This is a genomic window from Aquibium carbonis, assembly GCF_003970795.1.
GTDB classification, from domain to species: domain Bacteria; phylum Pseudomonadota; class Alphaproteobacteria; order Rhizobiales; family Rhizobiaceae; genus Aquibium; species Aquibium carbonis.
This window is the reverse complement of record NZ_RWKW01000085.1, coordinates 1-51792: the sequence shown is the minus strand read 5'-3', so window position 1 is coordinate 51792 and position 51792 is coordinate 1. Positions and strand designations below refer to the sequence as shown.

Genomic DNA, 51792 nt, shown 5'->3' with positions numbered 1-51792 from the left:
AGCGGTTGCGGTAGGGGCAGCCGCTGGCGGAGACACGCGGCGTCTCGGGCGCGGGCGCCAGCCGGCGCGCCGCACGCCGCCTGCGCTGCGCCTGGGGATCGAGAAGCGGCACGGCGTCGAGCAGCGCCTTGGTGTAGGGATGCGCCGGGGCCTTGTAGACGCGGTCGGACGGCCCTTCCTCGACGATGTGGCCGAGATACATGACCGCGATGCGGTCGGAGATGTGGTGCACCAGCGCCAGGTCGTGGGCGATCAGAAGGTAGGCGATGCCGAGTTCGTCGCGGCGCTCGTGGAGCAGGTTGATGATCTGGTTCTGCGTCGAGACGTCGAGCGCGCTCACCGGCTCGTCGAGCACGATCAGCCTGGGCTGGAGGGCGAGCGCCGAGGCGATGGCGATGCGTTGGCGCTGGCCGCCCGAAAACTGGTGTGGATGCCGCTCCAGATGCTCGGCCGACAGCGAGACGAGTTCGAGGAGTTCGATGGCGCGCGCGCGCCGCTCGGCCTTCGTCATGGCGGTGTGCACCCGCAGCGGCTCGGTGACGATGTCCTCGACCGTCATCGACGGGTTCAGCGAGGAATAGGGGTCCTGGAAGACCGCCTGGATCTGGGCGCGCACGTCGGGCGTGTAGCGCGTCTTCATCGCGGCGAGCTCGACGTCGCCGAAGCGGATCGAGCCGCCGGAAGCCGGCACGAGGCCGAGCAGCGTGTTGGCGATCGAGGATTTTCCGGAGCCGGATTCTCCGACGAGGCCGAGCGTTTCCCCCGCCTCGACGGTGAGGCTCGCCTTCTTGACGGCGTGAAAGGACCGGCCTGCGAACCCCAGCAGCGAGCGGCTTCGATAGGTGACGTCGAGATCGCGGATCTCGAGCAGCGCGCGAGGCTTCATTGCGCCGCCTCCAGGGCCAGTTCGTCGGCGCGGACGCAGCGCACCAGCCGATCGCGCCCGGTCAGCGGAATCCGCTGCTCGCAACGCGCGGTGCGGAAGTCGCAGCGGTTGGAAAAGCGGCAGCCGGCCGGCCATGCGCCCGGCCGGGGCACGTTGCCGCGAATGGTGGGCAGCGGCGGGTTGCGATCCGACGCATGCGGCATCGCCGCGAGCAGGCCGCGCGTATAGGGGTGTCGCGGGCTGGAAAACAGAGCGTCGACCTTCGCCGTCTCCACCATCTCGCCGGCATACATGACGGCGATGCGGTCGCAGATGTCGGCCGCGACGGCCAGGTCGTGCGTGACGAACAGGATCGCCATGCCGAACTCGTCCTGGAGGTCGCGGAAGAGGTCGAGGATCTCCTGCTGCACGGTCACGTCGAGCGCGGTCGTCGGCTCGTCGGCGATCAGCAGCGAGGGGTTGCACGACAGCGCCCGGGCGATGGCCACGCGCTGCGCCATGCCGCCCGACAGCTCGTGCGGATAGGCGCGGGCCCGCTCCTCGGGCCGCGGGATGCCGACGCGGTCGAGCAGCTCGACCGTCCGCGACCAGGCCTGCGCCCGCGACAGGCCCTGCTTGGCGCGCAGCACCTCCGCGATCTGGTTGCCCACCGTGAAGGCGGGGTTGAGGCTGGTGGTCGGATCCTGGAACACCATCGACACCGCGTTGCCCCGGACCTGTTCCATCTGCCTGTCGGAGAGGGAGCGCAGGTCGCGACCGTCGAGGGTGATGGAACCATGGGTGGTGCGAAGACCGCCGCCCATCAGCCTCAGGATCGCGAGGCCCGTCATCGTCTTGCCCGAACCGGACTCCCCGACCAGCCCCAAGGTCTCGCCCCGGGCGATGCCGAACGAGAGATCGGTGATGATCGGCACGCCGACGCCCGTTCCCACCACCACCTGCAGGTTTTCGACGCGGAGGACCTCGTTCTCGACCCGGGGAAGCGCCGCCGCCTCCGTCGCCGCCGTCGGCTCCACCGCCGCGGATCGCGCCGCCGCCACGTCGGCCCTCGGCTCGGCGGCGATCCCCCGGCCGATCCCGTCGCGGATGACGTCGCCGATCAGGTTGACCGCGAGCACGGTGAGGATGATGGCGATGCCGGGCGGGATCGCCAGGAACCAGTTCAGGTCCATGAAGGCGGCGGCCGAATTGAGCATCGTGCCCCAGCTTGCGTCGGGCGGCTGGACGCCGAGGCCGATGAAGCTGAGCCCCGCCTCCGACAGCAGCACCGCGCCGACGGTCAGCGTGATCTGCACGATCAGCGGCGGGGCGATGTTGGGCACGATGTGCCGCAAAAGGATGCGGCTGTCGGATGCGCCGATGACGCGGGCCGAGCGGACATAGACCTCTTCCCGCTCCGCCAGCACGACGCCGCGCGCGAGACGCAGAAAGGATGTGGAGTAGAGAATGCCGAGCGCGATCATCGCCTTGTGCAGGCCCGGCCCGAGCAGCGCGATGATGACGATCGCCACCATGATGCCGGGAATGGAGACGATCGCCTCGACCATGCGCATCACGATCCAGTCCCACCAGCCGCCGCGATAGCCGATGAAGAGACCGAGCGGCACGCCCAGCAGCACCGCGATCGCGGTGCCCTCGGCGGCCGCGATGACGGCGATGCGGCAGCCATGGATCAGGCGGGACAGGACGTCGCGGCCGAGGTCGTCGGTGCCCAGCCAGTGCCTGGACGACGGCCATTGCAGGGCGGCCATCAGGTTCTGTTTAAGCGGGTCGTAGGGGGCGACGACGTCTGCAAAGAGGGCCAGCAGGACCAGCAGGACCAGAATCATCACGGCCATGGTCACGATCAGGGACGATCCGGTCAGCCATTGCCTGGCGAAACGGGTGCCGGTCGAGGAGGGGGATGGCCGGGAGGGCGTCATGACGGCCGCGCCTTGGGATTGAGCAAGCCGTAGACGATGTCGGTGGCGAGCTGGACGACGACCACGAGCGCGACCATGACGAGAACGATGCCCTGGATCATGGGGATGTCCTGCTGCCGCACGGCGCCGATGGCGAGCGTGCCGAGGCCGTTGATGGCGAAGACCTGCTCCACGACGAGGGCGCCGCCGAGCAGGACGGTGATCTGGAAGGACAGGACGGCGACAACGGGCACCATGGCGTTGGTGAGGGCGTGCTTGATGAGGACGCGCCGTGCCGACAGGCCCTGGGCGCGGGCGGCGCGGATGTAGTCCTGTTGCAGCACGCCGACCATGGCGGAGCGCACCTGGCGGGCAATCGCTGCACTCGACGAGGTTCCAAGCGCGATCGAGGGAAGGATCACGCTGCGCAGCCAGTCCCAGGGCGAGGCCGAGAGCGCGGTGAAGCCGGTCGCCGGAAACCAGCGCAGGTTCACCGCGAAGACCGCCACCAGGATCAGGCCGAACCAGAAGTTGGGGATGGCCTGGCCGAAGGTCGCTCCCAGCGTGGCGAAGCGGTCGATCCAGGAGCGGGGACGCAGGGCCGCCGCCATTCCGGCGGCGACGCCCACGACGATGGCGATGAGCGCCGAAACGGCGGTGAGGGACAGCGTGACGGGAAGCCGCTGCATCACGGCCCCCGTCACGCTCACGCTGTTGAAGAACGAGGTCCCGAGGTCCCCTTGGACGGCCCTGCCCAGCCACTGGACATAGCGAACGACGATCGGCTGGTTCATGCCGAGCCGCTCGCGCACGATCTCGTACTGTTCCTGCGTGGCCGTGTCGCCGACGATCAGATCGACGGGATCGCTCGGCAGCAGCGACGTGAAGGAGAACGTCAGCACCGAGACGATGAACAGCAGGGGAACCAGCGCGAGCAGCCGCTGGACGATGAGCCTGATCATGGGAACCGGTGTCAGTCGTTGGCCTTCAGGCCGCGCAGATTGATCGAATCCTCGCCGAAGCGATAGACGACGGTTTCGTTGTCCGCCGTCCTGTCGCTGACGCCGAACAGGATCGGCGTGTTGGTGACGAAGATCAGGAACGCTTCCTCCGCCAGCCTGGACGCCATCTTCCGATAGATCGGAGCCCGGACGGCGGGGTCCACCGGCTGGAGACCTTCCTCGGCCAGCGCCAGCAGTTCGTCGCTGGGCGCGGTCTTGAACGGATTGTAGGCCGCGTTCTCGTAAATGTAGCGCAACGCCAGGAACTTCGGGTCGGTGTTGGTCTGCCAGACGAGGTTGGTCGCCGGGTAGCTGGTCGTGCGGCTGACCCGGGCGAGTGTGCCGGGCTCCTGCGGCACGATGTTCATCCGGATGCCGATCTCGTTGAAGAAGCCGGCCAGCGCCTCAAGTCTTGACTGGTAGATCGGGATGGAGGGCATGTCGAAGGAGAAGCCCTCGGGAAACGTCGATTTCGCCATGTACTCGCGGGCCTTGTCGAGATCGTACTCGTAGACTCCTTCGAGCGCAGGATCATACGCCCAGTCGTCCTTGCCGTAGGGCTGGAAGGATTTTTCGGCGAGGCCGAACTGGATGGCCTTGCCGAAAGCCTCGCGATCGATGGCATGCGCCATGGCCTGGCGGACGTCGAGATCGGCGAAGGCGGGCACGACGGTGCCCTCGCGGTCGGAGATGATCACGTGGTAGTTCAGGCCGCCGGAGCCGCGGACCAGCTTCAGCCCCGGGGTGCGGTCGATGATGGCCGACTGGGGGTTGGCCAGCCAGTTTCCGGCATCGATCTGGCCGGTCTTCAGCGCGTTCAGGCGCGCGGTGTCGTCGGGAAGCTCCCACACCTCGTAGCGGGCGAGACCGATCTTGTCCTTGTCCCAATAGGTCGGGTTGGGCGTGTAGACGCGGACTTCGCCTTCGCGCGAGGCCTCCCTGTCGTAGACGTAGGGGCCGGTGCCGATCGGGTTGCGGTCGAGCGCCGGGTCGGCGATGGCAGCTGGCGCCAGCATCATGCCGCCCGTGTGGCACAGGCTGTCGATGATCGCGGGGTCGGGCTCCTTCAGCTTGATCCGGAGCGTGAATTCGTCGACCGCCTCGGCGCTCTCGACGGTCTTGAGCCCCTCGATGATGGCGAGCGCGACGCCGCGATTGATGTTTGCAACCGCAACCTCGGCATTGAAGGCCTCGCCATTGCTGAAGGCGACGCCCTCGCGCAGCGTGATGGTCACGTCGAGCCCGTCGACCTCGTAGCCGGTCGCCAGCAGCGGCACCGGAACGCCGTCGGGGCCTCTCTCGAACAGCGATTCATAGACCGGTCGCAGATAGGGAACGCCGCTGCCGCTCTGCTGTTGCGGGTCCATGGTGATGAGCTTCACCTGCTCGGCATATCTGAAGGTGCCCGTTGGCTCCGCGCTTGCCGTGGCGACACCGAGGCCCAGCCCCGCGGCGACGGCCACGGCCAGCAGAGCGTCTTTCATCCCGTGCTTCATGTCTTCCTCCCTCAAAGTTCCGCCGCCGGGAGAAGTCCCGTCGGTCGGCTATTGCTGTCCTGCCTTCGCCGGCCGGCCCCGCGCCACGGGCGCATCGGCCTTGAACATGTCGTTGTCGGCGCCGAGCCTCGGCGCCGGCGGCAGCGAGGTTGCCGCGCCGTTTCCGCCGCGAAACGCGGGGCCCAGCGCGACGGGCTCGCCCGCGACGCCGATGCCCGGCGTCAACGGATAAAGCTCGTCGAGATATTCGCCGAGATCACGCACCCGCGCGGCGGGAACGCCCGCGTCGTTGAGCGCGACTTCCAGCGTGGCAGCCCGGCTGGCCGCGAAAGCGGCCGAAAGCCGCCCGCGCAGATCGTCGGTCGCCGCGTCGGTCAGGAACGCGCCGGCCGGCAATCCCTCGGGCACGTAGGGCGGGTTTGCCAGGTCGGGCCGGCCAAGCAGCCGGCAGAGCGTCGCGAACTGACCCATGGTGTTGGCGGCTACCGAAATGTGACCGTCCGCCGTCGCGAAGGTTTCCGCGCCGGGGCTGCCGACGAAGCCGCGGTTTCCCACGCGGGTCGGCGACTTGCCGGTCGCGATGGCGTTGGCGGCGGGGCCCGACATCAGCGCCAGCGCGCAGTCGACCATCGAGACGTCGAGCGTGATCGGCGCGGTGTCGCCGCGCAGACGGCGAACGATCGCCGCGAGGATCGCCTCGGCGGCCGAAATGCCCGTGGCGATGTCGATCACCGGAAACCCGACCTTGATCGGGGGATCCTCCGGACCGCCCTGCAGCGACATCATGCCGGTCGCCGCCTGGATGACGTGATCATAGGCGCCGCGGGCGCTGTTGGCGCCGCTTTGGCCCCACCCGGAAATCGAGCAGTAGATGATGTCGGGCCGGACGCGCGCGAGGTCTTCCGGAGCCAGTCCGAACCGCCGCGCCACGCCGGGCCGAAAATTCTCGACGAACACAGCGCAGCTCTCGGCGAGCCGCAGCACGGTCGCGCGGCCGTCTTCGGTCGCGAGGTCGACGACGACGGATTTCTTGCCGGCGTTGAGTGCACGGAAGCCGGGGGTCAGGCCGTCGAGTTCGGGCATCATGTCCAGCCCGCGCATCGGGTCGCCGCCGCCGGGCCGTTCGATCTTGATCACTTCCGCGCCGAGGCAGCGAAGATGGTGGGTGGCACAAGGGCCGGCCAGCACGTGCGTGAGATCGAGCACCCGAAAGCCTTCGAGTGGAAGCATGCGGTTCTCCTGTCCTCCGGCGCGATGACGCGCGTCGACCGCTGGAATGCGGACGAGACCGCAAGCGACGGGGCTCCTCCCAAGAGCCTGGCCGGACCATAGGATCAGCGCAGATGTTAGCGGTAGTTATATTTTCTAAGGTCTGTTGTATGATTTCCTTAAAGGAGAATCGATCGCATGGATCTCAGGCAGATTCGCTATTTCGTCGCTGCTTGCGAGGAGGGGTCGCTCAGCGCGGCCGCCGCGCGGCTCAACTGCACGCCGTCCGGCGTCAGCCAGCAGATGAGCGCGCTGGAGGCTCGCCTCGGGACGGGCCTCCTCGAACGCACGCGGCGCGGCGTGGACCCGACCGCCGCCGGATGGCGCTTCTACGACCGCTGCCTCGCCGTTCTGAAGTCGGTCTCGGAAGCGGAGATGGAACTGGAGGACTTCGCCGGGGGCCTGAGCGGATCGGTCTCGGCGGGGTTCGCGCCCGGCCTGGCGAAAGCGGTCCTGCCCACGGCGCTCGCCCGCTACACGCGCGAGTATCCCCGCGTCGACATCGAGATCGGCAGCGGGACGGCGGATGCGCTGGTGGCGGAAACCTCGGGCGGCGCGCTCGACTTCTATGTCGGCCAGTTCGCCAAGCCGCAGGCCGGTCTCTCTGCGACGCCCATCGGGCGCTTTCCCGTTGCGCTCATCTCGGGCGTGCGCCGAGGCTTCGGGCCGATGCAGCCGGTCAGCCTTCATCAGGTGGCGCCGCTCAAGCTCTCGGTGCCTTCGTCGACGCACAGCCTGCGGCCGCGCATCGAGGAGGCGGTCCGCAACGGCGAAATCTCCGTCGAGCGGACCATCACCATCGCCAGTCTTTCGGCCGGGCTCGAATTCGTGGCGCAGACGGACTGGTCGTCGATCCTGCCCTTCTGGATCGCCCTCAAGGAACTCGGAAACGAGCGCGTCACCGTCAATCCGATCGCCGATCCTCAATTGAGCGTGGAGCTGGCGCTCATTCATCTCGTCCAGCGCCCTTTGTCGCGCGCTTCGCGTCATCTCTACGAGCAGTTTCTCCAGGAACTGCGGCATTGCGAGGAGGAGTGGCAGCGCATCACGCGCTGATGTCCGTCGCTGGCGCCGCTTCTATTATTCACGCGCTCGATAGTGAATTGACATTGCGCCATGCCTGATCATTGATGGGGCGTTGGCCGGCGATGGACGGTCGCCGGTGGAGGTGTCACGACCATGCCGAAAGCGGATGTCACCGCTGCCGCGGGAGATGGAAACTGACTCCGCATCCAGCCCTGACGCCGGGAGGGGCGAACGGGCCCGGGGCGCCGCTGGCGCATTTTCCGGCCGGCGATGCGCGGGGATATCGGGCCGACGGGCTATGCGTCTACAAGGGCATTCCCTATTCGATGCCGCCGACGGGCCAGCGGCGATGGCAGCCCCCGTCACCGGCGCCACGCTGGCCGGGTGTTCGCGAAGCGGTTCGTTCGGGGCCTGGCTGCGTGCAGCCCGCGCGTCGCGCCGCCAGCATCTATGCGAGCCCTCTCGACGAGACCGCGGAGGACTGCCTCTACCTCGACGTCTGGGCGCCGGAAGGCGCGCGCAAGCTGCCGGTGGTGGTCTGGATTCATGGCGGTTCCCTCATCTGGGGCGCGGGCAGCGAGGGGCTGCATGACGGGTCGAATCTGGCGCGGCGCGGCGCCGTGGTGGTGTCCATCAACTACCGGCTGGGCGTCTTCGGCTATCTCGCCCATCCCGGCCTGAGCGCGGAATCTCCCGACGGCGTATCGGGCAATTACGGGCTGCTCGACCAGATCGCCGCGCTGCAATGGGTGAGGCGCAACATCGCCGCCGTCGGCGGCGATCCGGACGACGTCACCGTGGCGGGCGAATCGGCCGGGGCGCTCAGCGTGCTATGCCTGATGGCGGCGCCGGCCGCGCGTGGACTGTTCGCCCGGGCGATCGCCCAGAGCGCCTACATGATCTCGCTGCCGTCGCTGAAGGACGCGCGCAACGGGCACGAGGCCGCGGAGACGACGGGCAGGGGGCTGGCTGCAAACCTTGGCGCCGGAAACCTGGAAGCCTTGCGGGCCATGGACGCCCAGGCGCTCGCCGATGCCGCTCTGCGGTCCGGGTTTACCCCGACCGTCACCGTCGACGGCTACCTCGTTCCGGATCAACTCGTCGACATCTTCGAACGGGGCGAGCACGCGGGGGTGCCGTTGATCGTCGGTTTCAACAGCGGCGAGATTCGATCGCTACCGTTTCTCCTGCCGGCGCTCCCAGCGACGGCCGGCGCCTACGAGGACGAAATCCGGGCGCGCTATGGCGATCTGGCAGAGCGTTTCCTGGCGCAATACCCCTGCGCCGACATCGCCGAAAGCGCACTCGCCTGCGTGCGCGACGCGCTTTACGGCTGGACGGCCCTGAAACTGGCGAACGCCCAGAAGGCGGTGGCCGCGCCGGCCTTCGTCTACTACTTCGACCATGCCTGCCCCGCAGCGCGTGAAGCGGGGCTGCACGGCTTTCATGCCGGTGAACTGCCCTATCTGTTCGGAACGGCGGATCGGATGCCTCCACTTTGGCCCGCCATTCCCGACTCGCCGACCGAACGGGCCCTGTCCCGCGCGATCGGCGACTACTGGATATCCTTTGCCCGGGACGGTGTTCCGACGTCGTCGGGCTGGCCGGACTGGCCGGAACACGCCCGAACGGGCGCATACATGCGTTTCGCCGGGGAGCCCCTTGTCGGTACCGACCTCCTGCCGGGCATGTTCGCGCTCAACGACGACGTGATCGCACGGCGGCGTGCGGCGGGCGACACGCCCTGGAACTGGAATGTCGGCGTGGCGGCGCCGCTCCCATCCCGTCCACCGACGAGGTCAGTCCCGACTGAGATCGTGTGCCGAACCTCGACAGACCCGGGAGGGGAATGACCCTCGGAAGCCACCGTCGGTTGCGCCGCGTGCGGACGGGAGCCGGAATCGTTCGCAGCCCCCCTCCGACCCACACCTGTTGCGCGCGTGCCTCATGGTCGTTCGGACCACATTCCCGCGGAGGACCCCGACGAAGATTTGCTTGCCTGCACATCATTAATTATCTAGTGAGTGAATGGAGCGCAGCGAGGTCGGACGAGGTTCCGGCAGAACCGCTCAGGGCCGCCCGGAGGAGCGGACGGCCGCAGGAACGGCAAGGCGAGCGACCCGTCGAGGCAGTCGCCCGGCGGCACCGGAAGCGCGCGACGGCAGGCGCCGCGACGATCGAGGGAGGAGGCGAAAGCCGCTTCGATCGCCACGGTGGAACATCAAGGGCCGGCAATGCCGGCGCCATTCCAAGGGAGGAGACTGCTATGAGGACATTGATCGGATCGTCGGCGCTCACGCTGGCGCTGCTGGGCGCCACGGCGCTATCGGCGCTGGCGCAGGACACGCTGAAGATCGGCTACGTCGATCCGCTTTCGGGCGGCGGCGCGAGCATCGGCCAGATCGGCATGAACCAGCTCAACTTCATTGCCGACGAGATCAACGCAAAGGGCGGCGTCAACGGCCGGAAGGTCGAGATCGTCGGCTACGACAACCAGACCAACCCGCAGATCAGCCTCGTACAGGTGCAGAAGGCGATCGACGAGGGGATCCAGGTCATCGTCCAGGGCAATGGCTCGTCGGTGGCCGTCGCGGTGTCCGACTTCGTCACCAAATACAACGACCGCAATCCGGGCGCCAACGTCGTCCACCTGAACTATGCCGCGATCGATCCGGTTCTGACCAACGAGAAGTGCAGCTACTGGCACTTCACCTGGGACGCCAGCGCCGACATCAAGATGGAAGCGCTGACCAACTTCATCAAGGAGAAGGAGGACCTCAAGAAGGTCTACCTGATCGCGCAGGATTATTCCTTCGGCCACGCGGTTGCCGGCGCGGCCAAGCGCATGCTGACGGAGAAGCGGCCCGACGTGGAGATCGTCGGCGAGGAGTATCATCCGCTCGTCAAGATCACCGACTTCTCGCCCTATGTCGCCAAGATCCAGGCCTCTGGCGCCGACACCATCATCACCGGAAACTGGGGGCAGGACCTCGCGCTGCTGATCAAGGCGGCGGGACAGGCCGGCCTCGACGTCGACTGGTACACCTTCTATGCCGGCGGCGCCGGTGCCCCGACGGCCATCAAGCAGGCCGGGCTGGAAAACCGCGTCTACCAGATCAACGAAGGCATCAACAACCAGGGCTACGGTCCTGCCGAAGAACGGGCAGGGGCGTTGATGCAGCGCTTCTCCGATGCGCCGATCTACTATCCGCGCATGTTCAACATGATGGACATGGTCTTCAAGGCCATGGTGGAAGCCGGTTCCGAGGATCCGGGCGACTTCGTGCCGAAGCTGGAGGGAATGAAGCTCGACAGCTTCGCAGCCGGCGACGAGGGCTTCATGCGCGCCGACGACCACCAGTTCTTCCAGCCCCTCTACATCTCGACGCTCGGCGCGCTCGAAGAGGGCCAGAAGTTCGACGAGGAGCACACCGGCTGGGGCTGGAAGATGGCAGCTTCGGTCCCCACCGAATCGACCCTGCTTCCGACCAAATGCGACATGAAGCGTCCCTGACGGCCATCTGACGGGCGCCGCCGCGGGCGCCGCCCCGACCTTTCAACCTTTTGGACGCCGCCGTGCCGGCGCCGGGAAGGCGGGATCGTGCTCGAGATCATCTTCGTATCGACATTGAACGGCGTGCTCTACGGCATGCTGCTGTTCCTGATGGCCAGCGGCCTGACCGTCATCTTTTCCATGATGGGCGTGCTGAACCTCGCCCATGCCAGCTTCTACATGCTGGGGGCCTTCTTCGGCTTCGAGATCAGCCGCCGGCTCGGCTTCTGGCCGGCGCTGGTTCTCGCGCCGGTCGTCGTCGGCCTGATCGGGATGGCGGTGGAGCGCTATGGCCTCCGGCGCGTGCACCGGCACGGCCACGTCGCCGAACTGCTGTTCACCTTCGGACTGACCTTCGTCATCAAGGAGGTGGTGGAGATGATCTGGGGCAAGCTGCCCGTGGACTACCGCGTCCCGTCCGGGCTCGACTTCGCCGCCTTCACGCTCTTTTCCGGCAACTATCCCGCCTTCAAGCTGTTTGGCCTTCTGATCTCCGTCGGCATCTTCATCGGCCTGCTGATGGCTGTCCGCCACACGCGCGTCGGGCTGATCGTGCAGGCCGCGCTCAGCCATCCGGGCATGGTCGGCATGCTCGGGCACAATGTCGATCGCATCTTCATGCTGGTCTTCGGCGTCGGCGTGGGCCTCGCGGCCGTCGCGGGCGTCATCGCCGGGCCGATCCTCGTCACCCAGTCCAACATGGCCGGCCTGCTCGGGCCGATCCTGTTCGTGGTCGTGGTCGTCGGCGGTCTCGGTTCGCTCGGCGGCGCGCTCGCCGCCTCGCTGCTGATCGGGCTGGTTCAGACCTTCGCCGTGGCCTTCAACGTGTCGCTGGCCGATCTGTTCGGAGGCACGGCCGCGGGCGCCATCCTGTCCGTATGGCTTGCCGACATCTGGCGGGTGACGGTGGCGCAGATCGCGCCCATCCTGCCCTACCTGCTGCTTGTCATGATCCTGATTTTCCGGCCCCGCGGGCTGATGGGGACGAGAGACACATGACCGACGCCCGTACCCTGCCTCGTACCGACGCGATCGGTGGCCGCCGCCCCGGTTTCCTCGCCCGCCATGCGGTCTGGATCGCGCTGGCCCTGGCGCTTCTGCTCCTGCCCTACCTCTTCAGCTCGCGGCTGGCGCTGTCCACCATGAGCATGATGGGCACGATGATCATCTTCGCCCTGTCCTACAACATGCTGCTCGGCCAGACGGGACTGCTCTCCTTCGGCCACGCGGTGTTCTTCGGCCTTGGCGGGTTCTTCACCGTTCACGTGCTCAACGCGGCCGGTTCCGGCGACTGGCCGATCCCGCTGCCCCTGTTTCCGGTCGTCGGCGGGCTCGGCGGGCTCGCCTTCGGCATCCTGTTCGGCTGGGTCGCCACCAAGCGCGCCGGCACCGCCTTCGCCATGATCACGCTCGGCATCGGCGAACTGGTCGTCTCCAGCGCGCTCATCCTGCGCCGCTTCTTCGGCGGCGAGGAAGGCATCACCACCGACAGGACGGATGTCATGAGCTTCTTCGGCTACGGCTTCGGACCGCAATTGCAGGTCTACTACCTGATCGCGGCGTGGTGCTTCCTGTCCATCGCCGCCATGTACGCCATCACCCGCACGCCGTTCGGGCGCATCGCCAACGCGGTGCGCGACAATCCCCAGCGCACCGCCTTCATCGGCTACGACACAAGCCGGGTGCGCTTCATCGCCTTCAGCCTGTCCGGGCTGTTCGCCGGCATTGCAGGCGGGCTTTCGGTCGTCAATTTCGAGATCGTCAACGCCGCCCAGATGGGGGCGGTCGAATCCGGCTCGGTCATCCTGATGACCTATATCGGCGGCGTCGGGAACTTCGCCGGCCCGATCATCGGCGCCATCCTGGTCACCTGGCTGCAGCTGATCCTCAGCGACGCCACCCAGATCTGGCCGCTCTATGTCGGGCTCCTGTTCATAGGAATGGTCATGTTCGTGCCAGGCGGCATCGCGGGGCTTCTGGCGATGCAGGCGCCGGTGATGGCGGCGCGCAAGCTTCATCGCGTCGTTCCCTTCTACCTCCTCGCGCTGGCGCCCGGGATCGTCGCGCTGGTCGGTCTCAGCGTGCTGATCGAGACCAGCCACCAGTTCAGCATCCGGGCGTCCTACGGCCCGCAGCTCACGCTCTATTCGATCCCGCTCGACGCAACATCGCCCTTGCCGTGGGTGGCAGGTGTGGTTCTGGCGGTGGCGGGCGGCATTCTGTTCATGCGCGCCGAGCGGCTCGCCCGCGATGCCTATCACGCGGCGGTTGCCCAGGGAGGCCAGGGATGAGCGCGACGGCCAAGACACCCATCCTGGAGCTTGCCGGACTGCGCAAGAGCTTCGGCCGGATGGAAATCATCCGCGGCGTGGACCTGGCCGTCGTCCAGGGCGAGCGGCACGCCATCATCGGTCCGAACGGTGCGGGCAAGTCGACGCTGTTCCACCTCGTGAGCGGCCATCTGCGACCGAGCGCGGGCGCCATACGCCTGCGCGGCGAGTCCATCGAGGGCTTGCCGCCCCAGTCCATCAACCGGCGCGGCCTGTCGCGCAGCTTCCAGGTGACCAACATCTTTCCCCGGCTCAGCGTCTGGGAAAACGTCCGCTGCGCCACGTTATGGTCGCTCGGCCACCGATACTCGTTCTGGCGCGATGTCGAACGTCTCGACGACGTGACCCGCCGCACGGAGGAGATTCTGACGGAGATCGACCTGATCGACCGCCGGCGCACGCCAGCCGGAGTGCTGACCTATGGCGAGCAGCGGGCGCTGGAGATCGGGCTGACGATCGCGGGCCATGCCGACGTGCTGCTGCTCGACGAGCCGACCGCCGGCATGAGCCATGCCGAGACCGAACGCGTGGTCGCGCTGATCCGCAAGGTCAGCGAGAAACGCACCCTCCTGATGATCGAGCACGACATGCAGGTCGTCTTCGACCTCGCCGATCGCATTTCGGTGCTGGTCTATGGCGAGATCATCGCCTGCGACACGCCCGCCCGCATCAAGGCGAATGCCGCCGTGCAGCAGGCCTATCTCGGAACGGAGGCGGCGTGATGCTCGAGGTGCGCGATCTCCACGCCTATTATGGCAAGAGTCACATCCTGCAAGGCGTCGACCTCGACGTCGGCGAAAACGAAATCGTCAGCATTCTCGGGCGAAACGGCGTCGGCCGGTCGACGACGCTCAAGGCGATCATGGGCGATCCGGAGCCCCGGGGCGAGATCCGCTTCAGGGGCACGCCCGTCGTCGGACGCAAGCCGCACGAGATCGCGCATCTGGGCATCGGCTTCGTGCCGGAGGAACGCGCCATCTTTCCGACCCTGACGGTCGAGCAGAACTTGCTTCTCGGCATCAAGGGCGGACGGCGTGGCGGGCGCTGGAGCCTGGAAGAGACGTGGAAGCTCTTCCCGCAGCTCAAGGACCGCGCCTCGGCGCCGGGTGGTGCGCTATCGGGCGGCGAGCAGCAGATGCTGACCATCTGCCGAACGCTGATGGGCGACCCCGACCTGATCATGATCGACGAGCCGACCGAGGGCCTTGCGCCGCAGATGGTCGAGCGCATCGGCGAACTGCTCCAGGAGATCGCGCGCCGCGGTATCTCCATCCTTCTGGTCGAGCAGCGGCTGGTCATCGCCATGCGCATCTCGCACCGGGTCTACGTGATGGGTCATGGCCGCATCGTCTTCGAAGGGACGCCGCCCGAACTCGTCGCCAATGACGCCGTTCGCCGCGAGTGGCTCGAAGTGTAGGGCCATCGGGCACGATGGCGGCCGTCCTGCCTTCTCGAATCCGCTTTTCTCACCCCGGCGGTGCTGGGCTCGAGCGCGACAGGACGTGACCTTGGGCTTCAGGCCGCGCGACGCGTCGCCCCGGCATGCGCACCATGATCGGGTTCGCGCACCTGCCTGCGGCGGTTCAGCTTGAACCGGCTGACGAGCTCGGCCAGAATCCTGGCGTTTTCCGCCAGCATCGCGGACACCGACGTGGTTTCCTCGACCATCCCGGCATTCTGCTGCGTCATGCGGTCCAGCTCGTTGACCGACAGGTTGATCTGCTCCAGGCCGGTGGTCTGCTCTCCGGCGGCGCGGTCGATCTCGTTCACATTGGCGTCGATGGTGGTGACGTAGCCGGTGATCTGGGTCAGCGCATTGCCCGTTTCGCCCACGAACTGAACGCCAGCCTCCACTTCGGATGTGGACTTGCGGATGATCTCGGCGATTTCCTTCGCGGCTAGCGCGGATCGCTGGGCCAGTTCGCGAACCTCCTGGGCGACGACCGCGAAGCCCCGACCGGCGTCGCCGGCGCGCGCCGCTTCCACGCCTGCGTTCAAGGCGAGAAGGTTCGTCTGGAACGCGATTTCGTCGATGACTGATACGACCGTGGCGATCTTCTGCGATCCCGCTTCGATGCGGTGCATGGCATCGACGGCGTTGCTCACCACCTTCTGCGATGCCAGCGCGGCGTCCCGGGCATCGCTCGCCTGGGCGCGCGTCTGGCGGATCTTTTCGGACGATGATCGCACGGTCGCGGTGATCTGCTCCAGCGCGGCGGATGCCTGTTCGAGCGCGGCCGCCTGCTGCTGGGTCCGCTGAGCGAGGCTGTCGGCGGACGCGTGCATCTCGGACGCGCCGGCGTTCAGGGCGCGGGTCTTTTCCATCACCTGTTCGAGAACCGACTGGAACAGGCCGATCGAGTTGTTGAAGTCACGGCGCAGGGGCTCGAACTGCTCGGCGAAGGGCACATCGATCGTCATGCGGATGTTGCATTCGGCGAGCCGTTCGAGACCGGCGCCAAGCTGCTCCACGACCCGGGCCAGCCTTGCGGCCTCCTCTTCGCGCTCGGCGAGCCTTGCCGCGCGTTCCTGCTCCGTGCCTTGCTGGGCGAGACGGTTGTCCTCTTCGAGGCGGATGTTGTCGAGCCCAGCCTTCCTGAAGACGGCGAGGCTTTCGGCCATGTCGCCGATCTCGTCCTTGCGACCGGCATAGGGCGCTTCGGTCGAGTAATCGCCTTCGGCGAGCTTGGTCATGAAGACGGACATCCGGTCGATCGGCACGAGAGCCCGGACCCACACCAGCCAGGCGCCGCCGACACAGCTCAAGAGGGTGAAGATGCCGGCGATGAGGGAGACCAGCCCGAGCGAACTGGCGCTTGCGGCCGCCTCGCTTTCCTTGTCGGCAAGGAACGTGGCGGACATGTCGACGAGCTTCACCACCGCCTCGCGGTGGGCGCTGAACTGGTCGCGCAACGTGTTCATGATCGGACCGACATTGCCGCCACTGCGCACTGCCGCCTGGAAAGGACCTTCAATCGTCGCCCAGATCGCATCCGATCGTGGCAGAACGCTGCCTTCCAGCTGCGCGCGCAAATCGTCATGCAGGGGGAACGTCTTCCAGTAGTCCCGCCGCTCGGCGTCTTCTTGCCGTAGCGCCGCGATCCTGGAGAGGTTGCGCGTCGCGAGTTCGGGATGCACCACCGCCTCGTTGGCCAGCAGGTAGGACTCGACGAGGAACATCGGGGGCGGAAGAATATCGGCTATCAAATCCTTGCCGCCGACGATCTGGCCGTACAACGGGCCGTTCACTTGCAGCGTCGTCAGGGCATGGTTCTGGATGCCGACGGTTGCACCGATGCCAATACCTACAAATGCTGCGATTGCAATGACAAGTTGCCAGATCCGGAGAGACATGGAGTATCCTTGTGGATGGAAGGAACGATTGGGAATGGCATGGTTCGCCTGATCATTATTCTTGTATAATATTGCTAACGAACGATTTCGGTCGTGGTGCCCCGCCTGATAATTCCGTCGTCGTTCACACGTTCGTGATGGGCTGCAGGTGGGGGATGTTCATTTGCCGGCTGCCGACCGTCTGGCAGCGAAAAAGCAGCCGACTTTCAGGAACCGGCATGGATGAAGGGCGTATGGGGAAACGCGCGCCGCCTGCCGAGACCGGCGCCGGTCCCGCAGGCGCGACACCCTCCAGGCCTGCGCTGCTGATGCGGCGCGCGGAAGCGCCGCGCTCTGTGCGCCGCAGCCTGCGCGTGTCGGCGGGGTCAGAACGTCAGCTGCTTGAAACGTCGCGTCTGGTCGATCAGGGCGGTCTCAGTCGGCAGGCGCTCCATGGAGCTCGCCCCGTAGAAGCCATTGCAGGCCTTGGTGTTGCGCAGCACGAATTCGGCGTCCTCGGGGTTGGCGATGGGGCCGCCATGGCACAGCACGAGGATATCCTTGCGCACCCGCCGCGCCGCGGCTGTCCAGTCGTCGATGTCGCCGATGCAGTCCTGCAGCTTGCGCGCGGTCTCGGCGCCGATGGCGCCGCCGGTCGTCAGTCCCATGTGGGCGACGAGAATGTCGGCCCCGGCCTCGGCCATCGCCACGGCCTCGTCGGCCGAGAACACGTAGGGCGTCGTCAGCATGTCCTTCTCGGCGGCCAGGCGGATCATGTCCACCTCGTGGCCATATCCCATGCCGGTTTCCTCCAGGTTCTGCCGGAACACGCCGTCGATCAGCCCGACGGTGGGGAAATTCTGCACGCCGGCAAAGCCGAGCGCCTTCAACTGGTCGAGGTGGTGATCCATGATCACGAAGGGGTCGGTGCCGTTGACGCCGGCCAGAACCGGCGTGTGCTTGACCACGGGAAGAACCTCGCGCGCCATTTCGAGAACGATCTCGTTGGCATTGCCATAGGCGAGCATCCCGGCCAGCGACCCGCGTCCGGCCATGCGGTAGCGACCGGAATTGTAGATCACGATGAGGTCGATGCCGCCCGCTTCCTCGCATTTGGCCGAGAGGCCGGTGCCGGCGCCGCCGCCCACGATCGGGATGCCTCGTGCGGCCATGTCATGGAACCGGGCCAGGAGATCGCGCCGGCTGGGACGTCCGGCACGCCCGCCGGTTCTGGACATCGTCTTGTCGTTCATGACGCGATCTTTCGGAATTCCGCGACCACCGCATCGGCGAAGGCCGGCTCGTTGATGTTGAAAGGAAGTTCGACCAGTCGGCGTCGGGGCGTTGCCTCGAATGTCGACCGGATGGCCGCGAACAGGGCCTCGTCGGCTTCCGGATCGTGAAAGGGCAGGCCCGGCGCGTCGATGGCCGAGACGCCACCGAGCGGCAGCAGGAAACACAGTTCCCCCTCGCACCGGTTCAGGCGTTCGGCGATCCAGCGCCCGATCTCGACGTTTTCTTCGGGTGTCGTGCGCATCAGCGTCACCTGAGGGTTGTGGACGTAGAGATTGCGCTGCCGATATCGCTCGGGCACCGTGTCCTTCGCGCCGAAATTGACCATGTCGACGGCTCCGACCGAGCCGACATAGGGCAGCCCCGTGCGCGCCACGGCGCCGAAGCGGTCCTGCGTGCAAGGGAAGACACCGCCCATCAGGAGATCGGCGACCTCGGTGGTGGTGACGTCGATCATGCCCGCGATCAGGCCCGAGTCGGCGAGCTTCTCCATCGACTGGCCGCCGGTGCCGGTGGCGTGAAAGACGTAGGACTCGTAGTCTGGCTCCAGCCGCTCGCGGATCTGGCCGACGCAGGTGGTGGTGACGCCGAACATGGTCATCCCGATGCCGGGCCTGTCGCCGGCGACGGCGGGCGGCTTCCACCTCGCCATGCCGGCCACGGCATGCGCGGCGTTTCCGATGACCTTGCGACTGATCGCGTTCAGCCCGGCGACGTCGGTGACGGAGTACATCATCGCGATGTCGTTGGGGCCGACATAGGGCGCCACATTGCCCGAGGCGACGGTGGAGACCATCAGCTTCGGCACGCCGATCGGCAGGTCGCGCATGGCGGCCGTGACCAGCGCCGTGTTGCCGGAGCCGCCAAGCCCCAGCACCGCGTCGATGTCGTTTCGGGCCGCGAGCCAGATCGACAAGGCCTGTGCCATCGCCGCGACGGCCGCGCCTCTGTCGTCTCCGCCCAGGACGGCGCGTTCGCCCTGCGGGTGCATCGCCGCCACCGCGCGCGCCGGAACGTCGGCCATCGCGCCGTCGCCGCGCGTGCCGACGTCGACGAGAACGACGTTCAGGCCCGCTGCCCGGATCAGGCTTCGGGCATAGTCCAGCTCCTCGCCCTTGGTGTCACAGGTGCCGATGACATAGACCGTGCCCATTGCCGTTGATTTCTCCGCTCTAGTGTCCGTGACTGACGCCGAGATAGCGGCGCTGCGCATCGCGATCCTCGTCGAGCTGCCGTGCGGACATGGTGGTCGCGATCCGCCCGGTGACCATGATCGCCACCGTCTCGGAGACCGAGGTCGCCACCCGCAGGTTCTGCTCCACCAGTAGCACGCCCATCCCCTCCGCGGCGATCTTGCGCAACACGTCGATCAGGTGGTCGACGATGACGGGAGCCAGCCCTTCGGATGGCTCGTCCATGATCACGATGCGGGGATTCATCAGCAGCGCGCGCGAGATGGCAAGCATCTGCTGTTCGCCGCCCGACAGCTGGTTGCCGCCATTCCGGCGACGCTCCGCCAGTCGGGGAAACGTCTCGTAGACGCGGTCGACCGTCCAGGGATGCTCGCCTCGGCGCGCCACCAGAAGAAGGTGCTCGTGAACCGACAGCGAGGGGAACATGCGCCGTCCCTGCGGCACGAGCGCCACGCCCCGGCGCGCAACCCGGCTCGGTCCGATGCCGAGCAGATCGTCGCCGTCGAGCCTGACGCTGCCTTCCTTTGCCGCGACCATGTTCATGATGGCATGGCACAGCGTCGACTTGCCCATCCCGTTGCGGCCGACCAGCGACAGAGGCTCGGCTCCAAGAGTCATGGAAACGCCTTGCAGGATGTGCGCCTGGCCGAAGCGGACGTGAAGGTCGCGGACTTCCAGGAGGGCGCTCATGCGAGAGCCCCGCCGAGATAGATGGCCTGGACCACGGGATCGTCGACGATACGGTCGGGCGTGTTCTCGACGACGATCTCTCCGTCCTTCATCACGGTCACGATGTCGGAATGGGGCAGGGCGACGTCCATGTCGTGCTCGATGAGGATGAGGGTGAGATCGCGCGGCAGGTCGCGGATCAACTTGACGAGTTCGGGCCGTTCGCCGGCCGACAGGCCGGCCGCGGGCTCATCCAGCATGAGAAGCCTCGGGTTCGCCGCCAGGGCCATGCCCACTTCGACCTGCCTGCGCTGGCCGTGAGAGATGGCATCGATCCGCGCCTCCAGGATGTTGTCCACCCGCACCTGCTGCGCCAGAAGGCGCGCCTTCGACAGGGCCGCGTCGCCTCGTGAGGCTTTCCACAGCGACAGGCGGTTGGGCATTGCGCCGCGCACGGCGAGATAGAGGTTTTCCAGCACCGTCAGCCCGGTGAACAGAAGCGAGCTCTGGTAGGTCCGTCCGATCCCCATGCGCGCGCGTCGATGGGGTTTCAGGCTGGTGATGTCCTCGCCGAACAGGTGGATGCTCCCGCCCGTCGGCGGATGGTCGCCGCAAATGGTGTTGAAGAAGGTGGTCTTCCCGGCTCCGTTCGGGCCGATGATGGCCCGCCGCTCGCCGGCCGCCACCGAAAGCGACACGTCCCTGATCGCGCGGAGCGCACCGAAGCTTCGCTCCACGTGGGTTGCCACGAGGGCTGGAACCTTTTGTTCCACTCCAGGGGCCGTGTTCGCAGGGGGGTGATCGGGTTCGTCGGGCATGCTGCACAATTCGGGTCTGAAGGTCGGTCGGCCAGCGCCCTCCCACAAGAGCGGGGAGGGCGCCTGTGCCGGACGATGATCCGGCAGGGAGGATCAGTTGGTGGGCGGGCAGTCGGGGTTGTCGCGCGACGGAGACCCCAGCGCCAGGAACTCGTCGCGGTCCATGCCCATGGTCTGTGTGACGCCCTCAGCCTTGCCGAAGGCCTGGGTGCGAAGCGTGCCGCCATCGTCGACGATGCGCGTCAGGAAGATGTCCGAGATCGCCTGGCGGTTGTCGTCGAGCGCCACGTTGGCGCCCATCGGGTTCTTGAACTCGATGCCGGCGAGGGCCTCCTGGAAGGCCTGCTGATTGTTGGACAGGTCTCCGCCCACCTCTTCCAGCGCCAGAAGCACGGCCTTGGTGTTGGTGTAGTAGTTGAAGGCGTGGATCGACGGCGAATCGAACCCGTCGGGGAAGCGCTCGCGATAGGCGGCCACCCACTCCACCCACATCGGGTCGTCGTTGAGATCGGCGATCGGCCCCGCCGCCAGCATGCCTTCCATCAGCCGCTGGTGCGGGCCGCGGGCGGAGAGCAGTGTCTGGTCGGCCGTGATCGAGCCGCCGATGATCGGCAGTTCGCCGCCAGCCTCGGCATATTGCGTCAGGAAGGCGAGGGCGTCGGTGCCGCCCTGGATGAGCAGAACCGCTCCGGCATCGTCGGGAATGTTGGCGATGATGGAACCGAAATCGGTGGTGTTCAGGGGCGACCAGAGCTTGGTGACGGCGCCGCCCGCCTTGCAGTAGTCGAGCATGAAGCCCATCACCTGCGCGTAGGGGAACGCATAGTCCGCGGCCACGAGCGCGACGTGCTGGATGCCGAGGTCGTTGTAGACGTGGTTGCCGAGCCCGGCCATCCACTGGGTGCCTTCCGTGTTGAAGCGGAAGAAGTTGGGCGATGCGTCGCGCAGCGTGGTGTCGGCGGCGCCCGACGAACCGTTGACGATGGTCTTGCCTTCAAGCGTGCGCGAGTAGTCGCGAAGCGCGATGCCTTCGGCGCCCGAGAGCGGCCCGATGATGATGTCGACATTGTCCTGCTCGATCAGCTTGCGGGCGCGGGCAAGCGCCACGTCGGCCTGGGCATTCGACGATTCCCGGATCCACTCGATCGTCTTGCCATTGATGGTGTAGTCGATCTCCTCGAATGCCATCTCCATGGCGCGGTAGGCGTCCTGCCCGCCGGTGGCAAACGGACCTTCGAGGGTGGTGATCGAACCGATCTTGATGGTCTCCTGAGCGTTTGCGGCCGTCATTCCAGAAAGAGCCAGGGCGCCTGTCGCGAGGGCGATCGCGGTCGAGATTCGCAGTGTCTTCCTGAGCATGTCGTTCTCCCTTTTCTCGTCGTCGTTTGGCCGGTGCACGAAGCGGCCCGGCTCGGTTGGTCCGGCGTGACTGCCGGTTTGTTCCCGCGAGGCTGGGCTCGCGGGGGATCGGTTCGTGTTCAATGCGTGCCGGTTTGCTCCTCCCGTGCCTTCGGTTTCCTCCAGAACAGCAGCCGCTTGCCAAAGCCCAGCACGCCATCCGGCGACACCAGCACGATCACCAGGAACACCAGGCCGATCAGGGTGTTGAAGCGGTTGCGGTCGTAGACGGTGGCGGCAAACGTATCCATCAGCGAGAAGATGACGGCTCCGATGAAGGCGCCGATCGGATGGCCGAGCCCACCGATGACGGACATGACGAGGACGTTGACGGTGGCGGTCATGCCGATCGAGCTCGGCGTGATGCCGATGTTGTAGAAGGTGATGAGCACGCCGCCGCAGCCGGCGATGAACCCCGCCAGGGCGAATGCCGCGACGCGGTGAAGCGCGACGTCGAAGCCGAGGGCGGACACGCGGCGCGGGTTGTCGCGAATGCCTTGCAGGGTCAGGCCGAACGGCGTGCGGACAACGTAGAGCACCAGCAGGTAGAGCAGCGCGGCGACGGTGAGCGAGACGTAGTAGAAGACGAGGTGGGTGCGGAACGGATAGCCGAAGATGTCCGGCCCGAGAATGTTGCGGATGCCCTCGTAGCCGTTGAACCAGTCGATGTTGGATTGCGCGAACAGGCTGAACCCGACTGCCAGCGCCAGGGTGATCATCAGCAGGTAGATGTCGCGTGTGCGCACCGCGATCAGGCCGATCACGCCGCCGGCCACCGTGGCCGCGACCAGCGCGGCGGGCATGGCGAGCCAGTAGCTGAGGGCGCTGGAACTGGCCGGGATGGCCGTCGGCGCGAGAATTGCGACGGTGTACCCCGCGACCCCGGCGATCATGGTCTGCGCGAGCGAGATGAACCCGCCATAGCTTGCCAGGAAGGTCAAGGAGAGGGCGACGATGCCGTAGACCAGCGATCGACCGAGGATGCCGCTCAGCCAGAAGGCGGGCAAGACGAGCGGCAGAGCCAGCATGATGGCCAGCACGACGGCGGTGAGCGCCCACTGCCTGGGAGACATGACGGCCATCAGCCAGTCCTCCCGAGGATGCCCTGCGGGCGTATGGCGAGAACGGCGACCATGATCGCGAAGGTCAGGATGACGGAATAGGTCGGGAAGAGCGCCTGTCCCCATTGCTCGGCAACGCCGATGAGGATGGCGCCGATCGCCGTGCCCCCGATCGAGCCCATGCCGCCGACGATGACGACGACGAGGGAGGTGAGCAGGAACTTGACGTCGACGCCGAGCGCGACGGGCTGCGCGGTCGCACCGATCACGCCGCCGAGCCCGGCGAGGCCCGCGCCGAGCGCGAAGACGGCGACCGAGACAAGCGGCACGTTGATCCCGCAGGCGGCAAGCATCTGCCGGTCGTCGACGCCGGCGCGTACCATGATGCCGAGCCGGGTCTTGTTGAGCAAAACCCAGAGCCCGATCCCGACGGCCAGCGCCAGGCCGATCTGGAACAGGCGGAACGTCGAATAGCGGCCGATGACGGGGACCAGCGTCGGGCCGAACAACAGGTCGGGCGCGAAGAACTGGAACGGGTTGCCGCCGTAGATGGCGAGCAGTTGATCGGCCACGATGATCGACAGACCGATGGTGACCAGGGCCTGGCGCAATTCCTGCCCCTGCATCCACCCGAGGAAGACGACCTGCATGATGACGCCCGCCACCGCCGCCGCGGCCACGCCGGCGACGACGGCGATGTACCACGCGTAGTCGTAGGTCGCGCTCGACGCATAGAGCGGATCGAACACGGAAAAGCCGACATAGGCACCGATCAGGTAAAGCGACCCGTGGGCCATGTTGACGGTGCGCATCAGTCCGAATATCAGCGAGAAACCACTTGCAACGATGAAGTAGAGAGCGGCCAGCGTCAGGCCGTTCAGTGTCACCGTGATCATGTACTGAAGCGTCAATGAAGCCTCCCGTGCGAAACATCGGTGATGTCGCGCGCGCTTTCCAAACTCGTCTGCGGGGACGGTTCCGGCTCCTCCCGAAAGCTTCCCGGTCTGCCATTCGATATTTGCAAGGAAGAGAGCGGCATGCCAGAAGGCTGTTTCCGAGGTTGTGGGTAATAATGGGTAACTTGTCGCCGTTGGTCTCTCAGGATCTGCACGTTTTCGCCCGTCAGCCGGCAGTGGCGCCCCATGGCGGCTTCATCCTGGCGCCGTTCCTGGCCGGTGTTGCCGCGCCGCACCGTGAACTGGTCGGCCTGCTGCCGCTCATGGACGTCAATTCGGCGATGTTCGCTTCATTGCGGCAGTCTGCGCCTGCGGTGGGCGCGATCGCCGGATTGATGCTGGCCGATCCGTTCATGCGTGTCCGCGACGTCGAGCTGGCCTTGCGAGCGGCGGGCGTCGGCCGGGTGGCGAATTATCCCACCGTGCAGCTGATCGACGGCGAGACAGCGCGGGCGTTCGACAGCGCCGAGGTCGGCGTGGCGCGGGAGATGCAGATGCTGTCGGCGCTCCGGGACGCCGGTGTGGAGACCATCGGCTTCGCGACGACCCTGCAGACGGCGCAGACCATTCTGCGTCAGGGTGCGATGGCGCTCGTCCTCCACCCCGGCCTGGCGATGGCCGACTGGCGGGAGCGTGCGGATGCGGGCCTCCGGCTGGTGCGCATGTTGCCGTCGCTTCGCGGCGAGGGGGCTGCGCGCCTGCTGGTCTATCGGCCGCACGGTTTCGGGCATGAACTCGACGAGGCCATCGGCCTGGCCGATGGCGAGGCGCGGATCGTGGATTGAAACTCAGTCGAGAAGGCCGGCGCGGCGCATCTTGTTGTAGAGCGTCTTGCGCGAGATGCCGAGGAACGTCGCCGTCTCGCCCCGACGGAAGCGGTGCCGTCGCAGCGCATCGAGGATCCAGTCCTTCTCGGCCAGCGGTTCGTCGATGCCGAGAGCGGTCTCCGGCGCTTCCATGACGGCGCGCATCACGTCGGAGCTGATCACCCGCCCGTCGCACGTCACCGCCGACTGCTCGACGACCCGTCGCAACTCGCGGGTGTTTTCCTTCCAGTCATGCGCGAAGAGGACGCGATAGCCGTCGGCCGATATCTCGAGCGGGCCCAGGTGTCGCGCCTCGCCGATCATTTCGAGATAGAGCCGCGCATGGGCCGGGAGGTCTTCCAGGCGGTCGCGAAGCGGCTTGATGTCGACGCGCTGCAACCGCTCCGCCAGGCCGCCCGGGATCCGTCCTTCGGCGAGGTCCCGCGGCGTGGCGATCAGCACCAGCCGGCCTTGCGGGCTGTAGCTCCGCGTCCCGCCGATGCGCTCGGTCTCACCGTGTTCCAGCCAGGCGAGGACATGCTGCCGCGCGGTCTCCGTCAGTTCGCCGGCATTCTCGACGATCACGGTCCCCTCCCGCGCATCCAGCGCGCCGCGCCGCCGCACGCGGCCGAAATCGGGCTCCGCGCCGAAAAGGACTTCCTCGAGAGGGACCCCGCGATCCGCTGCGGTCAGCACCGTCAGCGGTCCTTTGCGGTTCGCCAGCGCATGCAGGCTGCGGGCAAGCGTGGTGCGTCCAAGACCCCTCTCTCCCACCACCAGCACCGGAAGGTTCGTCGCGGACAGCTTCACCAGGCGTTCCAGCAACTGCGTGACCCATTGCGACTGGCCTGCAATCCCCGCCAGACGCGCCGCACGCATCGTCTCGCGCGATTGCGCGGCATCGGCCTGCTGCAACACGCCGAACGCCTTGAAGGCGGACGTCATCTGCATGACCGAGAGTTCGAGCGGCATCCGGTCCAGCGTCGAGCCGCCGACGTAGCCGTCCGCCTTGGCGTCGCGACAGACGCGATACATGTCCTCGGGGTTGACGATCGGGCCGCCTTCGACGAGGCAGATCGTCTCGGCGCAGGTCTGGCGGACGGTGTTGAAGATCCGCCGCGCCCGGTCGGCCGCCTCCTCGAGCGTGAACGCCTGCGCGACGGCGCGTGACCCGCCCGCATTCCAGCCGAAATTCAGGCAGAGCAGGTCGACACCGGTGTCGAGGACCGCCTGGATCTCGGCGCGCGTCTTGGCATAGGCGAAGGTGGCCAGCCCCGCCTTGCGGGCCAGCCGCAGCATCTCCACCTCCCGGGCATAGCCGAGACCGGCCGCCTCGAGGGCCCGCCGGAAACGCCCGTCATAATGGATGCTGGTCGGGAAGTTCGCCACGCCGTGATAGCCCGTCGCGGCGATCCGGTCGATGAAGGCGCCGAGGTCCAGGGACGGGTCGAAAACGCAGGCGCCGAAGAACACCGGCACGTTGACGCGATCGAGAATTTCCCGCCGGGCGAAGTGGTCGGTGAAGCGATTGGCGTCGGCGAGCGGCAGCATCGCGGCGATCGAGGTCGCGCCCATCACCCGGTATCGGCCGGCATTCAGGGCGAGCAGGAAGTCTGCGCCGCCGCGCTCGGCCGCTTCCGCGGTCATGCCAACGCCGATCGCCGCGCCCACCAGAGGCTCGACGCTCGACTTGGACCGGAACCGGTGACGCATCGAAGCGGGCATGCGCCCACTCTAGCACGGAGGCCGCCGGCGCCGAAGCATCCCGTTTGCAGTGGGCGACGACCGATCGCCCTCACGCCGCCTGGCGCTCCCAGCTCGGGAAGGGATCCTGGAGATCGCGCCAGCGGCCCGGCATGAAATCCGTCTCCGGCACCAGGCAGGCGTCGAGTTCGGCGCGAATGCGAGCCTCGTCCATCGGGTCGCAGCCGATGAAGACGATTTCCTGGCGCCGGTCGCCCCAGACCGGATCGAGATAGGGCTTCATGGAGGCCCGCCATTCCGGATGATCGGGCCATTGGTGCCGGGGCACCGACGACCACCACAAGCCGCGCTTGCCGGTGCGGATCAGGGCGCCGGCCTGGCTGATCTCGCCGACGTAGTGCGGTCGGGTCGCCAGCCAGAAAAAGCCCTTGGCGCGCACGACGCCGGGCCAGGCGCGGTTGATGAAGTCCTTCAGCCGCATCGGGTCGAACGGCCGCCGCTCGCGATAGACGAAGGAGCGGATGCCGTATTCCTCCGTCTCCGGCACATGATCCCTGAAACCGTTCAACTCCTTGAACCAGAGCGGATGCTGCGAGGCCTTGTCGAAGTCGAAACGGCCGGTGTCGAGCACCGTGTCCAGCGGCGCCCGGCCGAAGTCGGTTTCCACCAGTTCGGCGTCCGGATTGAGCGAACGGATGATCTTGCGGGCAAGATCGAGATCGGCCGGCGGCGTGTCCGACACCTTGTTCAGGACGACCACGTCGGCGAACTCGATCTGCTCGACCAGCAGGTCGACGAGGGCGCGGTCGTCGCCCTCGCCGGCGGTCTCGCCGCGGTCGCGCAGGAAATCATGCGAGGAGTAGTCCTTCAGGAGGTTTGCGGCATCGACGACGGTCACCATCGTGTCCAGACGGGCCACGTCGGACAGGCTGTCGCCGTTTTCGTCGCGGAAATCGAAGGTGGTGGCCACTGGCAGCGGCTCGGCGATGCCGGTGCCCTCGATCAGGAGATAGTCGAACCGGCCTTCCTTGGAGAGCCGGCGAACCTCGTGGAGAAGATCGTCGCGCAAGGTGCAGCAGATGCAGCCATTGGTCATCTCGACCAGTTGCTCGTCGGTGCGCGACAGGTTGGCGCCGCCGTCGCGGACGAGGGCCGCGTCGATGTTGACCTCGCTCATGTCGTTGACGATGCCCGCGACGCGGCGACCCTCGCGATTGTTCAGGACGTGGTTGAGCAGCGTCGTCTTGCCGGCGCCGAGGAAGCCGGACAGCACGGTGACGGGAAGGCGATCTTGCGGTCTGGCTGTGTCGGGCATGGCGAGCCTCCTGGTCTTGCGGATTTACGGACGTGAAGGGAGGGCGCCCGGCCTGAAGTGGCCGGGCGTGGTCGGTGCAGGCCTCTGTCGACGATCAGTGCGCGATCATCTCGCGTACGATTTCGTCTGCGCTCAGCGACGTCGGGTAGTAGGTCGGCCAGTTCGTCACTTCCTCCAGAAGGGCGGCGCGGTCGTTGCCCCAGTAGAGGTGATAGTGGTCGGCGGCGGCCGGCGCGATCTTGTGATCGCTGAACTGGATGTATTGGGGGGCGGCTTCATCGCCTTCGGTCTTCTTGAAGATGAAGCGGACGCCGCGATTGCCCTTCTTGTAGGTCAGGGTCTCGTGGCCGTCGCTGGCATAGCGCGCCGCGAGCGGCTTGCCGCCCTCGAAGAACGTGACCATGTCCCCGTCGATGAGGATCCGTTCGACGGTCGTCTTGTAGCCGACGTCGTAATAGGCCTTGTACTCGTCGGCGCTCATGTTGCCGTGTTCTGCCTTGTGGGCCATGACCGGATCGAGCGTCCCGTCCTGGAGGTAGGGATAGACCGACTGCCAGTCGCCTTCCCAGTCCGTCAGGACGCGCGCCTTGATCTGGTCGTCCTCGAAATAACCCTTGTAGATCTGCTGGGCCGCCTCGTCGTGCGCATGATCGTGGCTGTGCCCATGGTCCTTCGCATGGGCATGGCCGTGATCGTGGCTCGCTTCACCGTCATGCTCGTGGACCTTGCCCGTGCCGCCGACGGCGACGATGTTGAAGGGCTTGCCATCGACGGCGATCTCGCCCGCCTTCTCGAACGAGATGGCGTTCACCAGGTGCAGTTTCGCGTTGAGCGGATCCGTCACGACGACATTGTCGCCGGCGACCGCCAGGCGTGGGCGCGGATCGCTCCAGTGGCCGTCCATCGAGTAGGCGTCGGTGAGCTTGAGCGAGCCCGCGATCGCGCCGTCGAGAACGTCGACCTTGTGAAGCTGGCCATCCTCGGTGATCACATAGGCAAAGCGCGCGCGGATCGGATCGACCGCAAAGTGAACCCGGCGTGTCGGAAGCTGGACGAGCTTGAAGCCGTTGTCGCCTTCCGACGGGTCGATCACGACGATGCGGTCCGCACCGTAATTGCCGATGAAATACTGGAGGCCCTTGCCGCCGATCAGCGTCGAGGAACTGCCGTCGGGAAGCGATGAGCCATAGGACAGGTGTTCGATGACCGGGACGCCGCCGCCCTGCCGGATCAGCAGCAAGCCGGTGTCGCAGGCCAGCGCGTAGAGGCTGCCCGAGCCGGCCGAGCCGTGGAGGCCGGGGCACGCGACGTCCTCGCCAATCTTGTTGCCGTCGAAATCGACCACCCGGGCGCCGATCGGCCGCTTGCTGGCGTCCTCCGGGTTGGGGATCATGACCACGACGTGGTTCTGGTAGGGGACTGCCACGCCATGGTGCGGCGCACCGACGCTTGCCGTGCGGACGTCCAGCTTCTCCTCCAGCACCGCCCTTTCGGTGAACACGCGGACCTGATCCTCGCCGTCGAACCATTGGGCGATGTTGCCCTGCAACTCGACGAAATGGGCCGGCTTCGATCCATCGAGGTGGACAGGGAGCAGTTCCGCGTCGTCGACGTCGATATCGCCGTGATCGCCATGATCGTGGAAGGCGATCCCGCTCTTGATGGCATTGACCTCGCCAGCGCCGCCTTGAACGGCAAACACCGTCTCGCCGCTCGACGAGCGGTGCAGCGTCGCTGGCCCCTTGATCGGGAGCGTGTCGAGCAGGTCGCCGTCGAGCGCATCGATCACCTTCACCACCGGTTCGGCGTGGTCGGACACGAACAGCCGCCAGGCCGTCACGTCGTCCTCATCGGCGATGGCAACACCGCTGCCAAGCGCAACGGCCATGGCAAGTGCGGAGGCACCCTGGATCAGTGGTCTCATTCGTCAGTCTCCATCGTATGGTATAACATTACATTCAAGGACAAATACTGCCCCGTCTTCGACGTGGCCTCAGCGGCCAAAGATCGCCGCGGTGAGCGTGGCGACGTTGCTGCGCATCATCTCGACGTAGCTGGGCGCCGGTCCATCGGGTGCAGACAGAGCATCCGAATAGAGCGTGCCGCCAGGCGCCCGGCCGGCTTCCGAGGCGATCTGTTCCACCAGGCGGGCATCGGCGATGTTTTCGGCAAGCGCCGCCGCCGCCCGCTTCTGCCGGATGTCGGGCGCCCGCCGTATCCTCTCGCTTCGAACGTCTCCCAGTCCGGCGTTCATCCCAACTCCTCGGCTACCCAGTTCTGCGGGCGACGTCAGACGCCGCCCTTGACGGAGCAGTATGTAATGTTATTACGTTCGTCAAATGAAATGTTATACAATAACAGATGATATGCCGATGACGTCGGCGTCGGCGAACGTCCGGGGAAAGCCTGGTGCCGCAATCGATACGGCAGCTCTTCGAGGCTGCGCTCGACAACCGCCCGTCGCATGTTCGGCATCTGCTTTCGAAACTCGGCGCTGGCATGAGCAAGGCGTTCGGCGCTCCCGCGACGGGCAGGATGCAAAGCGGGCAGGGCGGGCGCCTGCCATCAGGAGACCTTGGACATGAGCCGCCTCGTGAACCCTTTGGCCCCGCGCCGGGCGGTTCCCGAACGGACCCGACAGATCAAGGACTGGGTTCGGCAGCTGCACGCCCTCGACGATGACGTCACGGTCTCGGTCACCGAACTGGCCTGCGGCGAGGAGGGCTGCCCCGACATCGAGACGGTGATCGGCATTATGAGGCCGGGACAGAAGATCGAGACCCTGCGGGTGCACAAGCCGATCGCCGAGGTCGAGCGGGAGGATATCGGCTCGCACGGGTGACGAAGCTAAACGGCCCCGGGCTGGCGGCCTTCACGCGATCCTCCGACCTCGCGTCCCGCCGGCCGATGCCCGCATGGCGACCCTGTCAGATCGAGCGCTGGTTCACCCGCTTCGACACTTCTTCGGCGCTCTCGACGCGCTCCGAATAGCGGTCGGTCATGTAGTCGGTCCGGTCGCGCAGGAGCAGTGTGAACTTCACCAATTCCTCCATCACGTCGACGATGCGGTTGTAGTAGGGAGAGGGCTTCATCCGTCCCTCGGCATCGAACTCGTTGAATGCCTTGGCAACCGAAGACTGGTTGGGGATGGTGACCATGCGCATCCAGCGACCGAGCACGCGGAGCTGGTTGACGGCGTTGAAGCTCTGCGAGCCGCCGCAGACCTGCATCACCGCCAGCGTTCGTCCCTGTGTCGGCCGCACGCCGCCGAGCGACAGCGGCAACCAGTCGATCTGCGCCTTCATGATGCCGGTCATGGCGCCGTGCCGCTCCGGCGAGCACCAGACCTGTCCCTCCGACCACGTCGAAAGGTCGCGCAGCTCCTTGACCTTGGGGTGGTCGGTTGGCGCGGAATCCGGCAACGGCAATCCGGCCGGATCGAAGATGCGCACCTCCGCTCCCATCCGGCGCAGGATGCGCGCCGCTTCCTCGGTCGCCAGCCGGGAATAGGATCGCTCGCGCAGCGAACCGTAGAGCATCAGGATGCGCGGCGGGTGCGACGAGCGGGGTGCATCGAACAGCGCGGCCGGATCGATCGAACGGAACTGCGCCTCGTCGATGTTGGGAAGGCTGTCCAGTCGGGCGGTGTCGTCGGTCATCCGGGCTCCTGTCGGCGCAACTCGGGCAGGAGCGCTTTATTTCGAAGATTTTCGAAATAAGAGCTAGGCAATGCCCTGGGGCGCGTCAATCCTTATTTCGAAAATTACGGAAATTAGCGCAGCCGCTGCCCTTCCGCATCGATCACCACCTCGCCGTCGTCCTTGGTGAACGGACCGATGTCCGGGTTCGGCAGGATGTCGAGCACGGCTTCGGAAGGTCGGCAAAGCCTGGTGCCGAGTGGGGTTTCGACGATCGGACGGTTGATGAGGATCGGATGCGCCAGCATCTGGTCGATCAGGTCGTCGTCGCTCCACTTCGGATCGTCCAGGCCGAGTTCCGCATAGGGCGTGCCCTTCTCGCGCAACAGCGCGCGGGGCGTTATGCCCATTGCGGCCACGAGTTCGACCAGCCGCTCGCGGGATGGGGGTGTCTTCAGATACTCGATCACCGTCGGCTCCTCGCCGGACTGGCGGATCATCGCCAGAGTGTTGCGCGACGTGCCGCAATCGGGGTTGTGGTAGATGGTGACGGTCATTCGGTCAGCCTTTCGGAAACCAGTGTTGGGTGCGGTTGGCGAAGGCGACGAGCGACAGCATGACCGGCACCTCGACCAGCACGCCGACGACGGTTGCCAGCGCCGCGCCCGAGTGAAGCCCAAACAGGCTGATCGCGACCGCGACGGCCAGTTCGAAAAAGTTCGACGTGCCGATGAGCGCACAGGGCGCGGCCACGTTGAACGGAACCTTCCAGGCCTTCGCCGCCGCATAGGCGATCGCGAAGATGCCGTAGGACTGGAGCACCAGCGGCACCGCGATGAGCACGATCAGCATGGGCTTGTCCAGGATGACGTTGCCCTGGAACCCGAACAGAAGCACGACCGTAGCCAGCAGTCCGATCACCGAGATCGGCTTCAGCCGTCCGGTGAACTCCGAGACGGCCGCCTCGGCGTTTCCGCCTCCTCCGGCGCGACCGACCAGCCAGTTCCGGGTGATTGCGCCGGCAACCAGCGGAATCACCACGTAGAGCACGGTGGAGAGGATGAGGGTCGCCCAGGGCACCACGATGTCGGTGACGCCGAGCAGAAGCGCCACGATGGGGGCGAAGGCGAAGATCATGATGACGTCGTTCACCGACACCTGCACGAGCGTGTAGGTCGCATCGCCCTTCGTCATCTGGCTCCACACGAACACCATGGCCGTACAGGGCGCGGCCCCCAGCAGGATCAGGCCGGCGATGTATTGCTGGGCGTCGGCGGGCTCGATCCACGGCGCGAAGACATGCTCGAAGAACAGCACGCCGAGCGCGGCCATGGTGAACGGCTTGATCAGCCAGTTGACGACGAGCGTCAGCACGAGGCCCTTCGGGCGATCGCCGATATGGCGCAGGCTGGCAAAGTCGACATTGACCATCATCGGGAAGACCATCGCCCAAATCAGAACGGCGACGACCAGATTGACGGAGGCATATTCGAGTCCCGCCAGGACACCGAACACCCCCGGCAGAAGGGTGCCGAGCGCAATGCCCGCGACGATGCAGAGCGCGACCCAGACGGAGAGCCACTTTTCGAAGAAGCCGATGCCGCCGGGCGCGGCGCGGCCTCTCTCATGCGTGATGTCGGTCATGGAGTACCCTTCAGCCGGCCGTCGCGGGGTTGCGGCCGATCTCGTCGAGCCGCTTCTGCAGCGCCAGCTTGTCGAGCGAGTTCATCGGCAGGCTGGTGAAGATCGAGATGCGGTTGTTGAGCATGCGATAGGCGTCGGCAAAGGCGAGATGCTTCTCCGCGTCGGTCCCTTCCGCTGCCGCGGGATCCGGCACGCCCCAGTGCGCCGTCATCGGCTGGCCGGGCCAGACCGGACAGGATTCGTTGGCGGCATTGTCACAGACGGTGAAGACGAAGTTCATTTCCGGCGCCCCGGGAATGGCGAACTCCTCCCAGTTCTTCGACCGCGCGAAGGAGGTGTCGTGGTTCAGGCTCCTGAGCAAATCCAGAGCGAAGGGATGCACCTCGCCCTTCGGCTGCGAGCCGGCCGAAAAGGCCTTGAAACGGCCCTGGCCGATGCGGTTCAGGATCGCCTCGGCCAGGATCGAACGGGCCGAGTTGCCCGTGCACAGGAAAAGCACGTTGTAGGTGTCGTTGCTCATCGGATCTTCCTCGAATGGCGGAACGCGCCGCCGTGAAAAGGTTCAGCAGTCGCAGGTGACGGCATTGATGACGGGGCGGCAGAGTTCGGGCGAACCGTTGCAGCAATCTTCCATAAGGTAGGCCAGAAGGTCGCGAAACCCGGTCATGTCGGCGACGTAGCGGATGGTCCGGCCGTCCCGTTCGGGTCGGGCCAGGCCGGCATGCGTCAGGATCTTCAGGTGGGAGGACGTGGTGTTCTGCACGGCGCCCACATGCGTGGCGATCTCGCCCGCGGGGATGCCGTCCGTCCCCGCCCGCACCAGCAGGCGGAAGATGTCCAGGCGAGTCTCCTGACCCAGCGCGGCAAGCGCGGCAAGCGAAGCCTTCTTGTCCATACATCTGCCTTTCTCGATAAATCGACGCATGAGCAGATAGCACGGTCGTTCAGAGCCGGGAAGGGCCTTTCCTCCTCACCCCGGACGGGCACGGGCCGCCATCATGAAACCGGACGAGACGCGAAGGGCTTATGCCCGGGACCGCGGCTGCCTCCTGAAGTCCGATTCGGGGGCAGCACATGAGCGCGGGGCTTGACAGATGGTGGCCTCCTCTAGGACGATCCGATCTGGTCCGACCAGTTCTCGTCGGATGTTTCGTCGGGTCGGGGGAGACCTGGGAGGAGTGATCACATGAACATCGCCGCACAACCCGACGCCGCCGCCCGGGCGGTTCCGTTCGACGCCGGCCGGCTCGACGGGCTCATGGAGGAGCATGGCATCGACGTGTTGCTGGCGACGTCGAAGCACAACGCAGCCTACCTCTTGGGCGGCTATCGCTTCATCTTCTTTTCGGCCATGGACGCGATCGGCCACAGCCGGTACCTGCCCGTCGTGATCTACGACAAGGGGCGCCCGGGCAACGCCGCCTATGTCGCCAACCGGATGGAAGCGGGCGAGCACCAGAACCGGCCGTTCTGGACGCCGGCCTTCTACCCGGAGACGTGGGGTTCGGTCGATGCCGCCAGGCGCGCCGTCGCCCATCTCGCGTCGATCGGCAGGTCCGGCGCGCGGATCGGCGTCGAACCCGCCTTCCTGCCCTCCGACGCCTGGAAGGTCCTCGCGGACGGTCTGGAGGGCGCCACGCTGGTCGACGCCACCGGCCTGATGGAGCGGATGCGGGCGCTGAAGACGCCGCACGAACTCTCGCTGTTGCGGCAGGCCTCGGAACTGATCACCGACTCGATGATGGCGACCATCGCCGCGGCGCGCGAAGGCACGACCAAGATCGAGATCATCGAACGGCTGCGTCGCGAGGAGACCAATCGCGGGCTGCAGTTCGAGTACTGCCTGCTGACGCTCGGCGCCAGCCACAACCGTGCTTCGTCCGAGCAGGCCTGGCGCGCGGGCGAGGTGCTGTCGATCGATTCGGGCGGCAACTGGGGCGGCTACATCGGCGACCTTTGCCGGATGGGCGTGCTGGGCGAGCCGGACGGCGAGCTGGAAGATTTGCTCGGCGAGGTCGAAGCGGTGCAGCAGGCCGCCTTCTCCAAGGTCAGGGCCGGGGCGAGGGGCGGCGACATGATCGCTCATGCCGAGGGCGTCCTGAAGGCGTCCGGGGTCGCGGCGTTCACCGATTTCTTCGCCCACGGCATGGGGCTGATCAGCCATGAGGCGCCTTTCCTCATGACCAACCATCCGGTGGCCTACGAGGGGGTCGACGCGGAGCGACCGCTCGAGGCCGGCATGGTGCTTTCGATCGAAACCACCATGCTCCACCCCAAACGCGGCTTCATCAAGCTGGAAGACACGCTGGCGGTCACCGATGGGGGCTTCGAGATGTTCGGCGAGCGCGGGCGTGGCTGGAACAGGGGCGGGACGACCTGAGCCGCCCCGACGCGCTCCGTTCCGGACGTCGAAAGGCTCAGCCGCCGGCCTTCAAGATCCGGAAATCCGGCAGGTCGCGCAGGCCGAGCTCGGGTCCGGCGGGCGAATAGACCACGAAGAGCTGCATCGGGCCGTCGCCGGTGTTGAGCGTCGAATGGAACCGGCTTTCAGGCACGTAGACCGTGCATCCCGGACCTACCTCGCGGGTTACCGGCGTGCCGGCTTCGTCCTCTACCATCTGTTCGCCATGACCCGAGATGACGAAGATGATCTCCTCGGCGCCGGGATGATTGTGTCGCGCATGGCCCTGGCCGGAAGGCAGGTCGACGACGCCGCCCGAAAAGCGCTGCGCGCCGTTGACCTCGGGTGCGACCGTGAGCGCCAGCTGGCCCCAGTCGAATCCGAAGGCGTCGACATCCTTCGGGTAGACGAAATGGGCGTCTGCTCCCTGCTTCATGACTTTCTTCCTCCCTGGTTGAAGATCTGCGCGCGATCCGTCGGGTCCTGTCCGCGATCCGGCTCTGGCCGAGACGCGCCCGGCGGCCGCGAAGCCTGTTCCGGTGTTTTCTCGATCCGTGTCGATCCTCCGCGAGGACACGACGCGCGATGTCCCGTCCCACGTTCCACGTGCGGCCGATGGCTCGCCCACGGCGCGGCCGCCTAAACGGCGATTGCGTATTCGTGAGACGGGCGTATCGTATTGACATGAAAGTCTCACGTCAATTGACCAAGGGAGCGCCTGATCCCCAGCGGGGGCCACGGGCACGCACGCGTCGGCTGATGCTGGAGACGGCGACGAGGCTGATGCAGTCGGGCGCGACGCCGTCGATTAGCGAGGTCGCGCAGGCCGCCGAGGTCTCGCGGGCGACGGCCTATCGTTATTTTCCCAGCCAGGCGGCGCTGGTCCACGCGGTCGTCGACCAGGCGCTGGGTCCGATCCTGATGCAGTCGAGAGCGGGTTCGGATGCCGCCGAGCGGGTCGACGACCTGTTTCGCAGGTCGATGCCGCGAATCCAGGAGTTCGAGGCGACGTTCAAGGCGGCGCTGAAGCTGTCGCTCGATCAGTGGGCGAAACGCCAGGCGGGGGCGCTGGGCGACGAGCCGCCGCTCACACGGGGCCATCGCATCGACCTCCTGGAGGATGCGCTGGCGCCGCTTCGGGGCGAGCTTGCGGAGGACGAGTTCCAGCGCCTCGCCCAGGCGCTTTCGCTGCTCTTCGGGGTCGAGGCGCTGGTGGTGCTCAAGGATATCTGGAACCAGGATGCCGCCCAGGTGGAGGCGGTGACGCGTTGGGCCGCGTCGGCGCTCGTGCGGGCGGCGACGGCCGGCCGGGCCTGAACGCGGAGCTCGATCGGCAGGCGCGATCTGGTTGGACCAGTTCAAACCACTGCCGCAGACGGGCCATCGAGCCTGCAACGGGCCCAAATTGGATGTTAATCGATACGGATATCATATTAATTGGATAATCTTGCGTTTTCGGGCATGCCTGTTGACGGTATTGGCCCATGGAGCAAGAGAAGCCTCTTGACGAAGTTCGGTATTTGGTAATACCAGATTGGGCCTGACGGATGTCGTTTCGACATTTGTCGCAGCGCGGGCCGAAGGGTGGGAGGAACTGTCTCTTCGGTCGGGCAGCGCCAGCATGGAACTACCTGTGCCAGCGATCGAGCGGGCACTTCAGACGGTAGGTGCATAAATGGGAGGAAGTCATTATGCGCAATAGGATCACCGGCCTCGTCGCCGGTTTGGGACTGACGCTTGCCTGTTCGACCTCTGTGTTCGCGCAGGAACTCACCATCTTCTGGGCGGAGTGGGATCCGGCCAACTATCTGCAGGAACTCGTCAACGAGTATGAGGCCGAAACCGGCGTCAAGGTCACCGTCGAGACCACGCCGTGGTCCGACTTCCAGACCAAGACCTTCACCGAGCTCAATGCCCGCGGTTCGGCCTACGACATGGTCGTCGGCGACTCGCAATGGCTCGGAGCGGCGTCCGAGGCCGGCCACTACGTCGACCTCACCGAGTTCTTCAACAAGCACAACCTCGGCGAAGTCATGGCGCCGGCGACGGTGAAGTACTATGCCGAGTATCCGGCGAGTTCCGGAAAATACTGGGCGATCCCGGCCGAAGGCGACGCCGTGGGCTGGTCCTACCGCAAGGACTGGTTCGAGGATCCCAAGGAAATGGCCGATTTCAAGGCCAAGTACGGATACGATCTCGACGTGCCGCAGACCTGGGCGCAGATGCGCGACATCGCGGAGTTCTTCCATCGCCCGGACCAGAACCGCTACGGCATCGCCATCTACACCGACAACTCCTATGACGGCCTCGTCATGGGCGTGGAGAACGCCATCTTCTCCTACGGCGGCGAGCTCGGCAATTACGAGACCTACGAGGTCGACGGCATCATCAACTCCGAGCAGAACGTGAAGGCGCTCGAGATGTACCGCGAGCTCTACGGCTTCACGCCGCCCGGCTGGGCCAAGACGTTCTTCGTCGAAAACAACCAGGCGATCACCGAAAACCTGGCCGCGATGAGCATGAACTACTTCGCGTTCTTCCCGGCGCTGACCAACGAGGCTTCCAACCCGAACGCCAAGGTGACCGGCTTCTTCGCCAATCCGGCGGGACCGGACGGGCACCAGTTCGCGGCGCTCGGCGGGCAGGGCATCTCGGTGATCTCGTACTCGGACAACCAGGAGGAATCGATGAAGTTCCTCGAATGGTTCATCAAGGACGAGGTCCAGAAGCGCTGGGCCGAACTCGGCGGCTACACGGCCAGCGCGGCCGTGCTGGAATCCGAGGAGTTCCAGAACGCGACGCCCTACAACAAGGCCTTCTACGAGACCATGTTCAAGGTGAAGGACTTCTGGGCGACGCCCGAGTACGCGGAGCTGCTGATCCAGATGAACCAGCGGGTCTACCCGTACATCACGGCCGGCCAGGGATCCGCCAAGGAAGTGCTCGACGCGCTGGCGGCCGACTGGAACGCCACCTTCAAGAAGTACAACCGCGTAAAGTAACGACATCCCGGACCGAGGGGGCGGCCCCGCCGTCCCCTCGGCTCGTCTCGGGCGCTCGTGCACGGTAAGGCTCTGGGAGGAGCGGGGTTTTGGCGACATTGACGATGACGACGCTCGATCCGCAAAGCAAGGCGGCGCGGCGAGGCTTGAGCGACCTGGCGATCAGGAACCTGTTCATCATTCCGACGATCATCTTCCTGATCGTCTTCAACATCTTTCCGCTGCTCTACTCGCTGGGCTACTCGTTCACGGATTTCCGGGCGTCGTCGAACGCACCGGCCAATTTCGTCGGCCTCGACAACTACCGCACGCTGCTCAACGACCCCTTCATCTGGTCGAACTTCGCCATCACCGCGAAGTACGTGATCGTTTCGGTCGCTGGCCAGGTCGTCGTCGGGTTCGGTGTCGCGCTGCTGCTCAACCGCGAAATCCCCTTCAAGGGACTGATCACGACGCTGCTGCTGCTGCCCATGATGCTGTCGATGGCGGTGGTCGGGCTGTTCTGGAAGCTGCTCTACGATCCGTCCTTCGGCATCATCAACTACGCCTTCGGCCTTGGCCGCTTCGAATGGCTGTCCAACCCGGACATGGCGCTCTACGCCGTGGCGCTGACCGACATCTGGATGTGGTCGCCCTTCGTGATGCTCCTGTCTCTCGCCGGCCTGTCGGCGGTGCCCAAGCATCTCTACGAAGCCGCCGCGATCGATCGCGCGGGGCCGATCTACACGTTCTTCCGGATCACGTTGCCGCTGGTCGCGCCGATCCTGATGATCGCCATCATCTTCCGCACCATGGAAGCCTTCAAGACCTTCGATCTCGCCTACATCCTGACCAGCCAGCCGACGACCGAGGTGATCTCGATCCGTCTCTACAAGATGGCGTTCCAGGAGTGGCAGACGGGCATGAGCTGCGCGCTCGCCTACATCGTGCTCATCATGGTGATCGCCATCACCAACATCTACGTGAAGTACCTGAACAAAGTGAAGGAACGCTGAGATGGCGGCCGTCCAGACCACCTCCGAGCGCGCCCTCAACAAGGTCGCCATCGTCGGCGTCCTGATCGCGACGATCATCTTCCTGGCGCCGATCTACTGGATCGTCTCGACCTCGTTCAAGCCGCGCAACCTGGCGACCACCATCCCGCCGACGGTGCTCTTCGAACCGGAGATCTCCCCATTCGTGAAGCTGGTGTTGCGTCGCTCGCAATTGCGCGAACAACCGTCGCCGGAGGAATATGCCGCCGCGCCCTGGTGGGAGCGGCTGGTCTTCGACGGCGGCGAAAAGGTCGTGCGCGACGGCCAGGGCAACGTCCAGCTGTCGGGCTATCCCAGCCGCTTCGTCAACTCGCTGATCGTCGCCATCGTCTCCACCGTGCTGGCCGTCGGCATGGGAACGATCACGGCCTATGGTTTCTCGCGCTTCAAGGTGAAGGGTGAACAGGACTGGCTGTTCTTCATCCTGTCGACACGCATGCTGCCGCCGGTCGTGGTCGCAATCCCGATGTTCCTGATGTACCGGGCGGTCGGGCTCAACGACACGCATCTCGGGCTGATCATCCTCTATACCGCCTTCAACCTCTCCTTCTCCGTCTGGCTCATGAAGGGCTTCATCGACGAGATACCGAGAGAGTACGAGGAGGCGGCGCTCGTCGACGGCTACACGCGCATGGAGGCTTTCTTCAAGGTCGTCCTGCCCGAAGCCGCCACCGGCATCGCGGCCACCGCCGTGTTCTGCTTCATCACGGCGTGGAACGAATACGCCTTCGCGCTCATCATGACGCGCCGCACGGCGCAGACCGCGCCGCCCTTCATCCCCAGCCAGGTCGGCTCGGGCCTGCCCGACTGGACCGTGATCGCCTCCGGAACCTTCCTGTTCCTGCTGCCGGTGGCGATCTTCACCTTCCTCCTGCGCAACCACCTTTTGCGTGGCATGAGCTTCGGAGCGATCCGCAAATGAGCTTCCGCGCCTTCAACCAGCGCTGGCTGCACCCGGCCTTCCAGACGCTGATGATCTTCGGCATCATCGCCTTGTGCCAGCCGTGGAACTTCTTCCTGCACCGCTACGGCGTGACGTTGATCCTCATCGGACTGATCGGCTTCATGATCACCGGCAAGATCGGGCCGGCGGTGCCGAAGAACCCCGACGGTGCATTCGACGTCTCCGACCATCACGACGGAAAGGCCGGAGGAAGCGCATGACGCATATCGAGCTTCGTGGCGTGCAGAAGTGGTTCGGCGCCGTCCAGGTCATCAAGAACCTCAACCTGACCATCGAGGATGGCGAGTTCATCGTCATGCTCGGTCAGTCCGGATGCGGCAAGACGACGACCCTGCGGGCCGTCGCCGGGCTGGAGACGATCGACGAAGGCGACATCCTCATCGACGGCAAGCCGGTGCAGCACCTGAAATGCTCCGCCCGCGACATCGCGATGGTGTTCCAGTCCTTCTCGCTCTACCCGCACATGACGGTCTACGAGAACATCGCCTTCCCGCTGCGCGCGACGGGCATGGGCAAGGCCGGCATCGACGAGGCTGTGCGCTCCATCGCCAAGGTCTTGCGGATCACCGAGCTTCTCGACCGCAAACCGTCGGCGCTGTCGGGCGGCGACATGCAGCGCGTGGCGATCGGGCGCGCCCTCGTGCGGCACCCGAAGGCGATGCTGATGGACGAGCCGATCGGCGCGCTGGATGCGAAGCTGCGCGAGGAGATGCGCGCCGAGATCAAGCGGCTCCATGTCAAGCAGGGGTCGACGACGATCTACGTCACCCACGACCAGGTGGAGGCGATGAGCCTCGCCGACCGGATCGTCATCATGCACGAGGGGGTGCTGCAGCAGGTGGGCGCGCCCGAAGAGGTCTACCAGCGTCCGCAGAACCTCTTCGTCGCCCAGTTCGTCGGCAGCCCGGTGATGAACGTCTCGCCGGCGATCGTGCGCAGCGAGGGAGACGACGTCTCGGTCGCCATCGATGCAACCGTGCCTGGCTTTGCCTTCCCGCGCGAATTGCTCGGCAAGCTCAACGGGCATGCCGGCAACGGCGCACTGAAGCTCGGGATCCGCCCCGAGGCCGTCCTGGTCAGCCGAGATGCGCAGCCGGGCTATGTGCCCGTCGTCGCGCACATCATCGAGCCGCTCGGTTCGCACGACATCGTCGACCTGAAGGTCGGCGGGGAGATCCTGCGCGCCCGCACGCCGTCCGGCTTCGTGCCGCGGGCGGGCGACGCGGTGCATGTCCGCCTGGATCCGTCGCAGGCGCATTTCTTCGACCAGTCCAGCGGCGAAAGCCTCGGAGTGAGATTGTAAGCCCATGGCCCACATAGAACTTCGGAACGTGTCGAAGAGCTTCGGCGCCAACACGGCGCTCAAGGGCTTGAACCTGACGGTCGAGGACGGACAGTTCTTCGTCCTGCTCGGCGAAACCGGCGCCGGAAAGACCACCACGCTGCGCGTCGTCGCGGGCCTGGAAAAGCCGACCGAAGGCACCGTGCTCATCGACGGCGTCGATGTCGGTTCCTGGGGTGCGGCAGAGCGGGACGTCGCGCTGGTGCTGCAACAGTACTCCCTCTATCCGCGCTATACCGTGCGCGAGAACCTCGAGTTTCCGCTCAAGTCGAAGATCCGGCGGGTCGAACCGGCCGAGATCAAGGAGCGCGTCGACCGGGTGGCCAGGACGCTGCGCATCGAGCACCTGATGGACCGCAAGACCGACCGGCTGTCGGGCGGCGAGATGCAGCGCGTCTCGATCGGACGCGCGATCGTGCGCAAGCCGCGGGTGTTCCTGATGGACGAGCCGCTGTCGGCGCTCGACGCCAAGCTGCGCGAAGCGCTGCGGACGGAACTGAAGAACCTGCAGATGAATCTCGGCGCGACCTTCCTCTTCGTCACGCATGACCAGGTGGAGGCCATGTCGATGGGCGACCGCATCGGCGTCCTCGACAGGGGACGGCTCGTGCAGGTCGGCACGCCGTCGGAAATCTATGCCCGTCCGAAGAACACCTTCGTTGCGCGCGCCGTCGGATCGCCGCCGATGAACCTCATCCATGGCGCCGTCCGCGACGGCAATGCCGTCGCCGAGGCGGGTTTCAGCCTGCCGATCGCCGCCGCCGCCTCGCAGGATGGCCGCGCAGTCACGTTCGGCGTGCGGCCCGAGGACATCCGGCTGGACGCGGAAGCGACGGCAAAGGGGCGCGTTCACGACGTCGAAAACCATGGCGTCGAGAAGATCGTCACCGTGGCCGCCGGCGATGCCTTGCTGCGGCTGACCACGCCTGCCTCGCACAAGCTTGCGATCGACGACACGATCGCCTTCTCGTGGAACCCGGACAAGATCATCCTGTTCGATCGCGGCTCGGGCCTCAACCTGGCGGGGGCGTAACGGAGACGATCAGGGAGGGCTCTCGGATGACGCATTTCATCGTCCGAGGACGCACCAGAATCCGGCATCGGCGTAGCGGGCCTCAGGCCGGAAACCGCCGCCTGTAAGCATCCAGCGCTTCGGGATTGCAGAAGTTCAGCGGCAATTCGCCCCGCAGGACGCGTCGTGCTTCCTCGGCCGCCGCCATGCCCATGCGCCGCATGCTGCCTTCGGTGATGCCCGACATGTGCGGGGTCACCATCACGTTGTCGAAGCCGAGATAGGGGTGATCGGCGGGTAGGGGCTGCCTGGCGAAGACGTCCAGTGCGGCGCCGCCGATCCGCTGCTCGCGCAGCGCCGCCAGCATCGCCTCGTCATCGATCACCGGGCCGCGCGAGATGTTGATCAGCAGCGCATCGGGCTTCATCAGGCCAAGCACGCGCGCGTCGATCATGCCTCGTGTCTCGTCGGTCAGCGGACAGCACAGCACCACGATGTCGCTGCGCGACGCCAGTTCGTCGAGGCCGACGAAACCGGCGTCGTCGGGGATGTCGCGCCGGCTGCGGCTGTGGATCAGCACGTCCAGCCCGTATCCATGGCGCGCAATGGCATGAACCTGCCTGCCGATGTTGCCGAAGCCGACGATGCCGAGCGTCAGGCCGTCGAGGTCGCGGGTGAAGTCGGCATGATGGCGCGCCGCGTTCCAGCCATTGGCATGCAATTCGCGGTCGATGGTGCGAAACCGGCGCAACAGCGTCATGGCTGCGAAGAAGACGTATTCCGCGACGGTGCGGGAGTTGGCGCCCGGCGTGTTGGCAACGAGCACGCCGGCCTGCGTGGCGGCGGCCATCGGGATCATGTCGAGGCCGGCGCCGTGCCGGATGGCGGCCCGCAGGCGCGGCGCCTGTTCGAACAGGGCGGGTGGCAGCGGCGCGCGCACGATGATCACCTCCGCGTCCCGGCCCTCCCGCAACAGGGTCTCGGGGTCGTAGGCCGGTGCAAAACGAAGGTTGCCCATCGTCTCGAGCAGCGCGGCGACCTGCGGATGCAGGACGTTCGTCGACAGGATCTCAGGCAAGGGGCTCAAACCTTCTCGGTATTCAGGGCAGGTGTCGCACCGTCCGAGCCGTCGAGAAGCCCTTTCCAATAGCTCTCCGCGCCCTGGAGGTGGGCGCTCATCAGGGCCTGGGCCAGATTGCCGTCCCGGCGCTGCAACGCCTCGAAGATGCGGATGTGCTCGGCATGCGAGCGGCGGACGCGTTCGGCATCGTTGAAATAGATCGGCAGGCGCTGCTCGCCCATGATGTAGTAGACGCTGCACACCTTGTGGAAGACGCTGTTCTGGGTCGCGCGCACGATTTCCAGATGAAAGTCGCGGTCCTCGCGCGCCAGGCCTTCGCCGGCTGCGATCTTCTGCTCCGAGATCCGCAGGATTTCGCGCAGCCGTTCGAAATTCTCCTCGGTGGCGCGGTCGCAGGCGAGTTCGGCCGCCTTGATCTCGTGGATCTTGCGCAGTTCCACCGTCTCGTAGATCTGGACCGGATCGAGCGGAACGCCGGCACGGGCAAACAGCGCCATGGCCTCGACGCTGGCCTGGTTGGTCGTGAGGTAGATGCCGGACTTGGCCCGCCGTTCGACGATGCGCATGGCTTCGAGGATCGCCAGGGCCTCACGGATCTGCCCGCGGCTGACTTCGAAATGGTCGGCCAGTTCGCGCTCGGACGGAAGACGACCGCTCTCTTCCTTCGACTGCTGGTACAGGAAGGCCGCAAGGTCCGGAAGAAGGTTGTTTTCCTTCATCTCTCAGTCTCCGTGCGCGTGCGCCTCCAGGAACGATTCCGCGATCGTGAAACCCAGTCCCGGTCGGTCGGGGATGGCGATCATGCCGTCGCTGACCGACACGTCGTCCTCGACGAGGTCGTGGATCATGGGGTTTGCCCCGAGCGAATACTCGATCACGAAGCTTGCAGGCGATGCCGCACATACGTGCAGCCCGGCGAAGAAGCAAGGCGCGCCCGCCCACAGGTGCGGCGAAAGCCGCAGGTTGAAGGCGCTCGCCAGCGCGCCGATGCGCATCGCTTCGGTGATGCCGCCGCAGAAGGCGGGATCGGGCTGGAAGATGTCGACCGACTTCAGCATGGCGAGATCGCGGAAGGCAAAGCGCGTCGCCTCCGACTCGCCGCTGGCGATGGGCACCGAACCGGCGGCGCGAACCTCCGCCATGCCTGCCTTGTCGTCGGCGATGACGGGTTCCTCGAACCAGGTCAGGTCGCAGTCGGAGACCATGTGGGCGAAGCGCTTGGCGTCGGCAACCGTATAGGTTCCATGCGCGTCGACCATGAGTTGCACGTCCGGGCCGAGCGCCTCGCGCGCAGCCTTGACGCGGGCCGCCGAGACGTGCGGCGGGCCGTCCATGGCGCCCACGCGCATCTTCACCGCTCCGAACCCACCGGCGTCGATATAGGATCGCAGTTGCTCGCCGATCTTGTCGGCCGGAGCCCATCCGCCGGACGCATAGGCGGGCAGGCGGTCGGCCTTGCGCCCGCCGATCAACCGCCAGACAGGCTGGCCGAGCGACTTGCCGAGGATGTCCCAGAGCGCGATGTCGACCGCGCTGATGGCGGCCACCGAAATGCCCCGGCGCGAAAGCTCCGGCATCGCATGGCCGGCGGCGGCGGCCTTCTCGTGGCGGACGCCGTTGTAGAGCATCTCCCAGATCTGCGAGATGTCGGCGGGGTCGCGCCCGATCAGGCGGGGCGCGACCTCGTGATTGAGCATGTGAACGAGCGCGGCATAGGTACCGGCGCTTCCGGCGGCGTTCTTGCCTTCGCCCCAGCCGACCAGCCCGTCGTCGGTTTCGATCCGCAGGATCGCCGCGTCGAAGGTGGCGAGCTGGCCGAAATCGCTCTTGTGCTGGCGGCTCGCCTCGATGGGAATGCGGACCCACCAGGCCCGAACCGACTTGATGCGCATATCAGCATCCTTCGATTGTGCAGGGCGCCGAAGACCGCACGTCCAGCGGGCATGCGCTCGCAAGCTCCGGCCGCGCGATGGAGGCCGGATCGGTCGCTGCTGATGTCATGGCGTTCGTCCTGCTTGGCCGCTTCGGCAGCCTACTTGATGAGCGGCAGGATGGTTTCCGCCGTGATCCGCATCTGGTCGGTGTAGAATTTCTCGGTCAGCAGGCTCGAGCCGTGATCCTGGATGAACTTGAGCTGCTCGGGAGAAATGTCGACCGGATTGCGCTCGACCATGTCCGGATAGCGGTTCGCCGGCGTCCGGTCGACCGGCGCGACGAACTCGTTGGTCAGGGCCCCGTCGTAGCCGATGTCCTTCAGGATGCCGACGATCTTCTTCCAGTCGATCGTGCCAAGGCCGGCCGCGAAACGGTTGTTGTCGGCGATGTGGAAATCGAAGAGTCGCTTGCCGGCCTTTCGGATCGCCTCCTCGACGTCGAACTCCTCCATGTGGATGTGATAGGCGTCGAGACACACGCCGCATTCGGGGCTCACCGCGTCGGCCAGCGCCAGCGCCTGTTCGCCGCGGTTGAAGAGGTAGGTCTCGAAGCGATTGAGCGGCTCTACGGCGACGCGGACGCCGACCTTCTTGGCGTGGGCGAAGCATTCGCGGGTGGCATCGACCACCCACGTCCACTCCTCCTCTTCGGTCCCGTCGGGAACCACCTTGCCGACGGTCGCCGGCACCAGCGTGATGATCTCGCCATCGAGTTCGCTGACCATGGTCAGCACGTCCTTGACATACTGCACGGAACGCTCGCGCTGGCCCTGGTCGGCGGCCGCGAGATTGCGTTCGCCCAGCATCAAGGTGACCGCGCCCCAGCAGCGGATTCCGTGCTCCTTGAGAAGACGGCGGGTCTCGCCGGTCTCGTACTGGCTCGGTTCACCCGAAATCTCGATCGATTCATAGCCGAACTGCTTGATCCGCCGGAGCGTGGTTTCCAGTGGCTCCGCACGCATCCAGTTGTGCGTCGATAGATGCATGATCAGCTTCCTCCCCTATGGTGCAGCATGGTCAGGTCTGACAGACTGCATGTCACGATCGCCCAATCCTGTGAACTGGTGCGACCAATTTTGTTGATTGGAAGCTCTAGCCCATTCGCGAATGGTTCGCAAGCTTCCGCCATTTCAGCCGGGAAACTCCGCTAAAACTCCATTCAATCAAGGTTTTGACGCCTTGATGGACGTCTTGGGTACGGCCTGTCGCGCCAAGCCACCTTGACCAATTTTCCGCTTTTGGTATTACCAGAACAGGAAACGGCGCGAAGGGCGATCCCGGGGGGAGGGCGTAGCCCGGCAAATGACGCCCGTGAACAGGGAGAGGACCGACATGGCCACGACGATCAAGGGCCCAGCGATTTTTCTGGCGCAGTTCGCCGGGGATGAAGCGCCGTTCAACTCGCTCGGCGCCATTGCCGCCTGGGCGGCGGGCCTGGGCTACAAGGGCGTTCAGATTCCGACCTGGGACGGACGGCTCTTCGATCTGAAGAAGGCCGCGCAGTCGCAGGCCTATTGCGACGAGGTGAAGGGCATCTGCGCCGATGCGGGCGTCGAGATCACCGAACTTTCCACTCACCTGCAGGGCCAGCTCGTCGCCGTGCACCCGGCCTATGACGCGCAGTTCGACGGTTTCGCGCCGGCTTCCGTGCATGGCAATCCGAAAGCGCGCCAGCAATGGGCCGTCGAGCAGATGATGCTGGCGGCCAAGGCGTCGAAGAACCTCGGGCTCGACGCCTCGGTTTCCTTCACCGGTGCGCTCGCCTTCCCGTACCTCTATCCCTGGCCGCAGCGGCCGGCCGGCCTGATCGAGGAGGCCTTCGCCGAGCTCGGGCGACGCTGGAAGCCGATCCTCGACGCCTACGACGATGCGGGCTGCGATGTCGGCTACGAGATCCATCCGGGCGAGGATGTTTTCGACGGCACGACCTTCGAGATGTTCCTCGATGCCGTGGGCGGCCACAAGCGCTGCACGATCAACTACGATCCCTCGCATTTCGTGCTGCAGCAGCTCGACTATCTCGCCTTCATCGACATCTACCACGAGCGCATCTCGGCCTTCCATGTGAAGGACGCCGAGTTCAATCCCACAGGCCGCCAGGGCGTCTATTCGGGCTATGCCGGCTGGACCGAGCGCGCCGGCCGCTTCCGGTCGCTCGGCGATGGCCAGGTCGATTTCGGCGGCATCTTCTCCAAGCTTTCCCAGCATGGCTACGACAGTTGGGCGGTGCTGGAATGGGAGTGCTGTCTCAAGCACCCGGAACAGGGTGCGGCCGAAGGCGCGCCCTTCATCGCCAGCCACATCATCCAGGTGACGGAGAAGGCGTTCGACGATTTCGCCGGCGGAACGACGGATCGCGCGGCGCTGCGGAAGATGATGGGGATCGAGTGAGGGGCGGCAGTCGGCAGTCGGCAGTCGGCAGTCGGAACAGGTGACCGTCAGGATCAGGCGTTGCAAGCGTTTTTTGACCCGACTTCCGTTCGATCCGACGTCGTGCCAAAGCGGCTCCCATCCATGCCTTTCCGACTGCCGACTGCCGACTGCCGATTGCCGATTGCCCAACTCACGGAGGAACACATGGTCAGTGGAAGACAGGTCGAGTCAGGTTCTGGCCCCATCCGCCTCGGCATGGTCGGTGGTGGGCAGGGCGCCTTCATCGGTGGCGTTCACCGCATCGCCGCGCGGCTCGACGGCGAGTTCGCGCTGGTGGCCGGAGCGCTGTCGTCGGACCCGGAGCGGGCGAAGGCGTCGGCGGCCGAACTCGGGCTCGATCCGAAACGCAGCTACGGCTCCTTTGCCGAAATGGCGAAGAAGGAAGCCAGACGCGCGGACGGCATCGAGGCGGTTGCGATCGTCACGCCAAACCACATGCATTGGCCCGCGGCGAAAGCCTTCCTGGAAGCCGGCATCCACGTCGTCTGCGACAAGCCGCTGACGTCCAACCTCGGCGATGCGAAGAAGCTCGCCGCTGCGGTCGAGAAATCGGGCAAGCTGTTCATCCTCACGCACAACTACACCGGCTACCCGATGGTGCGGCAAGCTCGCGAAATGGTGAGGTCGGGCGAGCTCGGCGACATCCGCGTCGTGCAGGCCGAGTATCCGCAGGACTGGCTGACCGAGCGTGTCGAGGCGACAGGCGCCAAGCAGGCGGTCTGGCGCACCGATCCCAAGCAGTCCGGCGCCGGCGGGGCCACCGGCGACATCGGCACCCATGCCTACAATCTCGCCCGGTTCGTCACCGGGCTCGAACTCGACAGTCTTGCCGCCGATCTGACCGCTTTCGTTGACGGCCGGCCCCTCGACGACAATGCCCATGTCCTTCTGCGCTTCAAGGCCAAGGGGGGCAAAGCGCCGGCCAAGGGCATGCTGTGGGCGAGCCAGGTGGCGCCCGGCAACGAGAACGCGCTGAAACTGCGGGTCTATGGCACCAAGGGCGGCCTGGAATGGGAGCAGGAGCACCCGAACCACCTCTGGTTCACGCCCTTCGGCGCGGAGAAGCGGCTGATCACGCGCGGTGGCGCCGGTGCGGGGGCATCGGCTGCCCGCGTCAGCCGCATCCCGCCCGGCCACCCGGAAGGCTATCTCGAGGGCTTCGCAAACATCTATGCAGAGGCTGCGCGCGCCATCCGGGCCGCCCGCGCCGGCGCCGCGCCCGATGCGGCCGTCATCTATCCGACCGTTGCGGACGGCGTCGAAGGTGTCGCCTTCGTCGAAGCCTGCGTGCGGTCGTCGCGCAAGAACGGGGCGTGGACCAAGCTGTGAGCGCCGTCCGGGGCGGTTGTGGCAAAGACCCGGAGGAACGGCGATGAAGATCGGCATGTGCATGTTCCTCTGGACGACCAGCGTGTCGGCGGAGCACGAGCCGATCCTGCGCGACATCAAGGCCACCGGCTTCGACGGGGTCGAGATACCGATCTTCGACGGCACGCCCGACGACTACCGGCGCCTCGGCGACATGCTCGATGCGATCGGGCTGGACCGTACCGCCGTCTCGGCGATGGGCGATCCGGCGATGAACCTGATCGGCGCCGACGCCGCGTCGCGCGCGGCCGGTGTCGCCCATGTCAAATGGGCGATCGACTGCACGGCGGCGCTCGGCGCTCGGACGCTGAGCGGCCCCTTGCATTCGACGCTTGGGCATTTCTCGGGCGACGGGCCGACGCGGGCGGAATTCGAGCGCTCGATCGCCTCGCAGCGCGCCATCGGCGAGCATGCAGCCGAGCGGGGCGTCATCATCGGGCTGGAGGCGCTCAACCGCTTCGAATGCTACCTGGTCAACACCATGGACGCGCTCGGCGCCCATCTCGACGAGATCGGCCATCCCAACATCAGGGCGATGTATGACACCTTCCACGCCAACATCGAGGAAACCGACCCGATCGGCGCCTTTACGCGAAATTTGAAGAACATCGTCCATGTCCACATCTCGGAGAACGACCGGGGCGTGCCGGGGCGCGGCAACATTCCTTGGGACGAGACTTTTGCGGCCATCAAGGCCAGCGGCTACGACGGCTGGCTGACGATCGAGGCCTTCGGCCGGGCGCTGAAGGACCTGGCTGCGGCGACGAAGGTGTGGCGCGATTTCGCAGAGAGCCCGCAGGCCGTCTACCGCGACGGCTACGCGCATATCCGCCGTCATCTGGAGGTGGCTTAGGGACGGACTTCGACGAGACGAAAGCCGCGGTGGAGGATACGCCGCCGGCCGCAACAATTGCATCAAGGGAGGAGAATCCAGATGCCAGGCAAGAAGATACTGATGCTGACGGGAGAATTCACCGAGGAATACGAGATCTTCGTGTTCCAGCAGGGCATGGAGGCCGTCGGACACACCGTCCACGTGATCTGCCCCGACAAGAAGGCCGGCGACAAGATCCAGACCTCGCTGCACGATTTCGAAGGCCACCAGACCTATATCGAGCGATTCGGGCATCTGGCCGACATCAACAAGACCTTCTCGGAGGTCCGGCCGGAAGACTACGACGCGGTCTATTGCGCCGGCGGACGTGGACCCGAATACATCCGCACCGACAAGCGCATCCAGGCAATGGTCCGGCATTTCCACGAGGCGAACAAGCCGATCTTCACCATCTGCCACGGCGTTCAGATCCTCGTGGCGGTGGACGGCGTCGTGCGCGGCAAGAAGGTCGCGGCGCTCGGCGCCTGCGAGCCAGAGGTCACGCTGGCCGGCGGCACCTACATCGACGTCAAGCCGACCGAGGCCTATGTCGACGGAACGATGGTGTCGGCCAAGGGCTGGACCGGGCTCGCCGCCTTCATGCGCGAATGCCTGAAGGTGCTCGGCACCGAGATCCGGCACAACTGAGGCGGGCGTGGTTCAGGGCCGCTCGCCCCCTCCACCGCCTTCGGCGGTCCCCCGCCGGGTCGAGCCACTGGTCTCGCCCGTCCTTCGGCCCCCCCGTAAACGGGGGAGGATTTCGCTCCGCCGTCGCGCCACTCTCTGATCCTCCCCTGCGAAGCGGGGGAGGGGGACCGCCGAAGGCGGTGGAGGGGGCGAGCGGCGACCATGCGCCCTTACCGCGAGTGCGGTGCGGCCGAGAATGGTGGAAAGCCGGCGCTCAGCCCGCGATCCCATGGGGCATGAAGCCTGACACAATCACCCTTTGGCGCCCGGTTGGTCCTGCCGAATTCGCTTTGATCCGGGGGAGCGGCAGGTGACGTCCCTGGACGTGGTGTAGCTGGGTAGCGCGGTGGTCATCGGCGCTTTCCGGTAG

General features: G+C 66.0%; 48 protein-coding genes and 1 pseudogene. 21 read left to right on the top strand and 28 right to left on the bottom strand.

All coding sequences use genetic code 11. From position 1 onward, the window contains the following. The 5 genes from EJC49_RS19920 to EJC49_RS19900 form a co-directional block, all read right to left on the bottom strand. On the bottom strand, positions 1-886 hold an 886-nt coding region (locus EJC49_RS19920), incomplete at its 3' end, for an oligopeptide/dipeptide ABC transporter ATP-binding protein (protein ID WP_170314802.1). Then, positions 883-2808 carry a dipeptide/oligopeptide/nickel ABC transporter permease/ATP-binding protein gene (locus tag EJC49_RS19915; protein WP_126701688.1) on the bottom strand — a complete coding sequence of 642 codons (1926 nt, stop codon included), beginning with the start codon at positions 2806-2808 and terminating at the stop codon, positions 883-885. The genes EJC49_RS19915 and EJC49_RS19920, both read right to left, overlap by 4 nt. Then, positions 2805-3749 carry an ABC transporter permease gene (locus tag EJC49_RS19910; protein WP_126701687.1) on the bottom strand — a complete coding sequence of 315 codons (945 nt, stop codon included), beginning with the start codon at positions 3747-3749 and terminating at the stop codon, positions 2805-2807. The genes EJC49_RS19915 and EJC49_RS19910 overlap by 4 nt, the downstream gene beginning before the upstream one ends. Before the next feature lie 11 nt (positions 3750-3760). Next, a complete protein-coding gene (locus EJC49_RS19905; RefSeq protein ID WP_170314801.1) occupies positions 3761-5272 on the bottom strand; it encodes an ABC transporter substrate-binding protein in 1512 nt (503 codons plus the stop codon). 60 nt (positions 5273-5332) lie between these two features. Next, the gene (locus EJC49_RS19900; protein ID WP_126701685.1) at positions 5333-6514 is read right to left on the bottom strand and encodes a CaiB/BaiF CoA transferase family protein; all 1182 of its coding nucleotides are present in this window, start codon (positions 6512-6514) and stop codon (positions 5333-5335) included. A gap of 177 nt (positions 6515-6691) precedes the next feature. On the opposite strand from EJC49_RS19900, the gene EJC49_RS19895 reads away from it, so the two are divergent. From EJC49_RS19895 to EJC49_RS19865, 7 genes are all read left to right on the top strand, one after another. After that, positions 6692-7609: a LysR family transcriptional regulator gene (locus tag EJC49_RS19895; protein WP_126701684.1), complete on the top strand. Its 918-nt coding sequence runs from the start codon at positions 6692-6694 to the stop codon at positions 7607-7609. Positions 7610-7683: 74 nt separating this feature from the next. Beyond that, entirely contained in the window at positions 7684-9432 is a 1749-nt protein-coding gene (locus EJC49_RS19890; protein ID WP_342635367.1) for a carboxylesterase/lipase family protein, read from the top strand. Between the two features lie 413 nt (positions 9433-9845). Next, on the top strand, positions 9846-11093 hold the full coding sequence (locus tag EJC49_RS19885) for a branched-chain amino acid ABC transporter substrate-binding protein (RefSeq protein ID WP_126701682.1): 1248 nt from the start codon (positions 9846-9848) through the stop codon (positions 11091-11093). 87 nt (positions 11094-11180) lie between these two features. Then, the gene (locus EJC49_RS19880; RefSeq protein WP_126701681.1) at positions 11181-12131 is read left to right on the top strand and encodes a branched-chain amino acid ABC transporter permease; all 951 of its coding nucleotides are present in this window, start codon (positions 11181-11183) and stop codon (positions 12129-12131) included. Beyond that, complete coding sequence (locus tag EJC49_RS19875; protein ID WP_126701680.1) at positions 12128-13423, top strand: branched-chain amino acid ABC transporter permease; 1296 nt, start codon at positions 12128-12130, stop codon at positions 13421-13423. The genes EJC49_RS19880 and EJC49_RS19875 overlap by 4 nt, the downstream gene beginning before the upstream one ends. Next, positions 13420-14184, top strand: coding sequence for an ABC transporter ATP-binding protein (locus EJC49_RS19870; protein ID WP_126701679.1), 765 nt, complete (start codon positions 13420-13422; stop codon positions 14182-14184). The genes EJC49_RS19875 and EJC49_RS19870 overlap by 4 nt, the downstream gene beginning before the upstream one ends. Continuing rightward, positions 14184-14879, top strand: coding sequence for an ABC transporter ATP-binding protein (locus EJC49_RS19865; RefSeq protein WP_126701678.1), 696 nt, complete (start codon positions 14184-14186; stop codon positions 14877-14879). Before EJC49_RS19870 ends, EJC49_RS19865 begins: the two co-directional genes overlap by 1 nt. A gap of 98 nt (positions 14880-14977) precedes the next feature. Here EJC49_RS19865 and EJC49_RS19860 read toward each other — a convergent pair whose 3' ends face one another. From EJC49_RS19860 to EJC49_RS19825, 8 genes are all read right to left on the bottom strand, one after another. Next, entirely contained in the window at positions 14978-16816 is a 1839-nt protein-coding gene (locus EJC49_RS19860) for a methyl-accepting chemotaxis protein (protein WP_126701677.1), read from the bottom strand. A 365-nt stretch (positions 16817-17181) separates the two neighbouring features. Then, the gene (locus EJC49_RS19855) at positions 17182-18048 is read right to left on the bottom strand and encodes a phosphoenolpyruvate hydrolase family protein (protein ID WP_280960056.1); all 867 of its coding nucleotides are present in this window, start codon (positions 18046-18048) and stop codon (positions 17182-17184) included. After that, entirely contained in the window at positions 18045-19241 is a 1197-nt protein-coding gene (locus EJC49_RS19850; protein ID WP_126701676.1) for a Tm-1-like ATP-binding domain-containing protein, read from the bottom strand. Before EJC49_RS19850 ends, EJC49_RS19855 begins: the two co-directional genes overlap by 4 nt. A gap of 19 nt (positions 19242-19260) precedes the next feature. After that, the gene (locus EJC49_RS19845) at positions 19261-19971 is read right to left on the bottom strand and encodes an ABC transporter ATP-binding protein (RefSeq protein WP_126701675.1); all 711 of its coding nucleotides are present in this window, start codon (positions 19969-19971) and stop codon (positions 19261-19263) included. After that, positions 19968-20699, bottom strand: a complete 732-nt coding sequence (locus EJC49_RS19840) for an ABC transporter ATP-binding protein (RefSeq protein ID WP_245453483.1) — start codon at positions 20697-20699, stop codon at positions 19968-19970. The genes EJC49_RS19845 and EJC49_RS19840 overlap by 4 nt, the downstream gene beginning before the upstream one ends. A 162-nt stretch (positions 20700-20861) precedes the next feature. Continuing rightward, positions 20862-22127: an ABC transporter substrate-binding protein gene (locus tag EJC49_RS19835; protein ID WP_126701673.1), complete on the bottom strand. Its 1266-nt coding sequence runs from the start codon at positions 22125-22127 to the stop codon at positions 20862-20864. Positions 22128-22246: 119 nt separating this feature from the next. Beyond that, complete coding sequence (locus tag EJC49_RS19830; protein ID WP_126701672.1) at positions 22247-23248, bottom strand: branched-chain amino acid ABC transporter permease; 1002 nt, start codon at positions 23246-23248, stop codon at positions 22247-22249. After that, on the bottom strand, positions 23248-24138 hold the full coding sequence (locus EJC49_RS19825; protein WP_210211828.1) for a branched-chain amino acid ABC transporter permease: 891 nt from the start codon (positions 24136-24138) through the stop codon (positions 23248-23250). The genes EJC49_RS19830 and EJC49_RS19825 overlap by 1 nt, the downstream gene beginning before the upstream one ends. 170 nt (positions 24139-24308) lie before the next feature. On the opposite strand from EJC49_RS19825, the gene EJC49_RS19820 reads away from it, so the two are divergent. Next, the gene (locus tag EJC49_RS19820) at positions 24309-24968 is read left to right on the top strand and encodes a phosphoenolpyruvate hydrolase family protein (RefSeq protein ID WP_170314800.1); all 660 of its coding nucleotides are present in this window, start codon (positions 24309-24311) and stop codon (positions 24966-24968) included. Positions 24969-24971: 3 nt separating this feature from the next. Here the strand turns inward: EJC49_RS19820 and EJC49_RS19815 are convergent, their stop codons facing one another. From EJC49_RS19815 to EJC49_RS19800, 5 genes and pseudogenes are all read right to left on the bottom strand, one after another. Beyond that, positions 24972-26714 carry a phosphoenolpyruvate hydrolase family protein gene (locus tag EJC49_RS19815; protein WP_126701670.1) on the bottom strand — a complete coding sequence of 581 codons (1743 nt, stop codon included), beginning with the start codon at positions 26712-26714 and terminating at the stop codon, positions 24972-24974. Positions 26715-26784: 70 nt separating this feature from the next. Next, a complete protein-coding gene (gene zigA / locus EJC49_RS19810; protein ID WP_126701669.1) occupies positions 26785-28008 on the bottom strand; it encodes a zinc metallochaperone GTPase ZigA in 1224 nt (407 codons plus the stop codon). A gap of 94 nt (positions 28009-28102) precedes the next feature. Beyond that, a complete protein-coding gene (locus EJC49_RS26150) occupies positions 28103-28759 on the bottom strand; it encodes a ZinT family metal-binding protein (protein WP_245453485.1) in 657 nt (218 codons plus the stop codon). Then, positions 28754-29896 (bottom strand): annotated as a pseudogene (aztD, locus tag EJC49_RS26145) (zinc metallochaperone AztD); the annotation flags it as partial. The pseudogene aztD and the gene EJC49_RS26150, both read right to left, overlap by 6 nt. A gap of 105 nt (positions 29897-30001) precedes the next feature. Next, complete coding sequence (locus EJC49_RS19800) at positions 30002-30262, bottom strand: metal ABC transporter solute-binding protein, Zn/Mn family (protein WP_126701668.1); 261 nt, start codon at positions 30260-30262, stop codon at positions 30002-30004. A 327-nt stretch (positions 30263-30589) separates the two neighbouring features. Here EJC49_RS19800 and EJC49_RS19795 point away from each other — a divergent pair, with 327 nt between their 5' ends. After that, positions 30590-30850, top strand: a complete 261-nt coding sequence (locus tag EJC49_RS19795; protein ID WP_170314798.1) for a nitrate reductase — start codon at positions 30590-30592, stop codon at positions 30848-30850. Between the two features lie 85 nt (positions 30851-30935). On the opposite strand, the gene arsH is transcribed toward EJC49_RS19795, so the two are convergent. The 5 genes from arsH to EJC49_RS19770 all read right to left on the bottom strand — a co-directional run bounded on the left by arsH (position 30936) and on the right by EJC49_RS19770 (position 34185). Then, a complete protein-coding gene (gene arsH / locus EJC49_RS19790; protein ID WP_126701666.1) occupies positions 30936-31667 on the bottom strand; it encodes an arsenical resistance protein ArsH in 732 nt (243 codons plus the stop codon). A gap of 113 nt (positions 31668-31780) precedes the next feature. Further along, positions 31781-32203 carry an arsenate reductase (glutaredoxin) gene (gene arsC, locus EJC49_RS19785; protein ID WP_126701665.1) on the bottom strand — a complete coding sequence of 141 codons (423 nt, stop codon included), beginning with the start codon at positions 32201-32203 and terminating at the stop codon, positions 31781-31783. Positions 32204-32207: 4 nt separating this feature from the next. Then, the gene (gene arsB, locus EJC49_RS19780; protein WP_126701664.1) at positions 32208-33290 is read right to left on the bottom strand and encodes an ACR3 family arsenite efflux transporter; all 1083 of its coding nucleotides are present in this window, start codon (positions 33288-33290) and stop codon (positions 32208-32210) included. A gap of 10 nt (positions 33291-33300) precedes the next feature. Then, positions 33301-33810 (bottom strand): arsenate reductase ArsC, encoded by a 510-nt coding sequence (locus EJC49_RS19775; RefSeq protein ID WP_126701663.1) that lies wholly within the window; start codon positions 33808-33810, stop codon positions 33301-33303. A gap of 42 nt (positions 33811-33852) precedes the next feature. Next, the gene (locus EJC49_RS19770; protein ID WP_126701662.1) at positions 33853-34185 is read right to left on the bottom strand and encodes an ArsR/SmtB family transcription factor; all 333 of its coding nucleotides are present in this window, start codon (positions 34183-34185) and stop codon (positions 33853-33855) included. Between the two features lie 291 nt (positions 34186-34476). Here EJC49_RS19770 and EJC49_RS19765 point away from each other — a divergent pair, with 291 nt between their 5' ends. Continuing rightward, complete coding sequence (locus EJC49_RS19765) at positions 34477-35670, top strand: M24 family metallopeptidase (protein WP_126701661.1); 1194 nt, start codon at positions 34477-34479, stop codon at positions 35668-35670. Between the two features lie 37 nt (positions 35671-35707). Here EJC49_RS19765 and EJC49_RS19760 read toward each other — a convergent pair whose 3' ends face one another. Beyond that, positions 35708-36127 carry a cupin domain-containing protein gene (locus EJC49_RS19760; protein WP_126701660.1) on the bottom strand — a complete coding sequence of 140 codons (420 nt, stop codon included), beginning with the start codon at positions 36125-36127 and terminating at the stop codon, positions 35708-35710. Between the two features lie 248 nt (positions 36128-36375). Between EJC49_RS19760 and EJC49_RS19755 the strand changes: the two genes are divergently transcribed. The 7 genes from EJC49_RS19755 to EJC49_RS19725 all read left to right on the top strand — a co-directional run bounded on the left by EJC49_RS19755 (position 36376) and on the right by EJC49_RS19725 (position 43066). Next, positions 36376-37008, top strand: coding sequence for a TetR/AcrR family transcriptional regulator (locus tag EJC49_RS19755; protein WP_126701659.1), 633 nt, complete (start codon positions 36376-36378; stop codon positions 37006-37008). A 374-nt stretch (positions 37009-37382) separates the two neighbouring features. Next, the gene (locus EJC49_RS19750; RefSeq protein WP_126701658.1) at positions 37383-38693 is read left to right on the top strand and encodes an ABC transporter substrate-binding protein; all 1311 of its coding nucleotides are present in this window, start codon (positions 37383-37385) and stop codon (positions 38691-38693) included. Between the two features lie 89 nt (positions 38694-38782). Then, entirely contained in the window at positions 38783-39688 is a 906-nt protein-coding gene (locus tag EJC49_RS19745; RefSeq protein ID WP_126701657.1) for a carbohydrate ABC transporter permease, read from the top strand. Between the two features lies 1 nt (position 39689). Beyond that, positions 39690-40649, top strand: coding sequence for a carbohydrate ABC transporter permease (locus tag EJC49_RS19740; RefSeq protein ID WP_126701656.1), 960 nt, complete (start codon positions 39690-39692; stop codon positions 40647-40649). Continuing rightward, the gene (locus EJC49_RS19735; protein ID WP_126701655.1) at positions 40646-40891 is read left to right on the top strand and encodes a hypothetical protein; all 246 of its coding nucleotides are present in this window, start codon (positions 40646-40648) and stop codon (positions 40889-40891) included. Before EJC49_RS19740 ends, EJC49_RS19735 begins: the two co-directional genes overlap by 4 nt. Then, entirely contained in the window at positions 40888-41994 is a 1107-nt protein-coding gene (locus tag EJC49_RS19730; RefSeq protein ID WP_126701654.1) for an ABC transporter ATP-binding protein, read from the top strand. The genes EJC49_RS19735 and EJC49_RS19730 overlap by 4 nt, the downstream gene beginning before the upstream one ends. Positions 41995-41998: 4 nt before the next feature. Further along, complete coding sequence (locus EJC49_RS19725; RefSeq protein WP_126701653.1) at positions 41999-43066, top strand: ABC transporter ATP-binding protein; 1068 nt, start codon at positions 41999-42001, stop codon at positions 43064-43066. 82 nt (positions 43067-43148) lie between these two features. Here EJC49_RS19725 and EJC49_RS19720 read toward each other — a convergent pair whose 3' ends face one another. From EJC49_RS19720 to EJC49_RS19705, 4 genes are all read right to left on the bottom strand, one after another. Continuing rightward, positions 43149-44123 carry an NAD(P)-dependent oxidoreductase gene (locus EJC49_RS19720; protein ID WP_126701652.1) on the bottom strand — a complete coding sequence of 325 codons (975 nt, stop codon included), beginning with the start codon at positions 44121-44123 and terminating at the stop codon, positions 43149-43151. A 5-nt stretch (positions 44124-44128) separates the two neighbouring features. After that, positions 44129-44845, bottom strand: coding sequence for a FadR/GntR family transcriptional regulator (locus EJC49_RS19715; protein ID WP_126701651.1), 717 nt, complete (start codon positions 44843-44845; stop codon positions 44129-44131). Positions 44846-44848: 3 nt separating this feature from the next. Beyond that, entirely contained in the window at positions 44849-46018 is a 1170-nt protein-coding gene (locus tag EJC49_RS19710; protein ID WP_126701650.1) for a mandelate racemase/muconate lactonizing enzyme family protein, read from the bottom strand. A 140-nt stretch (positions 46019-46158) separates the two neighbouring features. Beyond that, entirely contained in the window at positions 46159-47046 is an 888-nt protein-coding gene (locus tag EJC49_RS19705; protein WP_126701649.1) for a sugar phosphate isomerase/epimerase family protein, read from the bottom strand. A gap of 346 nt (positions 47047-47392) precedes the next feature. Here EJC49_RS19705 and EJC49_RS19700 point away from each other — a divergent pair, with 346 nt between their 5' ends. The 4 genes from EJC49_RS19700 (at position 47393) to EJC49_RS19685 (ending at position 51383) form a co-directional block, all read left to right on the top strand. Beyond that, entirely contained in the window at positions 47393-48451 is a 1059-nt protein-coding gene (locus EJC49_RS19700; RefSeq protein WP_126701648.1) for a sugar phosphate isomerase/epimerase family protein, read from the top strand. A gap of 186 nt (positions 48452-48637) precedes the next feature. Beyond that, positions 48638-49822: a Gfo/Idh/MocA family protein gene (locus tag EJC49_RS19695; RefSeq protein WP_126701647.1), complete on the top strand. Its 1185-nt coding sequence runs from the start codon at positions 48638-48640 to the stop codon at positions 49820-49822. 43 nt (positions 49823-49865) lie between these two features. Then, positions 49866-50714 (top strand): sugar phosphate isomerase/epimerase family protein, encoded by an 849-nt coding sequence (locus EJC49_RS19690; protein WP_126701646.1) that lies wholly within the window; start codon positions 49866-49868, stop codon positions 50712-50714. A gap of 81 nt (positions 50715-50795) precedes the next feature. Beyond that, complete coding sequence (locus EJC49_RS19685) at positions 50796-51383, top strand: DJ-1/PfpI family protein (protein ID WP_126701645.1); 588 nt, start codon at positions 50796-50798, stop codon at positions 51381-51383. Positions 51384-51792 lie beyond the last annotated feature (409 nt).

Excerpts from the sequence above, each read along its gene's own strand:
- EJC49_RS19915 (WP_126701688.1), bottom strand. The coding sequence starts at position 2,808 with ATGACGCCCTCCCGGCCATCCCCCTCCTCGACCGGCACCCGTTTCGCC.
- EJC49_RS19910 (WP_126701687.1), bottom strand. The coding sequence starts at position 3,749 with ATGATCAGGCTCATCGTCCAGCGGCTGCTCGCGCTGGTTCCCCTGCTG.
- EJC49_RS19905 (WP_170314801.1), bottom strand. The coding sequence starts at position 5,272 with ATGAAAGACGCTCTGCTGGCCGTGGCCGTCGCCGCGGGGCTGGGCCTC.
- EJC49_RS19900 (WP_126701685.1), bottom strand. The coding sequence starts at position 6,514 with ATGCTTCCACTCGAAGGCTTTCGGGTGCTCGATCTCACGCACGTGCTG.
- EJC49_RS19895 (WP_126701684.1), top strand. The coding sequence starts at position 6,692 with ATGGATCTCAGGCAGATTCGCTATTTCGTCGCTGCTTGCGAGGAGGGG.
- EJC49_RS19890 (WP_342635367.1), top strand. The coding sequence starts at position 7,684 with ATGGGGCGTTGGCCGGCGATGGACGGTCGCCGGTGGAGGTGTCACGAC.
- EJC49_RS19885 (WP_126701682.1), top strand. The coding sequence starts at position 9,846 with ATGAGGACATTGATCGGATCGTCGGCGCTCACGCTGGCGCTGCTGGGC.
- EJC49_RS19875 (WP_126701680.1), top strand. The coding sequence starts at position 12,128 with ATGACCGACGCCCGTACCCTGCCTCGTACCGACGCGATCGGTGGCCGC.
- EJC49_RS19870 (WP_126701679.1), top strand. The coding sequence starts at position 13,420 with ATGAGCGCGACGGCCAAGACACCCATCCTGGAGCTTGCCGGACTGCGC.
- EJC49_RS19865 (WP_126701678.1), top strand. The coding sequence starts at position 14,184 with ATGCTCGAGGTGCGCGATCTCCACGCCTATTATGGCAAGAGTCACATC.
- EJC49_RS19860 (WP_126701677.1), bottom strand. The coding sequence starts at position 16,816 with ATGTCTCTCCGGATCTGGCAACTTGTCATTGCAATCGCAGCATTTGTA.
- EJC49_RS19855 (WP_280960056.1), bottom strand. The coding sequence starts at position 18,048 with ATGAACGACAAGACGATGTCCAGAACCGGCGGGCGTGCCGGACGTCCC.
- EJC49_RS19850 (WP_126701676.1), bottom strand. The coding sequence starts at position 19,241 with ATGGGCACGGTCTATGTCATCGGCACCTGTGACACCAAGGGCGAGGAG.
- EJC49_RS19845 (WP_126701675.1), bottom strand. The coding sequence starts at position 19,971 with ATGAGCGCCCTCCTGGAAGTCCGCGACCTTCACGTCCGCTTCGGCCAG.
- EJC49_RS19835 (WP_126701673.1), bottom strand. The coding sequence starts at position 22,127 with ATGCTCAGGAAGACACTGCGAATCTCGACCGCGATCGCCCTCGCGACA.
- EJC49_RS19830 (WP_126701672.1), bottom strand. The coding sequence starts at position 23,248 with ATGGCCGTCATGTCTCCCAGGCAGTGGGCGCTCACCGCCGTCGTGCTG.
- EJC49_RS19815 (WP_126701670.1), bottom strand. The coding sequence starts at position 26,714 with ATGCCCGCTTCGATGCGTCACCGGTTCCGGTCCAAGTCGAGCGTCGAG.
- zigA (WP_126701669.1), bottom strand. The coding sequence starts at position 28,008 with ATGCCCGACACAGCCAGACCGCAAGATCGCCTTCCCGTCACCGTGCTG.
- EJC49_RS19800 (WP_126701668.1), bottom strand. The coding sequence starts at position 30,262 with ATGAACGCCGGACTGGGAGACGTTCGAAGCGAGAGGATACGGCGGGCG.
- EJC49_RS19795 (WP_170314798.1), top strand. The coding sequence starts at position 30,590 with ATGAGCCGCCTCGTGAACCCTTTGGCCCCGCGCCGGGCGGTTCCCGAA.
- arsH (WP_126701666.1), bottom strand. The coding sequence starts at position 31,667 with ATGACCGACGACACCGCCCGACTGGACAGCCTTCCCAACATCGACGAG.
- arsC (WP_126701665.1), bottom strand. The coding sequence starts at position 32,203 with ATGACCGTCACCATCTACCACAACCCCGATTGCGGCACGTCGCGCAAC.
- arsB (WP_126701664.1), bottom strand. The coding sequence starts at position 33,290 with ATGACCGACATCACGCATGAGAGAGGCCGCGCCGCGCCCGGCGGCATC.
- EJC49_RS19775 (WP_126701663.1), bottom strand. The coding sequence starts at position 33,810 with ATGAGCAACGACACCTACAACGTGCTTTTCCTGTGCACGGGCAACTCG.
- EJC49_RS19770 (WP_126701662.1), bottom strand. The coding sequence starts at position 34,185 with ATGGACAAGAAGGCTTCGCTTGCCGCGCTTGCCGCGCTGGGTCAGGAG.
- EJC49_RS19765 (WP_126701661.1), top strand. The coding sequence starts at position 34,477 with ATGAACATCGCCGCACAACCCGACGCCGCCGCCCGGGCGGTTCCGTTC.
- EJC49_RS19760 (WP_126701660.1), bottom strand. The coding sequence starts at position 36,127 with ATGAAGCAGGGAGCAGACGCCCATTTCGTCTACCCGAAGGATGTCGAC.
- EJC49_RS19755 (WP_126701659.1), top strand. The coding sequence starts at position 36,376 with ATGAAAGTCTCACGTCAATTGACCAAGGGAGCGCCTGATCCCCAGCGG.
- EJC49_RS19750 (WP_126701658.1), top strand. The coding sequence starts at position 37,383 with ATGCGCAATAGGATCACCGGCCTCGTCGCCGGTTTGGGACTGACGCTT.
- EJC49_RS19740 (WP_126701656.1), top strand. The coding sequence starts at position 39,690 with ATGGCGGCCGTCCAGACCACCTCCGAGCGCGCCCTCAACAAGGTCGCC.
- EJC49_RS19735 (WP_126701655.1), top strand. The coding sequence starts at position 40,646 with ATGAGCTTCCGCGCCTTCAACCAGCGCTGGCTGCACCCGGCCTTCCAG.
- EJC49_RS19730 (WP_126701654.1), top strand. The coding sequence starts at position 40,888 with ATGACGCATATCGAGCTTCGTGGCGTGCAGAAGTGGTTCGGCGCCGTC.
- EJC49_RS19725 (WP_126701653.1), top strand. The coding sequence starts at position 41,999 with ATGGCCCACATAGAACTTCGGAACGTGTCGAAGAGCTTCGGCGCCAAC.
- EJC49_RS19715 (WP_126701651.1), bottom strand. The coding sequence starts at position 44,845 with ATGAAGGAAAACAACCTTCTTCCGGACCTTGCGGCCTTCCTGTACCAG.
- EJC49_RS19710 (WP_126701650.1), bottom strand. The coding sequence starts at position 46,018 with ATGCGCATCAAGTCGGTTCGGGCCTGGTGGGTCCGCATTCCCATCGAG.
- EJC49_RS19705 (WP_126701649.1), bottom strand. The coding sequence starts at position 47,046 with ATGCATCTATCGACGCACAACTGGATGCGTGCGGAGCCACTGGAAACC.
- EJC49_RS19700 (WP_126701648.1), top strand. The coding sequence starts at position 47,393 with ATGGCCACGACGATCAAGGGCCCAGCGATTTTTCTGGCGCAGTTCGCC.
- EJC49_RS19695 (WP_126701647.1), top strand. The coding sequence starts at position 48,638 with ATGGTCAGTGGAAGACAGGTCGAGTCAGGTTCTGGCCCCATCCGCCTC.
- EJC49_RS19690 (WP_126701646.1), top strand. The coding sequence starts at position 49,866 with ATGAAGATCGGCATGTGCATGTTCCTCTGGACGACCAGCGTGTCGGCG.
- EJC49_RS19685 (WP_126701645.1), top strand. The coding sequence starts at position 50,796 with ATGCCAGGCAAGAAGATACTGATGCTGACGGGAGAATTCACCGAGGAA.